We start from the raw sequence: 57,671 nt of genomic DNA on the forward strand, positions 1-57,671 counted from the left end.
ACTTATACAACAAGGGGGGCTGGCTCTTTGTTCCTGAGGGATCTGGAGGGTATTTGAATCGTGCAACTCGCCTGACGATACCCCGCCCTAAGAGATGCCCGCTGGCGCAAAACTGACTCTGCCCAAGACAAATAGATGGGTTAAAAAACAGTTCATCAAACTCACCCTTGAACTTAATAAAACCGTCACTTCGCCAGCACAAACGACCGAACGGGCTGATTCGTTGCGCCGACGAGCAGAGCCGTTTTGCCGCCAATCTGTACCGCTGCCAGATCGCGCACGTCGCCGTTCCAGAGTAGACCCGACAGCGGCATCGGCACGTATCGGAATTGACCTTTACCGACATTCAGGAAGAGTTGCCCCCGATTGGCGTCGGATTTGCCGAGCCGGACGCGGTTGTGTTCGCGGTTACCGCCAATGAGCAGGTCGGGCCGACCGTCATGATTTACGTCGGTTGTGGTCAGGGCGTAGACGGGTGCAAACTGCGCTTCGATGGGCAACGGTTTCGCCACAAACCGGCCTTTCTGGTTGTGCAGCAACACGGTTTGGAGTTGAGCGGCTTGTGCTTTCAGTGCTTTTGCCAGTTCGTCGGTGCTGAACAGGTCGGTTATGGTAGCATTGGCATAGTGGGTATAATCCGTGAATTTTTTACGGAGCGTACCAACCTGATCGAGCATTTCATCGCGGGCGTTAAATGGATACAGTTTCCCGCCTTCGTAAGTAGCCAGCATGGGCAACCGCGTCCCGGCGGCATTCTCGATACCATAAAGCGTAAGCGGTTGCGTTGGCGTGGCCCGCAGTTGGCTATTCAGTCCGGCATTTCCGGCCACTATGTCGGGCCAGCCGTCGCCGTCAAAGTCCTGAACGAGCAGCCGATTCCAGCAGCCCGTTAGCTCCGACAAACCACTGTTGTAGGCATTCAATCGTCCGTTTTTCCAGGAAAGCATTTGCACCGGCCCGAAGTCGGTTGCCACAACCAGTTCCGGTTTTCCGTCACGGTCGAGGTCGGCGAAGGCGGCATCCGTTACCATACCGAGCGTTCTGAGCGCGGGGTGCTGCGTCGTAACGTCCGTAAACGTTCCTTTTCCATCATTAATCAACAGCCGACTTTCCGGGGATTCGGGATAATGCCCCGGCGTAACCCGCGCCCCAACAAATACATCGCGGTCGCCATCCTGGTCAATGTCGGCCACGCGCACACAGGACGCCGACACGCGAAGGTCGGGTAAAAGGGCTTTGCTAAGTTGCCCCCGGCCATTGTTGAGGTAAAGCCGGGCTTGCAAACGCGGGTCATTGGGCGGCAGTTCGTAGCCTGTGCTGACCACGATCAAATCAAAATCGCCATCACTATCGGCATCGAACCAGTCGGCTCCCGCATCCTGACAGGCGTTGTCGGCCTGCAAGGCAGGCTGTGGCATCGGCACCAATCGCCCGGCCTGCTGCACAAACACCTGCCCACCCTGACCGCGACCTCCGCCCACAAACAGGTCGGTTTGCCCATCGCCGTTGGCGTCTCCGGTGGCAAAACGTGGGCCGGTTGTCGAGAGTTTGTAGGGTAGCAGCGGCTGTATTTTAAAGTCGTTTACAGCCGGTTCGGCATTGGTCCAGTCGAGGAGGGAAACCCGTTGCCAGTTGACCTTAGCGATGGGTGGCTCGGCAGCTTGTTCTGTTGGCGCGTAGCGTACTGCCAACTGCACCCCCGTACCGGGCTGCACCTGCTGCGTTTTGCCATCGGCCCAGCGTATCCGCACGGAATCGGCACGCGCAGTTTTACCCAGGCCAAAAACGAGCGGGCCGTACATAGCCGACTGAAATCCGCGCACCGGCATGAACTCCTGCACCTGCATTCGCCCCGCTGCCCAGACGCTCACCCGCGCCCCCACCAGTGCGGCAGGGTTAGGGCTTCGTAGCTGAATCGTCAGGGAACGGGAGGCAGCCTTTTTGTCGGTCTGATTTTTGTAGATGCCCGCTTCCGCATTGACGTTGTTGACGACCAAATCGAGATCGCCATCGTTGTCTAAATCCGCGTATACCGCCCCGTTCGACTGACTCGGCTCATCGAAACCCCAGTCGGCGGTTTTGTTGTCAAACGTCAGATTTCCGGCATTTCGATAGAGGTAATTAGGTTCGTTGATGGCGGGCATCTTAGCAATCACGGCCATTTCATCAGCAGGCTGGCCAGTTTGCTTTGCTTTCAGTTGCTCATCCATCGTGAATTTCAGGAACTCCATGTTTGTGTAATCGCGGGCATAGCCGTTGCTCACGAACAGGTCTTTCCAACCATCGTTATCAAAATCGGCGAACAGCGCGGCCCAGCTCCAGTCGGTATTCGACACGCCCGCAAGCTGGCCGATTTCAGAAAAAACTGGCACACTCCCCTCCTCGCCCATGTTCACCTGCAACATATTCCGCATGGTCTGGTGGTGAAAACCGGCCCGCAGCAGTTGCTCGTATTTGTCGTAATTATCATCGCCCGACGTGAGTTTAATGCGCTCGTTGCGTTCGGGCAACATGTCGAGCGTAAGCAAATCGATCAGGCCATCGTTGTTTACGTCGGCAGCATCGCTACCCATCGAATACAGCGACGTGTGGCCCATCGCATCCCGCACCGACTCGCGAAATGCCGGTGTGCCGGAGCGTCCATTTTGCTGATTGATGTACAGATAATCGTTCTCGTTGTAATCGTTCGAGACATACAGATCAAGCCAGCCGTCGTTGTTGAAATCGCTTACGGCCACGCCCAGCCCAAAGCTCAGCACATTGCTCACCAGCCCCGAACTGGCCGATACGTCCACGAATTTACCGCCCTGATTTTGAAAGAGTTTACTGGCGTAGTCAGGGTTATTTTGTTGCTTGAAATCGCCGATCATCCGGCTGAAACCGGCGTACTCCTGCACCGAATGATTAAGCAGAAAACAGTCAAGATCACCGTCGCGGTCGTAATCGAAAAAGGCTGCCTGTGTGCTGTAGCCGGGGTCGTCTAAGCCGTAGTCGGCAGCTTTTTCAGAAAAGGTTACCCCACCCAAACCCTCCCCGTTAGGGAGGGCTTTACGGCCATTGTTTATGAAGAGCAAGTTTCGGCGCAGACGGGGGTTTGAGGCAGCCGACCGGCATACGTAGATATCGAGCCAGCCATCGGCATTGATATCGACTAATGAAACGCCGGTATTCCAGCCATCGGCGGCACCTACGCCTGCTTTTTCGGTAATGTCTTCAAAGTCAAAATCGCCCTTATTAAGGTATAATTTGTTGGCGGTCAGGTTGCCGGTAAAGTACAAATCCGTCAGGCCATCGTTGTTGAAATCGCCCGCAGCCACGCCACCACCGTTATAAAAATAGCTGTATTTCAGTACGTTAAAATCTGCTGATTCGGTCAGCGCATTGGTAAATGTGATATTGGTTTCTGACGATGATAGCTTCTCGAATAGCGTGTCCCGGCGTTGACAGGAGGTTAGTAGGATGAACAAATAAAGGAGCTTTTTCATAAGGGAGTCAAACGCAGAGAACGCAGTGTAAAGCGCAGAGGGCGCAGAGAAAATCTCCGTGTTCTCTGCGCTCTAACTCTGCGTCCTCTGCGTTTAAATCAATTTTAATTCTTATCCCACCACAACGGCGTAGTAACCTTATCGGGGCCACCGAGCAGTGCTTCGGCGGCTTTCACGGCATCGGCGTTGGTTTCGCGCTCCAGCAGCAGGAACGGAATCCGGCGGGGCCGCGCACCAGCCGCGAGGTCAGCATTCTCGTTGTTGGCAACCGGGTACAGGGGCGGGAACTTCGTCCGGCGATATTCGGCCCAGGCTTCGATACCATCAGGATACAGTGCCAGCCATTTCTGGGTGCCAATCTGTTCGCGCTGCCGGGCTGCAGCAGCCGCCCAGCGTACCGGCGTAGTCGATAGCGCAGGCGAGTTGATACCGTCGTTCGGGGCCACCGGTGCTTTGTCTGAGTTGATATAGGCCGTAATGGCGGCTGCGTTGGTAACACCCCATTGGTTCATTGATGCGGTGATCCCTTTTTCATACAATTCCTTCGCGGTGCCGCCCATATTCCAGCCATTGACCGCACCTTCGGCCCGCAGGAAAAAAGCTTCGGCAGCGTGCATCACGTTCTGCGGAGTTGAGCCAATGGAGGTCCAGGCAGCTCCCCCACCCGACACCCACCGCGCCCCTACGTTCGAGGTAGCGTTGTTGCCGTTGGCAGCAATGCCCAACTGTGCGGGCGTCAGGCCGTTGCGCAGCCCTTCAAAGGTTCCGGTGGCGGTGGCAGGCTGGAAATAAACGCCCACGCGCGGGTCTTCGTAGCCTTTCAGCACCGATTCCATAGCCGCGCTCATCCGAAACTCGTTCCAGATGGCAATGCGCGAGAGGCCGTTGAAGTCATTGTTCGGTTCGCTTTTGGTCATCAGCGCATCGTCGGCAACGGCTTCCAGCACGCCCCCGGCTACAGCCGCTTCAGCCTGCGTTTTTGCCAGCGCGGGGTTTACGGCTGATACCCGCATGGCTAACCGCAACTGCAATGTGTTGGCAAACCGAATCCATTTGTTCACGTCACCTTTGTAGATCAAATCGAACGTACCAAACGGTTTTTCTGCCGTTTTGCCTTTCAGCACCGTTGTTGCTGCATTGAGCCGCTTGAAGAAATCTTCGTAGATTTTATCCTGCGCGTCGTATTTCACCGACCGGGCCGGTTTGCCCGCATCGAAATACGGAATGGGACCGTAATAGTCGGTGAGCCGGTGAAACGTGTACACCCACCAGATGTCGGTAAGAGCACGTTCGGCGGTGCCAGCGGCATAGCCTTCTTCCAGCGACTTCAACTGCGGCACGGTTTGGGTGTAAATGGTTGTCCAGCCGCCCCGCAGCCAGTCGAACCGAATCACGTTCCGGTCTGAGGGGAAGTACGTAGCCGAGGTGGCGTAATATTGACTGTACAGGTCGGCAAACAGGTTTTGGGCAATCTGGTAGGTGCCGCCCGCAAACGTAGAGGCTGCCTGCGCCCGCGAAAACAGATATGGCAATTCGTTGGCCGTGAGTGTAACGAGCTTGGTTTTGTCGGTATTGATTTCCGCAAATTTTTCGGTACAGGCCGACATGCCGACCATCGACGCGACCGTCAGGCTGCTCAGCAGTGTTCGTTTTAAAAGTAAGTTCATGGTTCGTGTTACGCGTTAGAATGACAGTTGGAGATTGACACCGACGGAGCGCGAAGCGGGTACGTTACCGTATTCAACACCCTGGAAGTTACCGGCCCCGAGGCTAATGTCAGGATCGAACGACAGCCGACGCGTTGGTACGCCCGGAATGTCGAGTACGGCTTTGCCGCGATAAACGAAGAACAGGTTCCGGCCTACGACCGACAACCGCGCCCGCTTGATGAAGAAGGTGCTCGGCAGATTGAAGCCGTAGCCGAACGTCAGTTCGCGCAGGCGCACGTTGGTGGCGTCGTAGGTGAAGAACTCACCCCACGAGTAGCGACCGCCCGATACCGTAGTCCAGAACGTTTCGGCGTTGATGGCTTTGGTGTTGGTTTCGCCTGTAGCCGTCACACCCGGCAGCACCCAGTTCCCGGCCCGGTTCGCTTCGGTGTAGGCAGCGTTACCGTCAAATGCCAGGTTCGCTTCCGTTCCCGAAGTCATGACCCCGCCAAACCGACCGTCGAATAATACGCCGAGCGTGAAATTGCGGTAGTTGAAGGTGTTTTGCAACCCCAGCAGGAATTTCGGGTTAAAATTGCCAATGGGCAACTGGGCGGTCGTTACCACGGGCTTGCCGCTGGCATCGACCACGAACCGGCCTTGCGCGTCGCGTTGCCAGAGCTGTGTTTCAATATCACCATATGAGCCACCCTCAGCTACAATAGGCGTTGAGGTACGGCCAAACCCGCCCGCCAATGGAGCTTTCTTAATGTCGGGGTGAAGCGAAACGATCTTGTTAACGTTGCGCGATGCGTTCAGCGTAACATCCCAGGAGAATGCGCCTGTGAGCGGCTTAGCCGTTAGAGCCACTTCGAAGCCCGTGTTCTGGATATCGCCAGAGTTGACGTACTGCGACGAGAAACCCGATGCTGGAGCCAGACCAAGTGTCAGCAACTGATTGATTGTATTGGTTTTGTAGTACGTAAAGTCGACACCGAAACGGTTACCTACAAAACGCCAGTCGAGACCGATTTCGAGCGAGTTAGTTAATTCGGGCTTCAGGTCAGGAATAGCCTGCGTAGCGTCGCGCTGAATAAACCCGTTGACACCCCCCTGCGAGAACGAGTACGTCTGCTGAAGCAGATAGGGCGAGGCATCGTTACCCACGCGGGTATAAGCCGCCCGTACTTTGGCGAAACTGATGGCGTCAGGCAGGTTGATCATGTCCGACAGAATGGCCGTCAAACCCACCGACGGGTAGAAGTACGAGTGTGGAGCGGGCAGCGTTGATGACCAGTCGTTACGGGCCGTCAGGTCGAGAATCAAGTAATCGCGGAACGAGAACGTCGAACTGACGAACACGCCATTTACCTGCCGTTGCGACAGCCCCGAACGGGGTTGCAGTGCGCGGGCAAAGCCGAGATCGAACTTATTCGGTATTTGCAGGCCAAAGGCCCGTGCGCCAATAAGTTGGTTAAACCGCTTCGAGAACTGCGCTCCTACCGTGTAGTTCACCTTCAGGTCTTTAGTGATATTGTTGTTTCCCTGGGCAAACAGGTCGATGTTCTGTTCGAGGTTTTGGGTGTCAAATGCCTCAAACGTTCCACCGTTACCGGCAAAGAGCAGTGTGCGGTTATAGAAGCTGATCAGGTTTCGGTCAAAGAACCGGTCGACACTGATACGGCCCGTAAGCGTCAGCCAGTCGGTCAGTTTATAATTGGCCTGCCCCAGCATTGTGACGCGGTTACGCTTTTCGCTGTTGATAGTCCGGTTAATGGTCCAGTACGGATTCATGTAAATCGACGATGAAGTCCAGTAATTTGGCACACCATCGGGCGTCTCGAATGTTTTGATCGATTCGAGGTCAATGCTACGCGGAATCTTGTAGATGTTCATCACAATCCCGCTTTCTTCGCCTACCTTAATCTTGTTGCCGATGTCCTGAAGCATATAGGTAATTTTACCTTCGGTCGAAAAACGGCTACTGAACTGATTACTCAGGCGCAGGTTGAACGTGTGGCGGGTTAGGTCGTTGTTCGGAATCAACCCCTGATTGTAGTTGTGCGTGTACGACAGATACGTCTGCATCTTATCTGTACCGCCCGATACGCCAATGGAATTGTTGGTTGAAACACCGTTACGGAAGAAATCGCGTACATTGTTGGGATACGTGGTGCCACGTGCGCCCCAGCTTCCACTTGCCGTGGCATTCGAGACACCCCCCGCGCCCTGCGTGAAGGTATTCTGCAACTCTGGCAGCAGCATCGGCGATTCGCTCACCACACCGGAGTTGACATCGACCGATATGCGCCCGGCTTTGCCGCGTTTGGTGGTGATAATCATGACACCATTGGCCGCCCGCGAACCGTAGAGTACCGATCCAGCCGCACCTTTCAGCACGTTGACCGACTCAATGTCGTCGGGGTTGATGTTGGCCGCGCCATCAGAGCCGTTGAAGCCACCGAAGTCTGAGCCAACCTGCCCGCCGTTGGAGTTGTCGTACACGACCCCATCGACCACGATCAGGGCGTTGTTAGTGCCATTGAGCGAACGGTTGCCACGCAGCGTTACGCGGGCCGCACTACCCACGCCACCCGCGCCCTGAACCACCTGCAAGCCAGCAATTTTACCTGAGAGCGTATTCACGAAATTGGCATCGCGTACCTGCGTAATGCGCGTACCGTCAATTTGCTGAGCGGCATACGTAAGCGTTTTCGCACTTTTCTCGATACCGAGAGCCGTTACGACTACTTCGCTCAATTGGCGGTTATCGGTAATCAGATTCACGTTTAGCTGACTGGTAGCATCTGTAAACGGAACCTCCTGCGAGGCAAACCCAATAGACGAGAACACGAGCGTGCCGGTTCCGCCAACGTTGATCCGATACGTACCGCTGGCATCGGTGGTGGTGCCGCGCGTAGAACCTTTAAGCTGCACGTTCACGCCCGGCTGCGGCTGTCCCTGGTCGTCACGGACAATACCGCCGATCTGCCGATCCTGCGCCCAAACCGGGCCGGCTACTAACAGAACAAGCGTGATACATCGAAGTAGGAGTTTGTACATAGAATTAAGTGGGGTTAAATGAACGGAGAGAACAATGTTTATTAATTGGCAATATGCGAAATTTTACCTAACTCCACTGAGTATATACCATTACTTTTATGCCGTTTAAAAAAAAAATTTAACAATTCATAGGAAAACCAACGCTACCATTGCTTACTTTGCAATACAAAGTACTTTATTTTAATGAGAGATTTATCATACCCATTGATTTACCAGCCCGATAAGGCTAATGGCGCAATGAGACCGGGCCGTGGTTTGGTGGCACTGGCGGGTTTAGCGGCTGTTTGCATTGGCCTGGTGGCTGTACGAGGCTTGCTCACCGGCAACTGGTGGTTTTTTACGACCCTGACCTGGAATCTGTTTCTGGCGTTTTTTCCGCTGGGCGTGGTGCTGGTGCTGCGCGACCTGCGGGCGGCAGGGTTTCGGCAACGCGCTTTGTTGCTGAGCAGCTTAGCTATTTGGCTGGCGTTTTTGCCCAATGCTCCCTACCTCATCACCGACCTGTTTCATATTCGGTCGGTTGGGCAACCGCTACTTTGGTTCGACACCATGACGTTCTTTCTGTTTGCCCAAACGGGGCTGCTGGCCGGTCTATATTCGCTACTGGTTGTTCACCGGATGCTGCGTCCGTTGCTGGGGGTATGGCAAACGTGGGCCGTGGTGCTGTTATTCCAGGGATTGTCGGGCTTTGGCGTCTACCTCGGTCGGTTTGGGCGGTGGAATAGCTGGGACGTGCTGGCGCAACCTACGTCGCTGTTGCGGGCTATTCTATTGGCCTATCACGATCATCTGAGTATTAAACTAACGCTGGCCTACGGTTTTGTACTGGTTGCGTTGTACGTAGCTTTTCACTGGTACGTTGCGTATGATAAACGGACGTAAAGTGCTACGTAGCTTCCGGTTTGCCGGTCGGGGCATTCTTGATTTGTTCCGTTACGAGAACAACGCAAAGGTGCATCTGCTCGTGGCTGGTCTGGTAGTGCTGGCTGGCTTCTGGCTACGATTGAACCGGGTCGAGTGGGCTATTGTACTTACACAAATCGGATTAGTCTGGGCCGCAGAAGCGTTTAACACCGCCATCGAGAAACTGTGCGATTTTGTGTCGCCGGGGCTGCACCCACACATCAAAACCATCAAAGACCTGTCGTCGGGTGCCGTATTGATCCTGGCCCTCACGGCGGTAGCAGTGGGACTGGTAGTACTGGGCGGCAGGCTGATTGAGTGGTTGAATGGTTGAATGATTGAATGTTGTCAAGACAACCCATTCAACCATTCAACCACTCAACCATTCAATCATTCAATCATTCAATCATTCAACCATTCAATCATTCAACCACTCAATCATTCAATCATTCAATCATTCAACCATTCAATCATTCAACCACTCAATCATTCAACCATTCAACATGTCTGAATCGCGCGAACATCTGCAGACGCTGACGGAAATCCGCAGCCTGATGGAACGCTCTTCCAAATTTCTGTCGCTCAGTGGTTTATCGGGCGTGTCGGCGGGCCTGATTGCGCTGGCGGGCGCGGCAGTAGTGTATATGCGTCTGCGCACCAACTCGCTGGCCACGCTCGGCTACGACCAGCTCAGCCGTTACGATGCCGATACCCACGCCGATCTCAGGCGTTTTTTAGTGACAGTGGCCGTAGTGGTGCTGGCGTCGGCGTTGCTGGCGGGTACGTATTTCACGGTTCGTAAAGCCCGGCGGCAGGGGCATGACGTTTGGAACAGCAGTTCGAAACGGTTAGTATGGGCCATGCTGGTGCCGTTGGTAGCGGGTGGTATTTTCTGCTTAGTGCTGTTGCAGCACAACCTAATCTGGCTGGCCTTTCCCGGCACGCTGATTTTTTACGGACTGGCCCTGCTCAATGGCAGCAAATACACCCTGCGCGACGTTGAGTCACTGGGTTACTGCGAGATTGGGCTGGGGTTACTATCGTTGTTCTGGCCGGGTTATAATTTGCTGACCTGGGCTATTGGCTTCGGCGTCCTGCATGTTGTGTATGGGCTGGCGATGTATTACAAATACGAACGAAACGCGTCATGAAAGACCTGCTGGCGCAATTCAATAAAGCCTTTGAGAGTAAAGCGCGGCTGAACATTATGTCGGTGCTAATGGTCAACGACAGCCTGAGTTTCAACGCGCTGAAAGAACTCCTCGGCCTAACCGACGGCAATCTCGCCACGCACCTGCGCGCGCTGGAAGAGTCGGGCTACATAGTCGTGCAGAAGCAGTTTATTGGCCGGAAACCCAACACAACCTATTCCGCCAGCGACACGGGCAGGCAGGCGTTTTCTGACCATCTCAACGCGCTGGAAGAGTTTATAAAAAGTCTGTAGCCGATTGTACTCTGTAAGCTCGTCGGGATGTGTATCCCGACGCTACTAAAAGCGGATGTATATCCGCCATCAATTTCGTCGGGATACACATCCCGACGAGCAACAACGAGCAACGCCCTACTCGGTCTTGAAATCCGAATCTTTCAGTCCCTTATTGATTTTGATGTTATCGACCGTCATTGTCTGTGTGCCGCGTGGCGACTGCTGATTAATGGTCATGGGAAACTTAATGCCGTTTTGCTCTTTGTAATCAGCATACTGCATCGTGGTCGTCATCTGACCGCGTGGCGATTTGTTTGTAACAACTGCCTGCACTTTCAGGCCGGTGCCCACATCAAAATTATCGGTCCATGTGGTTGCTCCGTCGGCGGTGGTATGGCTTAGCTTGTAGGTGTCTTTCCCGTCGATTTTTTCGGGGCCGACCACAGTCGATTTGATACCGTTTTCGGCGTAGTGCAGTTCCGGGAACAGCGTGTTCATGGCAATCATGGCCTGCGCTGCGGGGCCGTCGATAGTGTTGCTACCCTGCATACCACCCATGAGCACCTTCTGCCCGTCGCCGGTTTGTTTCATCACTTCCATACCGTTGGCATTGATGACCATTGAAAATTTATTCGGCAGTTTCTGCTTGCGCGTGATGATGATGACACCCCGGTCGGTTTCGCTCGACATATTGGTTGTCAGGTCATTAACTTTCATCAGCGCGTCTTTTCCGCCGATGGCCGCAATGTATTTATCGATAATCTGCTCAGCATTTGGGGTATCCTGCGCCATAGCCGAACGTTGAAACAGAGCCATCAGAGAGAGGGCTATCAGTACTTTTTTCATGGCTTACGAATGGGGCTTGTCGGAAAAATCAAATGTAGCTATTTGCCGCTTTTCTTCCGCAATTTTCGTTGGGCTGCCAAATATAAAGAATAGCTTACGCCGAAGGCCCCGAGCCGCCCGCACGTCGCGCACCATATCGGTAAACTCGTGAAAGTTGATATGAAACGGGTTGGCTTTGTGTGCAATATTCGTAGTGATGCCATACACCGGCGTTTCTTCTTCGGGCTGATAGGTGCCAAACATCCGGTCCCAGATAATGAACGTAGCGCCGTAATTTTTGTCGATGTATTTTGGCTGCGAACCATGATGAACCCGATGGTTAGAGGGCGTAGCAAATATAAACTCAACCCAGGCGGGCATTTTGCGGATGTATTCGGTATGCACCCAGAACTGAAACAGCACGGCAATCTGGTTAGTCGTGAAGAAGATAATCGGGTGGAAGCCAATTAGCGCGACGGGCAGAAAAAAAATGATTTTCAGGTGTTGCACCCAGCTTAGCCGAAACGATACGCTAAGATTATAATGCTCGCCCGAATGGTGTACGACGTGCGTTGCCCACCAGAACCGCTGCTCGTGCGAGACGCGGTGCGCCCAATAGCTGAAAAAATCGTAGATGATATAACACGGAATGAGCGTCCACCAGTGCAGGACCATGCGCCAGGGTAATTGGTTGTAGACCCAGACGGTAGCCGTAAGCAGGGCCACTTTCAGAGCCGCACTCACGGCCAGCGAACCCAATCCTACCAGCACCGAGCCAATGGTCTCGTGTTTTTCGTAAACGGGCCTTTCCTGCACATAAGCCCCAATCATTTCAATGGCTGTGAAGAAAATCATGACCGGCACAGCCCACAAAATCAGGTTAGGCGTATTGGTTTCTACGGTCAACAGTTGATGAATCGGAATTGGAGGAGCACCAAACAACGGGTCGAGCATGTGTACGTTGAGTTAGTAAGGCTTGTATTCAGGTATTGGTCACAACGGTTGGTTTTGTGTTTCGGTATAGTCGCCTGGCAACACCCGATAGCGTCAGGCCCTGTACTACAACAGAGAAAAAAACGCAGGCGTAGGTAACAAATACCAGCAAGTCTTTGGCCGCTACGGTTTCCGGAATCGATAGGGCCATTGCTATTGATAGCCCCCCGCGCAGCCCGCCCCAGGTGAGCATCAGTGGGTCTTGCGGGTCAGATTTGATCCAGCGTTGTACCAGCAACAAAGGTAATCGAACGGCACCGTAGCGCGATACCAGCATAATAACAATACCTGCCAGGGCTGCTGGCACAAACGCCCAATCGAAGGTCAGTGTCACCAATCGCGATCCAATCAGTACAAATAGCAGGGCATTCAGCAAAATATCAATAATCTCCCAGAATTTATCGACATACTCGCGGGTTACGCTGCTCATGGCTGCGCTACGCGTTTGGTCGCTAATGAGTAGCCCGGCCACCACCACCGCCAGTGGTCCCGACACGTGCAGCCGGGTAGCCAGCCAATAACCGCCCATCACAACAGCAATGGTAATGATAATTTCTGTTTGATAGTGGTCAATGGATTTGAGCAACCCAAACAAGGCGTAACCCAGCAACAGGCCCAAAAGCAGGCCCCCACCGGCCTCTTCCAGAAAGAGCCAGCCTACCGCCTGTGCAGTTAGCGGCACTGCATCGGGCCGGGTTGTACCCAGCAGCGTCAGGAAAATCACTACGCCAACACCATCATTAAAGAGCGACTCACCAACAATTTTGATTTCAGTATTTTTCGGTACGTTTGCCTTCGCCAGAATGCCCAGTACGGCAATGGGATCAGTTGGCGAAATCAACGCGCCAAACAGCAAACAGTGGAAAAAATCAATGGGCAGACCAATGAGTTGCAAAGCCCCGTAAAGCAGTATCGCCACCATACCCGTAGAAATAACAACTCCCAACAGGGCAAATAGTGTAATACTGGCCCATATTGAGCGTAGCATTCGCGTATCGGTATGCAACGCTCCGGCAAAGAGCAGAAAACTGAGCATAACGTCGAGTACGACGGTCGTGTAATCGATCTTGTTGAACAACAGCCAGATGGCATCAAATTCGCGCGGGCTAACCAGGTGTCCGACAATGATAGACAGCGAAAACACAATGGAAATAATCATTAGCCCGATGGTGTCGGGCAATTTCAAAAATCGGACGTTAACGTAACCAAAGATTGCCGTTAGCACCATCAGCCCGGTAGCGATGTTAAAAATATCCATATCATGCGAAACAACCGGTTGTTTTTTAGTCAACCGGCTATTCTGTGAGTTGTTACTATTTACACGAATTAACCAGCACCCATTGAAATAGATAGCCATCCGTCAGACTGACAGATGGCTATACTTTTACAGCATTTTCCCTAATCATTCCAACAACACAGTCGTCTTACCGAAGCATTCGGTCAGGCCATTTGCACTGCCTGTTGCCGACTACGCCGGGTTCGGCTACGGCACCAGCGCAGCAGTTGCGTTTGCTCCATCGGCGGCAGCAACCGCAAAAATTTGCGGAGTTCCTTGCGAAACAAGCGACGGTCGAAGCTCACTTGCTCCAGCACGTATTGGCTATAGTTTAACCAGTTCATAGCTGTCAGGATTTAATACTCGACAAAGGTCGTTGTCATTTGCTCAATCTGCTCTTATAAAAAGCTTAAATAACCCACTGTTTATCAGTCAACAAACTGTCGACGCAGTTTGTCGCCCGCGTCGCGCAGACCTGCTGCCCACGAGTTGCCCGTACCTTCGGCAAACAGGTCGTTGCCAGGTATACCAAGCCGCCAGCGCACCTGTTTGTTGTTGGCCGGATTAGTACCCTCTTCGCGCAGATATATGTCGGCAGCAACCACATCGTTCCGAAAGCGAAGAACGCGCCGAAGCTCTTTCTCAACCGTTGCCAGTAATTCTTCCGTTTCGCTGAACCCTACGGTTTGCAGGTCTATCTTGATTCGATCAATTGTGTACTCCATAAGTTTACTATTCGTTAAACGTGCAATAAGTTGAGTCAAAACCGATACAGAGCCGCGATGTGAACCGGTGGCTGCTGCCCGGCAGTAATGCCTTCATCCACTACAAACACATCTCCGCCATTGCGTAGTGTGAGCAGAGCCGCCTGATCGATCAGCGATTGGTCGCCTTCCTGCCGTTCGTCGTGGAGGGTGGCTGTGAGCGTAGCTTCGTCAAAGTGACCCCATGCCTGCGCATCAGCCTGTATGAAAAGGGATTCTATGCGGCCCGTTACGGCGGCATCGAGAATCGAGCGCAGGTCGGTAGCCGTTTGGTCAGTGCCGCTCTGATTCTGGTACTGCGTCAGGCGTCGCTGATACGATTGCTCGAAATAGTCGGTCAGCAGTTGATTTGCCATTTCGTGCAATTCAATGGCTTGAACGTGGTCGAAGTTGCCCGTAAGTCCCTGCTCGTGTAGGTGCGGATACGAGTTGACAAGTCGATAAATAGGCTGGTAATACTCGACCGAAGCCAGCAGCAGCGGCACGTTCTGCGTACCTATCAGCGACATAATGGCCCCGTCGATAAGCCGAAAATAATCGGCCAGCAAGTGGTCTTTTTCTTTCTGTTCGCGGTTGGCATCGTCGCTGGTATAGATGGCCGCCATACCACCCCGGCCTTTGGTTCGGCCCTGTAGTTCTTCTTCAAAGTCGTAATAGACCGTGATTTCGTCAATTCCCGACGGCATCAGTTCCTTGGCATCTACCTGCGAGATCGAGTATGGGTCGGCCTTATACAGCAAGGCCCCGTTTTTGCCAATTTGTAGTATACAGTATTGCCTGGCGGGTTGCACATAGGGCAGTAAAGGCCGCAACCAGAACTTAGACTGTAGGTAATGAGCATCGGACAGGGGGGTTGGGCTATCGAACGTGGCAAAATAAGCTGGGTTCCGAAACACGGCCAGCCCCTCGGTCCGATACCGCCAGAATGTTTGGTCGGCCAGCAACGCATCGAGCGGCTCCATCAGCGTGTCGATGTCATTGCTACGAACCGACTTCTCCAGTTCGAGCCGGATAGCCTGAAGGTGATTTTTGAAAGCAATCTGATCGTGCCCTTCCAGCACTTCCTGCCCTCGCCGGTGAGTGGGTATAAAAATAGAAATCGAGTGTTCATGCGTCTGATCGGCCAGGTCAAACAGGGTATCTTTATTGAATTCGAGCGACGTCATAACGGTGAAGTTGGTTAAGAATAAACAGACAGCAGCCGGCCTTTTTGCGGTAGTTGTCTATGCACTTAACCAATATCCTCCCGAAAGGGTCGGCCTGTTGCTGCTTTCTAAGGTTTCTCTAAGTAGTTGATTGCCTTAGAGAAACCTTAGAAAAGCAGATCGTGTGAACGGCCTTCGTCCTCCATCGTTATTGTTCTATTAATATTTTCTATTCGAAACGTTTGGTTGCCCCATCTGAAAAGATTGTCCAGCATTATGAAAAGTATTCTGATTGTAGAAGACGACCGGCGCATTGCCAACAACATCAGCCGGAGTTTGCGCGAAGAAGGCTATCGTACCGAAGTGGCCTACGACGGTGTCACGGGGCGGCATCTGGCATTGGGTCAGCCCATCGACCTGCTGATTTTAGACGTAAATCTGCCTGGCATGAATGGCTATGACGTATGCCATAGCCTGCGGACTGAAAAGCCCGACTTACCCATTATAATGCTTACGGCCCTCGGCGAAATCGAAGATAAATTAGATGGGCTGGCGAGTGGTGCCGATGACTATATCGTAAAACCGTTCGACCTGCGCGAGTTGAGCGCGCGCGTGACTACCTGCCTGCGCCGAAGCGACCGGCTAAACGGGCGTTTGCCAGCCGATGTACTCAAAGTTGCCGATCTGGTACTCGACACCTCGGCCCGAACCGTTCGGCGGCAGCAAGCCGACATTGAAGTAACAGCCCGCGAAATGGCTCTGCTCGAATACCTCATGCGCCGGGCAGGCCGGGTGGTGTCAAAAGCCGAGCTAAGCGAACAGGTCTGGCAATTGACCTACGACCCCGGCAGCAACGTTATTGAAGTGTATATCAACTACCTGCGTCGGAAAATCGACCGCGATTTCAGGCCAAAACTTATCCATACCCGACCGGGTTTGGGCTATGTGCTCAAAGTTGACGAATAACCTATGACGATTCGTAACCGCATTGCACTCCAGTTTTCGCTGATTGTGGGCGGACTGCTACTGGCATTTTCGGTGCTGATCTACCTGACATCGGCTGCAAACCGACGGGGCGAGTTTCGGAACCGGCTCGAACAAAAAGCCCGAACCACCGTTCGGCTGCTGGTAGAGGTGCAGGAGGTCGACCGTCAGCTACTCCGTATCATTGACCGCAACACGCTCACGGTTCTGTTCAATGAGCGGGTACTGGTGTTTGACGACCGCAACCGGCTATTGTATGCCAGCATCGACGACGACTCGATTCGTGTAGAACCTACGCTGCTTACCCAGATTCGCCAGGACGGGCTGGTGCGAACAACTATCGACGGTCGGGAAGTAGTTGGTTTTCGCTACGACGAACGGGCAACTCCGGTGGTGGCGGTAGCTTCGGCCTACGACGTAACGGGTCGGCGCGAACTGGCCGATTTGCGGCAAACACTGTTCTGGAGTCTGCTGGGTGGCGTAGCCCTGACCATTGGGCTGGGAATTGTGTTTGCCGGGCAGTCGTTGCGGCCCATCAGCCGACTCAACGAACAAATTTCGACCATCAACGCCCGTAACCTTCAGCAACGAATTGGCGAGGGAAACGGTCGGGACGAAGTAGCGCGATTGGCGGCTAACTTCAATCAGGTGCTGGAGCGGCTGCAACGGGCGTTTGAAGGGCAACGGCAGTTTGTGTCGCACGCCAGTCACGAACTCCGAACACCTTTAGCCGCTCTGAAGTCAGAAATTCAATTGAGTCTACGCGGTTCTCTAACACCCCAGCAGCACTCACAGGTCTTGCAGACGTTACTGGCCGACACCGAGCGGCTCATTAATTTAACCAACAGTTTATTATTTCTGGCCCGCACGTCAGAAACTGCGGGGCGGGCGGAGTTCAAGCCCGTGCGACTCGATGACGTGTGTTTTCTGGCACAGACTGAATTGCAAATGGCTCATCCGGCCTATCAGATTCGGTTAAGTTATGATCCACTGCCCCAAACTGATGCTGAAACAGTGGTGCAGGGAAGCGAGGCTCTGCTGAAGCAGGTTGTGTTGAATCTGCTCGATAACGCCTGTAAATACACCCCTGACCATACGGCCCATCTGCGTATTATTCCCGGTTTGCAGCAGTGCCAGATAGCTATTACCGATCAGGGTATTGGCATACCGCCAGAGCAGATTGCCAATCTATTTACCCCATTCTTCCGGGCCGACAATGCACTGGGCTACGAGGGGGCAGGTATCGGCCTGTCGATTTGCGAACGCATTGCCGAACTGCACCAGGGCCGAATCGAGGTAAGTAGCCAGTTGGGAAAGGGCAGTACGTTCACGCTCGTACTGCCCACCAGCAGTTCTTTATAAGTTTTCTCTAATCAGGATGCAGCACGTACAAGGGTACTTTTGTACGCTTTTTCAATAATCCCAACGGTATGAACCGGGTATCGGCAGGTCGATTCGTCTCGCTCTTCATGAGTTATTTCTTCCTTTTGCTAACGGCAACAAGGGCTATTGCTCAATCAGAGACAGATAGTCTTAGACAACTCAACGACCGGCTCGACAGTTTATTTATCGATGAAGTAGAAGACCGCCGAACACCGGATAAGGTACTTCATGCCGAACCGCTTTACATTGATCTGATCCGCGATTTGGGTGCCCGCAAGGGCGAACGCGAATGGAACGTAGGCATGGGCCTGACCGATAACCTGTATTACGACACCTACGACATGCTGATTGAGTACGAATGGGCACCCGTTAACCGGCTGGGACTGGAGGTGGAAATACCGATAACGCTTTATGGCATTAACGGCAGAGACAGTGGTCAGAATGGGCTGGCAATCCCACCAGCTAATCGCATCGAAAGCTTGAAATTAGCTGCTCAATGGTCGTTTTTAGTATCGGAGCGAGCCAAAACAACCCTGGCATTAGGCTATATCAATTCCATCAAACTGGCCGATATTCAGGATTTGTCCAGAGTATCAACTGTAACAGGCAACCAATTCAACCCGTTTCTGATTGCAGCTAAACGCTGGGGAAACCGCTTTCACACGCTGGTGTACACGGGTCCGGTGTTGACTTACGCTTTTCAATCAAAACACTGGAAATCGCGATTTGAGATGAATAGCAGTGTTCATTACATGATTCCCGGCACACGCAATTTCGTCGGGCTGGAAGTAAACCAGTCTGTTGCGGGTCGTCAGTCCAGCGTGGTGATGCGCCCACAACTGCGCGTTGGTGTAACAAGCAACCTGCTGTTAGGCATCGTTACCGGGATTCCCTTGTCCCGGCAGGAGCAGCGGCTGAGTTCGTTTCTACGGTTGATTTATGAGCCAGCGCACAAAAACCGAAAACCTGTTCAAAACGGGTAGCGCAACGGAATGCAGATCACGATAAGGCAATTATCTCGGCACGAATGCGGCTCTTCGCCAGTACCGACCGCGCAAAGGGTACGTGCGTTTTGGGAGCCATCAGATAAACGGCTCCGCCACGCAGTTGGGTCAGTTGATATAGCAGGTTCAGTTTCGACACCAAATCGTTGAGGTTGGCGGTTTTGAGTATCACTTCAAAATACGATTTTTCTTCCCACCGCTGCCCCGTTACGTCGGGTATAAACGATTGGCCGTCCTGACTGCGGCCAAAGCCAACGGGCATTTCATATCCGGGGGTATTGGCTTGTATCTGGGTAAAGCCGTTACGTTCGGCCCACTTGGCAGCCTGTTCAATGTAGTCTTGTTTGTCCATGGTCAGGATTCATTTTGTGAATGGCGGGCCGGTTACAAATTGTGTCGGGCGTGACTCTGAATGGCTTCTTCGGCTTCCGAAACAGCCCGCCGAATCTGACGATTCAGGTAAATCCGCTGATCGTCAATAAAAAAGGCCAGTTCACTATCGAACTCGACCGTAAATAAACAGCCGTTGGCAAACCGGCCCGTTCCAGCATTGAAATAGCGGTTCAGGCGGTTGCCGGGTAATTGTTCTGCGGGTTCGCTGCTTACCGCAGGCATACGGTCGTGCATCCAGTTTACCAGCGACGTGATGTCCTGAACCTTGCCGTTAACGCCAACGCCCTGCCGGAAATCAACTCGTTTATCGATCAGGTCGGCCAGCAACAACAGGCTGTGAACCCGCGAAATAAGCTGGGCAAACTCCGTTTTCCACGGCCCATTGTCCGGCGAGTTGCGATCAAACGCGGGCGAGTCCACTAAGTCGTGAACCTGAGCGAGGTGATCGGCGAGCAACCTGGTGTCGTTTAGCATAATTCATCAGACATTGACTGTGTTTTTAAGAAAAGCATCGACCTGCAAACCTTGCTCTTGTTGGCCCATTGTACGCAACAACCGGAAATGGGAGAAGAGCGCAGACCCGAAACTGGGGTTTTCCAGATACGGCAAGTCAAACTCGTGGGCAGTTTGCCTGACGATTGCCGTGATGGCCGGGTAGTGTATGTGGCAGACTTTCGGAAACAGATGGTGTTCGATCTGACGGTTCAGCCCACCACATATAAAAGCTGCCAGTTGGCTACGGGGAGCAAAGTTGGCCGTTGTACGAAGCTGGTGAATAGCCCAGGCATCGTCTACCGACCCCGATGCGTCGGGAATTGGAAACGATGTTCCTTCAACCACGTGAGCCAGTTGAAACACCAGTCCCAGCACCAGTCCTTCGGCTAAGTGCATAATCAGAAAGCCGAGCAGCACCTGCCACCAGGCCAGATCGAGTACGAGCAGCGGTATCACCAAGAAAAAGACGTAGTACAGGGCTTTTCCCAAAAACAGGTTAACGTATTCGCTTCGGGGATGCGCCGGGGGCGTATGCTGCCCAATCTGATGCTTGAAAAACTTGACATAATCTTTGCGGAGTACCCACGAGAGCGATGCCAGCGAGTACAGCGGAATCGTGTACAGATGCTGGTAGCGGTGCCAGGGTCGGAGTGGCTCCTCAGGGTCGAGCCGTACCAAACCCGGTGCAATCTCAATGTCCTCGTCGTGACCGGGAATATTTGTGTAGGTGTGATGCACCACGTTATGCGTAATTTTCCAGACATAGGGGTTGGCCCCCAGCAGGTAAAAGCTATTGCCCAGGAGCCGGTTGACCCACGGGCGCGACGAAAATGCTCCATGCAGTGCATCGTGCGACACGTTGAAGCCGATGCAGGCGGCAAATACGCCCAAGGTAATGGCTAAGCCTAAGCTGCCCAGTGGCCCAAACTGATTGGATAACAAAAGCGCGTATAGCAGCGCGTAACCAATCAAAAAAAAGAGAGCCTTAGCCCACATAGCCCGGTTGGCATGGGGAGAACATGCTTGTTGAGTAAAATACGCATCGACCCGACGGCGCAGCGTAACAAAAAACAGCGACTGGCTGGTCGGCGTAAACTTAAGTTTGGTTGTCATTCGATTGTCATTAGATAAAGAATTGCCCTATCTGCTGAAGCTGACTCATCAACGGTAGGGCCAAACGGCCTTGCTCGGTCAGGCGGTATTCAACTTTAGGCGGCACTTCGGCATAGACCACCCGCTGAATCACACCCAGCGCAACAAGGGCTTTCAATTCGCCCGCCAGCACTTTCGGGCTGACATCGGGCAATCGTTCGCTCAGTTCACTGAAACGCAAGGTTTGTTGCCCCAGTACCAGAATGAGGTACAGTCGCCATTTGCCACCAATCACTTTCAGTGTCATATTGATCAGGCGCAGGTCAGGCTCGAAAGCAAACTCTGAAGGAGAATTGGTTGACATCGTCTGTAGGCGGTTGCTGAGCCGAGTCAGACAATAGCCTAAGCCGAGACAGTAGATTAAGATGGACAGGTACTAATTTTCGTAGAGGCTGAGCAACGCGGGCAATGAAGGTGAGCTTGTACAAGATGCCTTGCGCGTTACTCGTGAGGAAGCCTAATGATAACGAAGTAAATAGCTATCTATTGGGTAACTAACTGATAAAAATTATAGTTCATGCCTGTCGATCATAAATTGATTCAGTTGCAATATTTTTTCGAATAGATTTAGACATCTACCTAAACAACTCATATTCAACTAAATACACTATTGCCCCGGCCACGTAGCCAATGAGTGCCAGCCAGCTAATCCGGCGTAGATACCAGCCGAAGGCCAGCCGCTCCATACCCATTACGGCCACGCCAGCCGCCGACCCGATAAGTAGCAAACTTCCGCCCGTTCCGGCGCAGTAGGCCAGAAATTCCCACAGTTTGGCGTCGGGCGGGTAGGTTTGCAGGTCATACATACCCATGGCAGCCGCCACAATCGGCACGTTATCGACCACCGCCGATACCATACCAATGAGTAGTACAATCACGTCTAAATTGCCTACCGACTGACTTAGCGATTCGGCCAGGCTGCGCAATACGCCCGTGGCTTCGAGCGAACCAACCGCCAGCAGAATACCCAGAAAAAATAAAATGCTCGGCGCGTCGATCCGGCTCAGGGCGTAGGCCGCCGTAAACTTTTGCCGTTCAGCATCGTCTTTATCGCTATGCAGCACTTCCGACGCTACCCAGATTAGCCCTAAAACGAGCATCATACCCATGTAGGGTGGCAAGTGCGTAACGGTCTTGAAAATCGGGACAAACAGCATACCGCCCAGACCAATTGCCAGCATAATACGCCGTTCACGCCGAGCAGTTCTGGTCACGTAGGGGCGGCTGATGCCTTGCTTAGCCGAAGCTGTAGCCGCCTGTGCATCAGCTTTATACATAAACGTAAGAGCCGCCAGCGGCACCAGCAACGACACCAGACTGGGCAGAAACAGTTCCCGGATAATATTGGCGGTCGTAATTTGCCCGCCAATCCAGAGCATGGTCGTGGTAACGTCGCCAATGGGCGACCATGCCCCGCCCGAGTTGGCCGCTATGATAATCATTCCGGCAATAACGCGCCGTTGGTCAGCATCGCGAACGAGTTTGCGGGCCACCGACACCATTACGATAGAGGAGGTAAGATTATCGAGCAGAGCCGACAGAAAGAACGTAAGCAGGCTGATGATCCAGAGCAGTGCGCGCGTATTGCGGCTGGCAATGCGGTCGGTAATGAGCGTGAACCCGTCGTGGGCGTCGATGAGTTCAACGACGGTCATGGCACCGAGCAGGAAGAACAAAATTTCGGCGGTGCTGGTCAGGTGTTCGCTGAGGTGGTGTACAACCGGTTCAACATCAGCCGATTGGAGGGCATACACCGCCCAGCACACTACGCCCGTAATAAGTGCCGTAGCCGTTTTATTGATTTTTATGGGGTGTTCGAGGGTAATCAGCGCGTAACCAATAACGAAGAGCAGAACGAGTGTGGTTGTCATAACGAGTAATTACCAGGCAGGCAAACCGATTCACCCACAAATGGTGTTGTACCGGCGTAAAATTACGCAACCAATGCTCATTATCCGCGTTCCGAAGCTCGGCCCCGACGGTATGGCCCTGTTTCCGTTTATTCTGGTGCGTCATCGTCACCCCGGCCCTACCCTGCTAAATCATGAGCGCATTCACCTGTTTCAGCAGGCCGAACTGGGCATTTTACCCTTCTATCTATGGTACGTTATCGAGTATATGATTCGCCGGTTTCAGTACCGCGACCATTACAGGGCTTACCGCAATATCTGTTTCGAGCGCGAAGCTTTTACCCACGACACAAACCTTAACTACCTGAAAACAAGGCGACTGTGGGCGTTTGTGAAATATTTGAATGATAAAGTGATAGAGTAATTAAATGATAGACTGATTGAATGATTGAATGATTGAATGGAGTAGTCAGGTAATCGCTCCATTCAATCATTCAATCATTCAATCATTCAATCATTCAATCAGTCTATCATTCAATCACTCTATCATTCAATCATTCAATTACTCCTCTCTCAACCGCTTTACTCCCACCACCCCGGCCATCATCACCAGCGACGATAGGAGAACCACGAGCATCGGGATGCCTTCGCGGAAGCCAAGCAGTCGCAACTCGGCGGGCGTGTTCAAATACAGCAGAATGGTTATCAGGCCGCGTGGAGCAATCCAGAGCAGTGGTTTAACAGGTCCACGATAGGTGATACGCAGAATGATCCACCGCCAGACCAGAATCGTAATGATAAATAACACGCTCACAATCAATGCATCGGTATCTATCAGATCCTGGGGTACGGCGGCATAACCGAATAACAGAAAGAAAAACGTTCGGACTACGAACCCGCCTTCAGCCGTCAGGTTTTTGAGTTGCTCCAGTTCTTTCTCAAACAGATCATTCTTCAGAATCAGGCTCAATCGACCGCGAATAAAGAGTTCGGTGTTGTTGAGAAACAGCCCGAAAATCAGAATCAGCAATAGCGACGACAGCCGGTTGATTTCGGCCAGGGCATACACTAAGAAAAGCACAGAAATAATAGGCAGAAATTTGATGCGATGGCTAATACGTCCAATGAGGTATAGCAGCAAAAAGCAACAAATGGCCGAAATAAAGGCCATAATCAGCGTATCGCGCGTAAACGACAGCACTGCCCCAAACACCGAATCACGGCTGAGCAGCAGAAAATTATAGGCCATCACGCCCAGAATACTGGCGAAGGCCGACTCATGCACCACAAACTCCTGTTGCTCAGTCGATAAGTTTGATATGATTGGCACAGCCACGGCACTGCTAACAATCGACACGGGCAACGCTGCCAGCAAACAGTGATAAAACGAGTCGTTCAGCAGGGCATATAACAAACCTGCCATAAGCAGCGTACCCCCCATAATAGATAGCAGCGACGCCAGCAGGGTTCGGCGCAGTACGCTCAGCTTTTCGGCGTGTAGTTCGAGATCGAGGCCCCCTTCAAGCACAATCAGAATCAGCCCCAGCGTACCAAGTGTTGGCAGAATAGTGTTCACATACGGCACCTGCACGCCTGCATAGTCGGTAGCCTGTTTGGTCAGAATACCCAGCAGCAGCAACAGGAGCACCGACGGCATCTTGAAACGGCTGCTAAACAAATCGAACGCGTAGGAAATCAGCACCGCCAAACTCAGAACGATGATAAGAATTGAAGAATCCATTTTTTCAGTGAGCAGTTATCAGCCAGCAGCCAACACTGGGCAAATATAGATCAAACCACCACACCCCCTATTGTTTACTGGAAGTCGCCATTTCGGTGGCAATTTTGGCTGAAAGCAGACACAACGGAATGCCTCCACCGGGATGAACGCTACCGCCCACAAAGTAGAGGTTGCTGAACTCATGCGAGAAATTGGCGTGGCGCAGGAAAGCCGCAAAACGATTGTTGCTGCTGTTGCCGTACAATGCCCCCTGACTCGATGAGGTTCGGCTTTCGATGGTGCGCGGGTCCAGTACAGCTTCGGTTTCTATCAACGACGCCACATCGACGCCCAGATTATGCGACAGTTTTTGAATCACGTTCTCACGGGCACGGTCAATTACAGCGTCCCAGTTCTGCCCGGTATTGTTGGGTGCATTGAGCAGAATAAACCAGTTTTCATGGCCGGGCGGAGCGTCGTCGGATTTGTGCTTTGAGGTGATATTGAGGTAGATAGTTGGGTCGTGGTAGAGTTCATTTTGCCCAAACAGATGCTCGAACTCAGCGCGGTAGTCGTTGCTGAAGAAAATATTGTGCAAGCCCAGTTCGGCAAACTCACGCTTGATGCCCCAGTAAAAAATCAGGCCCGAACTCGATTTGGGCTGGCGCAAAATCCGCTCCGGCTGCCGGGCATCGGGCAGCAGCTTTCGGAACGTATTCACCACGTCCATGTTGGAGACGACAAGGTCGTAATGAGAAGTGAAAAGTGAGAAGTGAGAAGTTAAAATTTCATTTCGTTTATTTTCCACTTTTAACTTTTCACTTTTCACTTTTAGTCCCACCACCTGTTTTCCCTCCGTTACAATCTGGGTTACTTTCGTATTGAAATGAAATCGCACGCCGAGGTCTTCGGCCAGTTTCACCAAACTGCCAGTGATACTCACCATGCCGTTTTTCGGAAAAAAAGCACCGATGTTGTATTCGAGATGCGGAATAATGTTTAGTGTGGCGGGCGTTTGGTACGGATCGGAGCCGTTGTAGGTGGCGTAGCGGTTGAACAACTGAACGAGTTTCGGGTGGCGAAACCGGCGTTCGTTGGCGTGGTTCATGGTGCTGAATACACCCAGCCGGGGCAGGTTGAGGTAGCCACGCAGGGCATCGCGATTGAGCCAGGTGCTGACTTTGTGCAGCGAACGGTGCAGAAACAGCTTCTCCGTGACGTCATATTTCACCGCACTGTCGTGCAGATGGGCCAGCAGGTGGTCGGCGGGTTCGCCCAGCACGGTCTCGGTTTCGCGGGCGAAGCGGTCATGATCGGCCCAGGCGGTCAGGCGGGTAGCATCGTCCCAGAAATAGCGGCAGGTCTCGTCCAAGCGCAGGTACTCGAAGTAATCGGCAGGGTTGCGCCCGGCCAGCCGAAACAGGTCATCGACCAAGTGCGGCATCGTGAACAGCGATGGCCCCGCATCGAACCGATAGATGCCGCCGGTATCTGCACCGGTCAGCTCAAAGCTCGACAGTTTACCGCCCGGATACGCGTTAGCTTCAAAAACATCGACCGTATAGCCCTGAACGGCCAACCGGATAGCCGACGCAATACCGGCAATGCCAGCCCCGATGATGGCAGCAGATTTTGAACCAGGATTAGCCATGATTGTCAAGATTAAACAGGATTTATGCGTTGCGCTTACTGGATTATCAAACAAGCGCAGCGTAGAATCTTGCGGTGATCTTGTAAATCCTGGCTAATCCTGCCGGGCCAGCGTCCTGGTTCGGAATTATTTTCGTGCATAATAAAACAAATTCACCGACGACGCGCTGGCACGTTCGCTGATGGTGAAATAGCCTTTGTTGTCTTTCTCAAAACAAACGGCTTCGCCCTGTGGCTCCACCCGGTACGGCAACTGGCGGCTGGTGCCGTATTGCAACGCATCGGCAACGCTTTGATTGCCATCGCGTTTCCAGTACATGATGTTTGTGTATGTTCTAAGAATAATTTCACGGCCATCGGGCGAAATGGCGGCTCCGGTTACGAATGTCATCGGCAGTTCGCCGAGCGACTCGGCTACCGTCACCTCGTTGACGTTTTGTGGATATTTCAGCCGATAAAGCCGCACTTTTGGTTCGCGCTTTGAGACAATGTAAATATCTTTCGTTTGCGGCTCAACAAACATCGCTTCGGCATCGCGCGGGCCGTCGGGGTAACGAAAATTTATACGCTCAACCTGCGTGATTGGCGTTTGCAGGTTGGCTGGTTCGGGCAATCGATAAATTTGCACAATGGGCGTTTGGGCGTTGTTATCGCCAATATCGCCGATGTAGAGATAGTTTATTCCATCGCGTGGGCCGGGGCCATTCGCCAGTTCTTCCCAGTCGCGATTGCCGAAATTAGGGACGGGCGATCTACCTTTCACTTTGCCATCGTGGCCCAACAGTACCAGTTCGGCGGGGGAACCACTATCCTGCTGAATCCAGAGATTACCGGGCTGACTACGACTGTCAACCATGCCCGATGCCTCGTCAATTTGACCCGGCTGAACGGGCGTTACCGTAGGATCGGCAAACTGAGCTTCCAATACACTGGGGTTTTCCAGCTTGCACGAAGCCATTACCAGCAATACAACCAACAAAACGGGCATACGCATAAATACTCTCACTTGTTTATTGTGTCAAAGTAACGAAAGAACCACCGGAATTAGCCAATTTATGTGGTTTTGGCTGTGTAATTGGGTATTGCGAATTTGTTAAGCGGTCGGTTTTCGGCTTTTTCTGCTGGTTCCGGCGGTTCAGAGCAGTCTCGGATTAGGCTAAACAATCTATGTAGCGTATGGCTGGCGCATGTGGAGACGCAAAGGGTTGCGTCTCTACACCGGATAGTCAATTGTAGAGACGCAACCCTTTGCGTCTCTACACCGGATAGTCAATTGTAGAGACGCAACCCTTTGCGTCTCTACACCGGATAGTCAATTGTAGAGACGCAACCCTTTGCGTCTCCACATGCGTCAGCAATTCTTCGCGTCAGCAATCCCTCGCGTCAGCAATCCTTCGCGCCAGCAATCCTTCGCGCCAGCCATACGCCAATGCAACGTCAAATTGGTATAAGCAGACTATTAGCAACTTACAAAAAAAACGGTGCCACACCTTTGCGGAGTGGCACCGTGCAACGCATAAAGAGAACAAATTACAGGTGAACCGTCAACTCGTCCGTAAACGTGTATTCGTTATCCTTCACGATGAGCGTGATGGCTGATTTTTTTGTTTCATTTACGATTGACACGTCCTGCTTCGATACGCTGACATTCAGGCGATTACCCTGCCAGTAAATAGGATACTGGATGGCGTCGATCTGTTCGGGCAGGCTTGGTGTGATACGCAGCTTACCCCCTACCATCCTGACGCCCCCAAAGCCGCAGACAACAATCTGCCAGATGCCGCCCAGCGAGGCTGCATGAACGCCGTGATCCGACGTTTTCATGCCCGGCCCCAAATCTATTTCCGACGCCCGCCGGAATAGTTCGTAGGCCAGGGTTGTATCGCCCAGGTCATTTGCCAGTACCGCGTGCGTCGATAAACTCAGCGACGAGTCGTGCAGCGTTTTAGGCTCATAATAGTTGTAATTGGCGCGTTTGATCTCCGGACCGAACTTGTGTTCGAGCAAGTACATCAGCATCACCACCGACGCCTGTTTCGAGACCTGAATCTGATTGACCTGATCTAAGCTATAATCGTGAAAAATTGAGCCGACGTGTTCCTGCGCCTTATATTTGCTCAGGTCGATAATTTGCTTGCCCAGATAGGTATCATCCTGCGGAATAACGCCCTCGGCAGTGGGTTGGGGCAGGTAAAGTTTCGCCAGCCGCTCCTCCAATACCGGAATCTCGACATCGAGCGATAATTTTTCGTTCAGCCGGGCGAATACAGCGGGTTTTTCAGCTTTCAGTTTCTGGTAATAGCTGATCGCGTTTTCAATGCACCAGTACGCCGTATAGTTGGTAAACGCGTCGTTGTCAACGTGTTCCTTGTACTCGTCGGGGCCAATTACTTCGTTGATGTGGTAGCGTTGACGTTCGTCGTTCCACTCTAAGCGGCTGGCCCAGAAAATGCCCGTGTCGAGCAAAATTTCGTAGCCATATCGCTCCATAAAGTCTTCGTCGCCCGTAATCTGGTAATATTGCCACACGCCAAAAGCCACGTCAGACGTGATGTGCTGTTCGATGAAACCGCTCCAGATTTTGGTCGATTTGCCCGTTACGATGTCAGCAGCACCCCACACGGGCGTCACCTCGCCGTCGTCCATCCAGGCCGACTCCCACGGATACATGGCTCCTTTATAGCCATTTTCGAGGGCTTTTTTGTGTGCCCCGCCCAATGTTTTGTAGCGGTATTCGAGCAAACTCCGCCCGATTTCAGGGAAGGTGTAGGTAAAATACGGCAGCAGAAAAATCTCGGTGTCCCAGAACGAGTGGCCTTTGTACCCCTCACCCGATAGCCCTTTCGCCCCTACGCCCATGCGGCTGTCGTGGGCGGGCGTCATTATGCGCAAGTGGTACATGGCAAACCGAATTGCCAACTGATCGAAATCCCGTTGGCTGTTGATGCTAATGTCGGTTTGCTGCCAAAACCCAGCCCAGGCGGCTACGCTCTCGGCCAGCAGGGCATTATAACCCCGGCCCGCCGACGCAATCAGGTCGGCAATCGACGCGCTCCGTAACTCATCCAGCGACAAATGCTCGTGCGTCAGGTCGCGGGTGGTGTAAACGTTGCTGATTTTTTCGAGTGTGAGCGTTTGGCTGGCCTGCACGTCGGCTTTGTAAATCATGTATACTTTGCGCCGGTCCATTGCGAAGCGCGAGCCAACCGTCTCGTTACCAGCCACTACGCTATGCGTGGCGTTGTGCACGAACGTAATTTTCGACTGCGTGGTTTGTTGCAGCATTTGCAGGTGCTGCTTGTCGAAAATGCGTTTTTCGCCTTCGTGGAAGTGCTGCGCCCCGGAGTTGCTCACCTGCCCATTGATGCCCGACTGAATTTCGATCTGTGCCGATTCGTTCAGGGGCGTAATGCTCACGTGCAGGGCCATCGTGTGCAGGTCGGCCAGCGACATGAACCGCCGGAACGCAAACGCGAACGTTTTCCCCGCCCGGTTTGTCCACTCGAACGAACGCACGACTTCGCCGGTTTTCAGGTTGAGCGTTCGCGAATAGTTGGTGAACGAGCCTTTGTCGAGGCTGAACAGGTCGCCATCGATCCAGATGTCGAGGGCGGTAACATCGGCGGCATTGGGCAGTTCGGTAACGTCGTACTCATCGAACTTGTTGAACGTACCGGCCACGAACGTATTGCGCACCTGATTGGTGTAGCTTTCTTCGGTGGCGCAGCGCACACCCATGTAGCCGTTGCCCTGGCAGAAAATAGCTTCGCACTTGCCCTGAAATTTGGGCGTAAAAGCGGCTTCTTCGACTATCCAGTTAGTCAGGTCGCCGGAACCTGTGTTGTACTTCATCATAGGTTGGTTGGATGGAACACGGATTTAACGGATGCGACGGATTCAGCACGGATTTCTTTTGCCTTTAGAATAAAAATCTGTGTTGATCCGTCTCATCCATTAAATCCGTGTTCCATCATTTTTTTAAATTTTTTCGGTCGTTGGTGAATATTATCCGTTTGAATTCGGGTTTCTTGCCAAAATTGAGCAGTAGGCCAACCTCCATAGTTGTAGCTCGCAGATAATTCATCAATTGAATTTCATGCTCTTCAGCCAGTGTTTCACAAGCTTTGAGTTCAAGAATTACGCAATTTTCTACCAGAATATCGGCAAAATAATCGCCTACCTGTGTGCCTTTGTAATGCACTTTGATTTGCTTCTGCGCTTCTACTTCATATCCCTCATTCTTCAACTCAATGTATAGAGCGTTCTGATACACCCGCTCCAGGAAGCCGTACCCTAACTCATTGAAAACCGCATAATACGACCCAATAATGGCATCGGTTAACTCTTTATGCAGCAAGCGCGACATTGTTTATCTGTGTTAATCCGTCTAATCCGTTAAATCCGTGTTCCATCCCAAATCAGGCAATTCGCTCGCCCGATTCATCAAAAAACCGCAGCCGCTCAATGTCCGTGCCTATCGTAATTACCTGACCAGGTTTGTAGAGCGTGTTGGTAGACGTTCGGAAACAGAACGTGGGTTCAGGATTACCGTTGAAGTGAAAGTAGTTGAAACTCTCGCTGCCAATCGGTTCAACCACATCAATCGTGATATCAACGTCCTGCGACAGATGCCGTGTAAACTCCACCGCTTTGTCATACACGTATTCGGGCCGGAAACCGAACGTAACGGCTTTACCGACGTGGCCCGCCAGTTTTGCCTGATGCGGGTCTGGAATGCCAAACAGCACGTTCTTCGATTTGAAGCCCAGCAAACCGTTTTCCCGGATAATTTCGCCCTCTAAAAAATTCATCGACGGACTACCAATAAACCCGGCCACGAACTTGTTGATGGGGTCGTTGAAGAGGTTCATGGGCGTATCGAACTGCTGAATGATGCCGTCTTTCATAATCACGATGCGGTCGCCCATTGTCATGGCTTCGATTTGGTCGTGGGTTACGTAGACCATCGTGGCGTCGAGTTGGCGGTGCAGGCGTTTAATTTCGGTACGCATCTGTACACGCAGTTTGGCGTCGAGGTTGGAGAGCGGCTCATCGAACAAAAACACTTTCGGTTCGCGCACAATCGACCGCCCGATAGCCACCCGCTGCCGCTGCCCGCCCGACATGTCTTTCGGCTTGCGGTCGAGCAGGTGTTCGATGCCCAGAATCCGGGCTGCATTTTTTACTTTTTTGTCGATTTCATCTTTCGGCACTTTGCGCAGTTGCAGCCCGAACGCCATGTTGTCGTACACGCTCATGTGTGGGTAGAGCGCGTAGTTCTGGAATACCATCGAAATGTCGCGGTCTTTGGGCGACACCTCGTTAACCCGCTGGTTATCAATCAGCAAATCACCACTGGTAATATCTTCCAGCCCGGCAATCATGCGTAGCAGGGTGCTTTTGCCGCAGCCGCTCGGCCCCACCAGCACAATAAATTCTTTATCGTTGAAAACCAGGTCGGCATTGCGGATGGTGGGGGCCGCTGCGCCCGGATATTGCTTGACGAGATTACGAACTTCAATGGATGCCATGTTGGTATTTGATTTTACCCCACCCCAACCCCTCCCCGTTAGGGAGGGGCAAGTGCAAGAGACATTTATTTTATTCAGGCAATGTAGTTGGTTAGAAATTAAGCTATTGCTTCTACTTGCCCCTCCCTAATGGGGAGGGGCCGGGGTGGGGTTTACTCCTTCGAGCCTGAACTGGCAACGCCCTGCACGAAGTAGCGTTGAAAAATCAGGAAAATCATCAGCGTTGGTAACGAAACCAGAATAGTGCCGGCCATGAGCAGCGGCCAGTTGGTTTGCAGTTCGTCGCGGAGGGTAGCCATGCCAACGGGCAGGGTGTACATGTCTTTGGTATAGGTGGCGATAACCGGCCACAGAAACTCGTTCCACGACCCCTGAAAGGTGTAGATGGCAACGGCTGCCAGCGCGGGCGTGGAAATGGGCAGGAAAATCTGCCAGAAAATACGGAAATACGAACAACCGTCGATGAGTGCGGCTTCTTCCAGATCGCGCGGGATGGTCTCGAAAAACTGCTTCATCAAAAAGATGTTCGGAATTGTTACGAGCAGGGGCAGAATCAGCCCGGCGTAGGTATTTACCAGATGCATCTCGTTGAGAATGATAAACTTCGGCACCAGCAGAATTATAGCCGGAATCATCAGGCTACTCAGCAACAGTGCGAAGATCAGGTTTTTGGCCGGAAAGTACAGCCGCGCAAAGGCAAAACCCGCCAATGCAGAAAAAAACACGTTCGCAATGGTCTGTATCAGCGTGACAATCACACTGTTGAGTACCCATTTGGCAAAGGGTAGATCGCGCCAGACCGATGCATAGTTTTCCAGCGTTGCCACAGACGGAATCAGCTCAATCGGCCACTCGAAAACATTCTTTTTGGCATTGAACGAAATCGAAATCGAGAACAGAAACGGCCCCACATACAAGGCGGCTGCGCTGAACAGGAGGGCAAAAAATATAAGTTTTTTCATAGTGTAGTGGGGGACGGAACACGGATTTTACGGATGGGACACATAAACACGGATTTCTTTCTTTGCCATTACAGAGTAAATAAAAATCTGTGTAAATCCGTAACATCCGTTAAATCCGTGTTCCTCTTTCATTTACGTCTCTGCCGGGAAATAGCGTTTCTGTAACCAGGTTGTTCCGAAAATAATCATCGCCAGAATAATGGCCGCTGCCGCGCCAAACCCGAACCGGAAATATTTGAACGAGTTCTTGTAGGCGTAATACGACATCGTGGTGGAGGCATTATCCGGCCCGCCACTGCTCATCACAAACACCTGATCGAAGACCTGAAAACAACCAATCAGGCTCATCACAACAACGAAGTAGGTTACAGGCCGCACCATAGGCACCGTAATTTTCCAGAATTGCTGCCAGGTTGTGGCTCCATCGATGCGGGCGGCCTCGTAAAGTGAAATTGGAATGTTTTGTAGCCCGGCCAGAAATGAAATCATAAAATAGCCCGACGTAGTCCAGATGTTGAGCATCATAATCGATACCAGCACCGTGTTGGGGTTGGTTAACCAATCGATGTTCGAGGTGATGCCGATTTGGCTGAGCAGATAATTGAGCAGCCCGGGCTTCGAGTATATCCAGACGAAAATGATAGACGTAACAACCGACGACGTGATGGCGGGGAGGTAAAACGCCGTTCGGAACAGCACCCGCCCCGGAAATTTCTGGTTCATCAGAAACGCCAGGATCAACGCCAGCAACGTCTGCGTCGGCACTACGCCGAGCGTATAAATTACGGTGTTGCGGAACGCCTTCCGAAACACGGGGTCCTGAAACACGTCGATGTAGTTTGCCAGCCCTACAAACGGCTTGTCGGGCAGCAGCAGGTTCCAGTCAAAGAAGCTGACGAAGAAAGCGAACAGAATCGGGAAGAACACAAACACCGTCAGCAGCAGCATCGGCGCGGCCAGAAACACCCAGGCCCAGAAGGTTTGTTCGCGGTTAGAGCTTTTAAATTGCATATCTTTTGAAGGGGAACACGGATTTAACGGATAAGACGGATTGACACGGATTTATTTTCTGTCGTTACGGAGTAAATGAAAATCCGTGTTTATCCGCAGAATCCGTAAAATCCGCGTTCCATCAATCTTTTAGTTTCAGTTTTTCCAGTTTCGGAGCCAGTTTCTGCATGGCTTCGTGGGGGTCGGCACCACTGTAGAAAATAGATTGGAGCGATGCACTCGCTTCATCGAACCACCGCTCGGAGTAGTTGACAAACAGCGGCTTGGCAAACGGAATGCTTTCCATGAACACCCGATACGTAGGATGCTGGTAAAAGCCGTTGGCGTTGGCTACACTCTGCCGCGTCGGAAAGGCCAGCCCGGTTTTGGTCCACTCGGTCATACCCTCTTTTCCAGCGAAGTACGACAGCATCTTCCAGGCTTCGGCGGGCCGTTTGGCTTCTTTCGGAATTACATAAGCAGTAGAAAACGCCAGCGTGGCTTTCACTTTGCCCTGTGGCAGCGGAGCCACGCCGTATTGCACGGTTGGGTAGCCATCTTTCAAATAGGGAATCAGCCAGCCGCCCGAAATGACCATTGCGGCATTTTGTCGGCCAAACACGTCGCCGTTCCAGCCCGCGCCTACGTCGGTTGGCATGGTCGCAATTTTTTTGCGGTATAAGCCTACGTAATAGTCCAGCGCACCCAGAAAAGCGGGTTCGGTCACTTTGGGGTTTCCGGCTTCATCGTGCAGGTTGCCACCGTTCTGATGAACAAACGGCATGAGCATTTCCGGCACCGGCTCTACCACCATACCGAACTGGTCAATTTTACCATCACCGTTGGTGTCTTTTGTAAGCTTGCGGGCCGTTTGTTCGAGTTCCTGCCAGTTGGTGGGTGGTCGGCTGATACCCGCTTTGGCAAACATCGCCTTGTTGTAAAACAGCACGTAGACGTTGAAATCTTTGGCAAAACCGTAATACTTCCCCTTGTATTTATAGGCATCCCGGAAAAGCGGGAAGTAGTCGTTCAGATTAAACGACGTATCGTTCGCCACGTAGGCATCGAGTGGAGCCAGGGTATTGAAGCGCAGATAAGCGGGTGAGGTGTAGTCTTTTAGCCAGAACAGGTCGGGCGGCTGATGCGTACCGAGCATCAATTGTATTTTCTCGGAATAATTACCCGGAATGGGTTCATACTTAAACGGCACGTCGGGGTGAGCCTGCTGGAAGCTCCTCATCATACCGCGCATCAGTTTTTCTTCGGTCGGGCTTGATTGCCAGCTCGAAAATCGCGTTGCGGGCGCATCCTGCGAACAACTGCCGCAAATCAAAATCAGCAACGAACACAGGCCCACCATCTTCATAGAACTATACGGATTAGAATTTGTACAAAACTAATGTACTAAAAAGTAGGGGATATGTTCTGGTTTTGCCAAAAACTTTATTTTTTTTGCATGAAATAGATGTTATTTGATTTGTATAAGCTAATTGATGGAACACGGCTTGTACGGATGCCGTACAAGCCGTGTTCCATTTTCCCTTCGTATATGAAGCCCAGCCTGCAATCGCTCCGCCCCGACACTACCGATTCGTCGTTTGCCAGCTACTGGATAAAGGTATCGCACTTTGGTTTCCACTGGCACTACCATCCTGAAGTTGAACTTTGCTACATTCATCGGGGCAGCGGTACGCGTATGGTAGGCGACAGCGTACACGAGTTTTCGGACGGCGACCTGGTGCTGTTGGGTGCTAATCTACCACACACCTGGATCAGTCAGCAGTACGCCAACGAAGCCACCGACAACATGCAGGTGTATGTGATTCAGTTTCTGCCCGAACTACTCACCAAAACGCTGCTGGGCCTGCCCGAATTTGCGGCTGTCGATACGTTGCTCAGGCGGGCGTCGCGGGGGCTTGCGTTTTCGGATGGAGGTCGGTATTACACGCGTTTCGAGCAGTTGACCGGGCAGCAGGGTCTTGCCAGATTTCTGACCTTGCTGTCAATTCTGGATGAATTAGCCACTACATCAGAAGCCGAGACGTTAGCCAGTCCGAAGCATTCGCCCCTGCTGAGTCGGCAGAATGAGAAGCGGATGCAGGACGTTTTCGGCTATATTCACAATCATTTCGCGAACGAGCTGAGTCTGGGGCAAATCGCTGACATTGCGTGTATGAATGAGGCTTCTTTTTGCCGATACTTCAGGAAAGCTACCGGCCAAACCCTCACCAGCTATATCAATGACCTGCGCATCGGGCAGGCTTGTCAGTTGCTGATAGAAACGCAACAGCCCATCACAGCCATTGCCCAACAGGTAGGCTTTAACAGCTTCGCGAATTTCAACAAGAGCTTCACGCAACGTAAAGGTCTGCTACCCAGAGCGTTCCGACGGAAGATGAGCCGGTAAGTAAACCAACCTACCGTTGTCTCTTTTATTGAGCCAGTTCTTTCAGAATTGATCTATTTTTGCCGAATTACTTACTTATCCGTATGTAAAACCACACCTGAAATTATGCACATGTTTATTCGCTACACCTGCTCATGGCTGATGAGCGTTGCCATGCTCATCGCCAGCCTGTCTGCCACTGAGGCCCAGACCCTTACCCAATCTAACCTACCTATCGTTGTCATTAATACAACTGGTGGGCAAACCATTCCGAACGAGCCGGGCATTCTGGCCGACATCTTTATTTACGACAAGCCGGGAGCATCGGTCATTAACGACATTACCATCGACACGCCCACCTACACCGGCAAAATTGACATTGAGACACGCGGTAATTCGTCGCAGTTCTTCCCTAAAAAATCATTCGGTTTTGAAACCAAAGATGCTTCTGGAACTACCGATATTAATGTGTCGCTATTTGGTATGCCCGCCGAAGAAGACTGGATTCTGAATGCGTCTTATGCCGACAAAACCTTTATGCGCGACATGCTTACCCACCACATGGCCCGGCGCATGGGTTCGTATTCGCCACGAACGAAACACGTTGAGGTTATTGTAAATGGTCAGTATCAGGGCATTTACATTGCGATGGAAAAAATAAAGCGCAACGCCGAGCGCGTTAATATCAGCCGTTTGCGAACCACCGACATTAGCGGAGATGATCTCACGGGAGGATATATCCTCAAAATCGACGCAGCCGTGGGCGGCAGTAGCCCCAGTTGGACGTCGCCTTACCCGGCTCTGGGCCAGACCAGCAACAATCCAACGATTCTGATCGAGTACCCCAATGCTGAAGATATTCAACCACAACAGCAAACCTACATTCAGAATCATGTGACCGCTTTTGAAAACGCACTGAACGGCACGTCGTTTAAAGACCCCGCAACTGGCTACCGAAAGTATTTAGACGTTGACCGCGCCGTTGATTACTTTCTGATTCAGGAAATTAGCAAGAACGTAGATGCGTGGCGGCTTAGTTTTTTCTTTTACAAAGAGAAAATTACGCGGGGTGGTTTACTGAAATTCGGCCCACCCTGGGATTTCGACCGTAGCTATGGAAATATGCAATGGTGTTACCTTAATTCGGTCTTACCTACCGGTAGCTGGGCCTGGGAGTATAATTTAAACTGCCCCTCCCGGCCTCCCCTGGCACCCTTCTGGCCCAAACGTTTGCTGGAAGATTGCTACTTCGTAGAGAAACTTCGCACCCGGTATCAAACGTTGCGGCAGTCGTTTCTTCGCACCGATTCGCTCCATGCCTTTGTCGACAGCAACGTGGCCCGGCTTACAGTGGGGAGCCCCAGCCCGCAGTCGCGTAATTTTCAGAAGTGGCCTATTCTAACCGAAGAAATTTTCTACAACGAAGTGTATGGCAACGTGTCGTTCGCGGGCGAAGTGGCCGACCTTAAAAACTGGCTATCCGACCACTTGACGTGGATGGACGCCAACATCGGCCTGATTGGGCTGTCTCCGCGCCCAACGGCTACGCTGGCCGGTAACGCAACGGTTGTTTCGGGGCAAACAACTCCCCTGTCGCTGTCGTTTACGGGCGAGTCTCCGTGGCAATACACGCTGTCGGGCGGCATTAGCGGCACAGCTACCAGCAGCCCAACGGTAGTGTCGGTCAGCCCGGCGCAAACGCAGAGTTATACGCTAACATCGGTGCAGAATGCCTGCGGCAGCGGCACGGCCACCGGAACAGCGTTGGTGACCGTGCAGTCCAGCCAGGCCGATCTGTCAGTAAATATGGTGTTCGCCAATCGTAGTCCCGCCGTTAACGCCCCGGTCGATGTATCGCTGGTGGTGAGCAATGCGGGGCCGCAAAACAGCGAAGGCGTTATACTCCGCAATCGACTACCCGATAACCTGAATTTTGTAAACACTTCAAGTCCGGCCATCAGCCACACAGCCGGGGTCATTTCCGTACAGGTGCGCGACCTGGCTCCCGGTGAACAGGAGGTCTACACCTTTACGGCCCAACCCACACAGCCCGGTTATTATCAAAACGCCGTTGAGGTCTCTGCCGCCACCACTACCGACCCCGACAGCCAGCCTAACTCCGGCACGGGCGACGGACAGGACGACGCGGCCCTGGCCGACCTTCGCACGCAGACCAGCGGCATCGGCACGTTTGCTTCGCCCAATCCTAACCAAACGCCGTTGCCAGCCGTACAAGCAAACCAGCCCGCTCCCAATCCTGCCCGCGTTGATTTACAACTGAATATGGCACTTGCCAGTCGTACACTAACCGATAACCCGGTTAACCTGAGCGTTGTGGTACTGAATCGGGGAGGGCTGACCGCAACGGGCGTTACGGTTGAACTACAACTACCTGCCGGGGCTGTGGCCGAACCGATGAGCGGGCTGGCGCAGGCGGGTTCATTGCTGACGTTAACGTTTCCCAGCATAGCGGCTGACATACAGCATACGCAGACTGTTCGGTTTCAGTTTACCGCCAGCCCGCCCAACGAGGGTGTTATTCTGGCGCAGGTGAAACAGTGTAATCAGGCAGATAGCGACTCAACGGCGGGCAACGGCTTCGAAAACGGCGAAGATGATACTGCCCAAACCGACTGGCGACGCCCGTAACGCCTACGCGGGCAGCAACAGCCGGAACGTTGCCCCCTCACCCAGTCGACCTTCGGCAGTGATATAACCCTGGTGATTCTCGATAACGCGTTGCACAATGGCGAGTCCGATGCCCGTACCAGCGTATTCGCTCCGGCTATGGAGCCGCTGAAAAACCTGAAAAATACGCTCGGCATGGTGCGGCTCAAAACCAATACCGTTGTCGACAACATCAATCTGGTAGAACTTACGGTCAAGGTCGGCAGGTAGTACGCGAATTTTCGCCTGTCGTCCTGTTACTACCTCGTTGGTTATGCGCAGATCGGGTAGTTGACCGGGCTTCATAAATTTCAGCGCGTTGCTAATCAGGTTTTGGAAAACCTGTCGTAGCTGAGCGGCATCGCCCGAAACCGTTGGCATTGGATCGACCTGCACGAACGCCCGTTTTTCGCTGATTGCCGTTTCCAGATCACCCACCACGTCACGAACAATGTGGTTGAGATCGACGGGTTGATTGGCTTCTCGCCGGGTGGCAATGCGGGAATAAGCCAGCACGTCTTTGATCAGAATCTGCATTCGCTGTGCCGACGAGGTCATGCGCCGGATCAGGTCGCTCCCCTCCTGCCCCAGCAACGGCGCGTATTGAGTCTCGATAATGTCGCCGAATGCCTGGATTTTACGCAGCGGCTCCTGTAAATCGTGGCTGGCAACATAGGCAAACTGCTCCAGATTTCGGTTCGAGCGTTGCAGGTCGATCACCGTGTTTTCTAATTGCTGCTGAAGTTGCTTGAGCGATGTGTAATCGGCAAACGTTACCAACACCTCATCACCCATTTTGGTGGCCATAATATCAAGCCAAACGTCGATTCCGTCGGTATCGTAGTGAAAATCGAATCGTTGCGCTTCGCCTGTCAGGTATGTTTTCAGATAGTTTTCAAACAGCCCGTTGCTTTTGTAGCCCGGAAACCAGCGGCTTCCCAGTTCGCCCACCACCGCATTCGGCTCCTGCCCTACATAGGCCGCCAGCATTCGGTTTGCCACCCGAAACCGGAAATCAACCACCTCACCCTGTTCATTGCGAATAGGCGTAAACAGAAAAATACCCGTCTGCGATGTGTCGATTACAGTTTGCAGCTCTTCTGCCGACTGCTCAAGGGCTTTGGCGGCCCGTTTCATAATCGACGTATCGTTAAATGTCACGACGAAGCCATCGCCCAGCTTACGGGCCGAAATGTCGAGCCAGAAATCCAGCCCGTCGAGGTTGTAGTACGTTTCGGTGCGCGAGGGTTCGCCCGTTTCAACAGTGCGAACGTATAACGCGAACAGGCCCGTATCGACATTGCCGGGAAACAGGCTCAGGAGCGTTTGCCCGTAGATAGCGGAGAGCGGCATGTTTAAAATGCGCTCGCAGGCATCGTTGACTGTCACGAATCGAAAATCAATGATTCGCCCGTTTTCGTCGCGAATCGACTCGAACGACATGATGCCACTGATTGAGCTGTTCAGTACGCTATTGAGCAGCTCGGCCTGTCGGGTCATGTCGGTCAGCCGTTGCTCATCGGCCTGTTGGGCTTTTTTCAGCGCCGTGTAGTCAGTAAACGTCACCAGCACGTCTTGCCCAAGCCTGACCGACTGCACGTCGAACCAGACATCGAAGCCGTCGACATTGTAATTGATATCGAACCGGCTTTCTTCGCCCGTCTCAAAAGTGCGTTTATAGTGGCCGAATATTTCCGTATCGCGGTAACTGATGAACCAGTCAGAGGCAGGCGTACCGGTTAGCACGTCGGGCGTTTGCCCAACCAGCGCAGCCACCATCCGGTTGATAGCTTTGAACCGAAAATCGACAAGTTGACCGGCGTCGTCATATATGGGGCTGAACACGAAAATCCCCGTTTGCGAATTATCGATTACGGCCTGCAATTCGGCTGCCGAGCGTTCGACGGCTTGCTGGGCACGGCGGGCATCGGTAGTATTGGCAAAAGTCAGTACGATACCATAGCCTGTACCGGGCGATGTTTGCCGAACGGCGGAGACTTCAAACCAGCCCTGTAGTTCGGCATCTTCGTAATAATTTTCTTTCCGCTCAGCCACCCCCGTTGCCAGCACCCGACAGTACAGATCAAAAAAACCACTTTCTCTATAACCCGGATACACGGCCTGCATAGTTTGCCCGATGGTTGTGCTGGGGTCAACGCCCGTGTGCGCCTTAACCGCCGGATTGCTGCCCCGGATCGTAAAATCCAGTACGTGGCCCTGCTCATCATAGACAGGCTCAAGCAGCAAAATACCGTTCAGTGCACCATTGAGCATACTCTGAACTAAATCGTTCTCATGCTCAACGGATTGCTCCTGTCGTTTACGTTCGCTGATGTCTTTGGCCGTAACGGCAACGGCATCGACACCGTCGAGTTTGCTGGCCGACACTTCATACCATGCATCCAGCCCTTCGGCGCTGTAATACAGCTCATCGTGGTAAGGATGGCCCGAGTCGGCCACAACCGCAAACTGGGCAAATAGCCCAGCATCTACAGCACTTGGGTATAAACGTAGAAACGTCGACTGCCGGAGCGTATGAGCCGAGTGACCGAACAATTCGGTGACTTTATTATTGGCGTGACTATAGCTGAAATCCAGAATAGCCCCCGCTTCGTTGCGAATCGCTGTTAAAACGAAGATAGCATCCTGTGACGCATTCAAAATTCCCATCAGCAGTGAGTCAGGGCCTGTATACGTCACATCGACGGGTGAAGTGGTCAGCATTCGGGCTATGTGGTTGAAAAGATTAGGCGAAATTAATCGAATTCCATGAAAACATCTTCATGTTTGCAAGCGAAAACCCCTGTTCATCTGCGTCCGTATTTCGGGTTTTCCGTATCTTTAGGCTTCTACTCATAAACTACGCTGCTTCATGTTGTGTTTACGTCTATCGCGCACAATGCTGACAATCTGTTGGTTCGCCACTATTTCGGTTACGGGCCACGCGCAGGATGCCGCCACCTACCAAACACCTCCCAAACCCTTAGCCGATCTGGTAACGGTGCCGCCCACACCGGGCGTTAGCGTCAATAGCCGGGGCGACGTATTGCTGATTCTCGAACAGGCGTCGGCTCCGTCCATCGCCGAGCTATCGCAGCCCGAACTGCGGCTGGCCGGTGTACGCATCAACCCGGCCAACAATGGCCCTACCCGGATGCGCTATCTCACGAACCTGAAAATCAAGCGATTACCTGCTGGTGCAGAAGTCGCCGTAACGGGTTTGCCCGCGCAGCCACTCATTAGCTATGTGCAATGGTCGCCGGATGAATCGAAAATTGCGTTCGCTCACTCGGCTGCTGACCGGATCACTTTATACGTTGTCGATGTGGCTACGGCGGCAGCCCGGCCCGTTGGTACGGTTGCGCTGAATGCTACGCTTGGTACGCCCTATCAGTGGGTTTCAGATAATCAAAGCCTGATTGTGCGGGCCGTGCCTGCCAACCGGGGAGCGGCTCCTACTGTTAATCGCGTACCGACCGGTCCCACCGCGCAGGAGAACATTGGCGGCAAACGCGGGCAGGCACCTACCTATCAGGATTTGCTCAAAAACACGTCCGACGAACAGCAGTTTCTGTACTACGCCACAGCGCAGGTGATGCGGTTGGGGTTAGATGGCTCGGCCCGGCCCATCGGCGAACCGGGTGTCATTACGGGTGCTATGCCTTCGCCCGATGGTCGCTATGTGCTGACCGAAACGGCCCACCGACCATTCTCGTATTTAGTGCCGATCTACCGTTTCCCGCTTCGTACCGACGTGTTCAGCATTGACGGAACGCTGGTGAAAACCCTGGCCGACACGCCTTTGCAGGAGAGCGTACCCTATAGCCCCGACGGTGCCCCCACTGGCCCGCGCGACTATGCCTGGCGCAACGACGCTCCGGCCTCGGTTTGGTATACCGAAGCACAGGACAACGGCGACCCGAAAGTGAAAGCCGACATTCGCGACAAAGTGTATTTAATCGATGCGCCCTTTACCGCCCAGCCGAAAGAAATCTACGCGGCTGCGTATCGGTTTCAGGGGTTCGAGTGGGGCGACAACAACACGGCCCTTGCCAGCGAATTCTGGTGGCAGACCCGGAAAACTATCACCAAACTCGTGAACCCCACCAACTGGCAGGCTACTACGCTCTTCGACCGTTCGTATGAAGACCGCTACAGCGACCCCGGCGACCCCGATACCAAACGCAACCAATACGGTCGGTCGGTGCTGAATTTGCTGCCATCGGGCGAGGTATTTATGATTAATGCACAAGGAGCCTCACCCGATGGCGACCGCCCGTTTGTGAGCCTGCTCAACCTGAAAACCCGCCAAACCCGCGAACTCTGGCGGTCGCAGGCTCCATATTTCGAGAAGCCGGTTGCCGTGCTCGATGCCGCCCGGCAGGTGATTCTGACCACCCGCGAAACGCCCGACGAAAACCCGAATTACTTTATCCGAAACCTCCGCGCCCGTATTGCGCCCATTCAGGTTACGAACTTCCCGCACCCGTATCCGCAGTTGAAAGGCGTTCAGAAACAACAACTTCGCTACAAACGCGCCGACGGTGTTGACCTGACCGCCACGCTTTACTTACCTGCCGATTATAAAAAAGAGCAGGGGCCATTACCAACATTTTTGTGGGCCTATCCTGCCGAGTTCAAAAGCAAAGATGCCGCCGGGCAGGTGTCGGGGTCGAAGTACCAGTTCAACCGCATCAGCTACTGGGGCGCGGCTGCCTTCGTAACAATGGGCTACGCCATTCTCGACAACGCCAGCATCCCGATTGTGGGCGAAGGCGACAAAGAGCCGAACGATACCTACGTAGAGCAACTCGTGGCAAGTGCGAAAGCGGCCATTGACGAGGGCGTTCGGCTGGGCGTAACCGATTCGAGTCGGGTGGGCGTTGGCGGGCATTCGTATGGCGCATTCATGACCGCCAACTTACTGACCCATAGCCGTTTGTTTAAGGGAGGCATTGCCCGCAGCGGGGCTTACAACCGCACCCTCACGCCCTTCGGTTTCCAGAACGAGCAGCGCACTTATTGGCAGGCTCCGCAGGTGTACAACGCGATGTCGCCGTTTATGAACGCCGACAAAATGAAGACGCCCCTGCTGCTGATTCACGGCGAGGCCGACAACAACACCGGCACCTTCCCCATTCAGTCGGAACGGTATTACAACGCGTTGAAAGGGTTCGGGGCTACCACGCGCTTTGTGCTGCTACCCTACGAGAGCCACGGCTACACGGCCAAAGAATCGCTGCTGCACATGCTCTGGGAAATGAACAACTGGCTCGATGCTTACGTAAAAAACCCCAAAGCCACAGCAAGTAAGTTGAGTGGCGGCAAGTAGAAACAGGCACTACCACAGATTTTAATCTCTGTTTGCCCTACACATAACCCGTGTTTTTCTTTCTAACTCTATGAAAACCCTCAATCTTTTCCTGCTTTTCTGCTTTTGCGTAACCCTTTCGTTCGGTCAGAAAAAAGACGCCGACGGCTGGGTAAGCCTGTTCGACGGTAAAACCTTTACCGGCTGGAAACCTGCCGAAAATCCTGCTACGTTCACCATTGAAGATGGAGCGATTGTGGTGTTCGGGCCACGGGCACACCTGTTCTACGAGGGACCGGTGGGCAATCATAATTTCAAAAATTTCGAGTGGAAAGCGCAGGTAAAAACCATGCCCGGCTCCAACTCCGGCATGTTCATTCACACGGAATACCAGAACACTGGCTGGCCCGCCAAAGGCTACGAAATTCAGGTTAATCAAACTCATACCGACTGGCGCAAAACGGGCAGCGTCTATTCATTTCAGGATGTGAAAGACGTGTTCGTGAAAGACGAAGAATGGTACACAGAACACATCATTGTGCAGGGCAAAAAGATTACCGTGAAAGTAAACGATCAGGTTATCAATGAGTATACAGAACCCGACACGGGCGGGCGCACAGGCGGTAATGCCGGACGTAAGCTGAGCAGCGGCACGGTAGCCTTGCAGGGCCACGACCCGAAAAGCAAGGTTTATTACAAAGATGTCATGATTCGGATACTACCGGATTGACATTGTGAACAATAGACTTTTTTCCTGATTTTTTATGCATATTTTTGAGTACAGAAAGTTGCCCTATCAATGCATAGCAGCAACTTTCTGTCTCTCTTATGTACGTTTCCTCTACTTTTTCAAGATACTATCGACGCTTTCGGGTTTTCCTCCGGCTGCTTCTGCCTGTAGCTGGTTTGGGAATCGGCATGACCGGCTGTGCCGACACAGAGCAGAAAGCTACCTTCCGCATCGGATTCTCCCAGCGCACTACCGCCGACACCTGGCGCAAATCGATGCGGGAGAGCATGAATCAGGAGTTATCGTTCAGCCCCGACGTTGACTTTGTTGTTAAAGACGCGGGTGGTCAAAGCGCGACGCAGGTTCGGCAAATTGATGAATTGATTCGGCAACGAGTTGATTTACTGATTGTTTCGCCCAATTCAGCCCGCCCCATTACGCCTGTTGTTGAGCGAGCGTATCAGCAGGGTATCCCGGTTATTGTTCTCGACCGGCGCACGGCTTCCGACCAATACACAGCCTACGTAGGAGCCGATAATGTGGAAGTGGGCCGCACGGCGGGTATTTGCGCCAACACGCTCCTGAAAGGTACGGGCAATATTATCGAGATTGGCGAGTCGCCGGGGTCATCGGCAGATATTGACCGGCACCGGGGCTTTGCCGAGGTTGTTCGCCAGCATCCGGGGCTTCGGTTGGTCAGAAAGTTAGAAGGCGACTGGGATAAGCGTTCCTTTGCCGCCGAGCTAACCCATCTGCTCAAAACCGGGCCGAGCATTCAACTTATCTTCGCCCAGAACGACCGCACCGCCCTGAAAGCATTTCGTATTTGTCAGCGGCTGGGGTCAGAAAAACAAATCAAATTTATTGGCGTCGATGGCTTGCCCGGCCCCAACGAAGGTATCGACCTCGTAAATCGCGGCATTCTGAGTGCCACGGTGCTGTACCCGACAGGCGGTAAAGAGGCTATCCGCACGGCTCTCGCTATCCTGAAAAAACAACCCTTCAAACGCGAAAACCGCCTGCCCATCACGCTCATCGACTCCACAAACGTGCGGATTATGAAGCTGCAAAGCGACAAGCTGATTGAACAGCAGGTAGATATTGACCGGCAGCAACAGCGAATTGCCGACCTCAGCCGTACCTACGCATCGCAGCGCAACCGGCTGTACGTCACGCTGGTAAGCTTGCTCATTGTGGTTGTTCTGGGAGCCTACGCGCTCTATTTGGTGCAGGAGAAACAAGCCGCTTACCGCCGACTGGCCGTGCAGAACGACGAAATCCGGCAGCAGAAAGATCAGATTGAAGCCGTGTCGAAACAGGCCCGACTGGCAACGGAAGAAAAACTCCGCTTTTACTCCTACATCTCGCACGAGTTCAACACGCCCCTAAGCCTGATTCTAACGCCAACCGAAGAACTCCTGACCCGCAAACACGTTGACGAACGCGAACTCAAAAATAGCCTGTCGCTGGTACAGAAAAATGCACACCGGCTGCTTCGCTTAGTCGATCAGATGCTCGATTTGCGAAAAGCCGACGCCGGAAAACTACTGCTGAAAGCGCAGGAAGAAGACGTTGTTGCGTTTGTGCGCGACATTGTGCAGGATTTCCGGGGTAAGGCCGACAAACGCCGGATTGATCTGCGGTTTGTGTCGACACCGCCTGCGCTGCCACTCTGGTTCGACCGCGAAAAGTTGGACAAAGTGCTGTTCAATTTGCTCTCGAACGCCTTTAAGTACACGCCCAAAAGTGGCTTTATTCACGTTCGGTTAGACCACGACAACGTAAGCGTGTGCATTCAGGTGCAGGACAACGGCGCAGGCATGACCGCCGATGAGCAGACGCATATTTTTGATTTGTTCTACACCGGTACATCGCAGTTCACGCTCGGCAACGGGCTGGGTTTAGCCCTCTCGCGCGAGTTTGTTACCCTGCACCATGGCGAAATCAGTGTGCAGTCGGAACAGGGGCGCGGCACCCTCTTTACGGTACAACTGCCACTGGGCAACGCTCATCTGGACCCATCCGAAATTAGCCCAACCGCACCCACCCGCACGAGTTTGCCCGTTGACGAAGAATGGGCACAGGCTGGCGAAGCCGTTCCGACACTGCCTCGCCAAAAGTTGGGAACGCTGCTCGTAATCGAAGACCACGACGAACTGCGTGAGTACCTGACCCTGCGCCTGAGCGACCGGTTTGAGGTGCTGGCCGAATCGTCAGCCGAACGCGGTTGGGAACTTGCGCTGGACATCGTACCCGATCTGGTTATCAGCGACATTATGCTACCCGGCATGGATGGTATTCAGTTTACGCAGCAGCTAAAAGCCGACTTTCGCACCTCCACCATTCCGGTTATTTTGCTAACGGCCAAAGGGCAGATGGAACACCGTCTTGAAGGCACCCGCGCCGGGGCCGACGCCTACATTGCCAAGCCGTTTCAGATGACCTATCTGCTCGAAATTATCAACACTACCCTCGCCAACCGCGCCAAGTGGCAGAACCGCTACACGAGCGATTACCTCGTTAAAACCGAAAACCGGCAGGAAAAGAAATTCCTCAACGAAATGACCGCGCTCATTGAGCAGCACCTCACCGATTCGTCGTTTGGCGTGGAGCAACTCAGCCGCGAAATGGGGCTGTCGCGGGTGCAGCTTTATCGCAAGGCGCAGACGCTGCTGGGCAAAAACGTTACCGATTATTTTACCGAAATCAGGCTAAAAAAAGCCAAAATGCTGCTGACCGAAACCACTAAACCCATCGCTGAAATCGCCTGCGAAACGGGCTTCAGTTCGCCCGCCTACTTCACCACGTTCTTTAAACAACATACCCGGCATACGCCTTCCGAATTTCGTAAATCGCCGGAGGTACGAGCGGTTTAAACCGTTTTCTTACCCTGCAATGGCCTCTCGTTGGCAATCATTTTCAAAATCATTTTCCGGTCACGTTCAACCCCTTACGGAAGCCTGATACGAAATCAAAAATAGCCGTATCAAAATCGAAATCCGCCCGCAATCACCTCGTTTCAACTACTTGATTATCATATGTTTAATTCATAAATTCATTTCATAACTATCTGAACGATTTCCGTAATTCATCCAGATTATAACTCCATAGCTTTGGCTCATTACTTCGACGTTTTCTCCTGTCAGTTATGCGCCAACAGCAACGTATTTTTCTCTGGTCGATCACAGCGGCTTTGGGTGGTTTTCTTTTCGGCTTCGACACCGCCGTTATCTCCGGTGTGGAGCAGGCTCTGCAAGGACTGTGGCACCTGAGCGTGTGGGAACACGGCCTGACCGTTTCGATGGCCCTCGTCGGTACGGTACTCGGTGCCATGCTGGGCGGTATTCCTGCCGAGCGTCTCGGCAGACGCAAAACACTCTTCTGGATTGCCGTTCTCTACCTGGTATCGTCGCTGGGGTCGGCGCTGGCAATGGACTGGAGTTTGTTCCTTATTTTCCGGTTTCTGGGTGGGTTAGGCGTGGGCGCATCGTCGGTAGCGGCACCGATGTACATCACTGAGATTTCGCCCGCCAAATCGCGGGGGCGGTTGGTGGCTCTGTTCCAGTTCAATGTGGTGCTGGGCATTCTCATTGCCTACCTTTCCAATTATCTCTTGCAGGATATTGGCGATAATGCCTGGCGGTGGATGCTGGGCATACAGGCCCTGCCGTCGCTGCTGTTTCTGCTGGCCGTGCTGACTATTCCCGAAAGTCCGCGCTGGCTGTTGCTCCGCAAAGGCAACGTAGCCGAAGCCCGCGACGTGCTGCGACTCATCGACCCCGACACCGCCGAGCAAACCCTCGACGCCCTGCGCCATACTGCCGAGCAGCAGACGCTGGCCCACGAACCGGCCCGGCTCTTTTCGGCCCGCTACAAAACGCCCGTGCTGCTGGCCGTCCTGTTTGCCATCTTCAATCAGGTGTCGGGCATCAACGCCATTATCTACTACGCGCCCCGCATTTTCGAGATGGCTGGTTTGGGCAAAAGTTCGGCTCTGCTGTCGTCGGCGGGTGTAGGTGTAGTGAACCTGCTGTTTACGCTGCTGGCGGTTAACCTCATCGACCGCTTTGGTCGGCGCACCCTGATGCTCATTGGGTCGCTGGGGCTGATTGCCACGCTTGGACTGGTTGCCCGTGCTTTCTACGTCGAAGATTTCGGTGGCATGGCTGTGCCGGTATTGCTATTCGTGTACATCGCCTTCTTCGCTTTCTCGCAGGGCGGGGTTATCTGGGTGTTCATCTCCGAAATCTTCCCCAATGAAGTCCGCGCCAACGGGCAGGCTTTAGGCAGTTTCACCCACTGGCTCATGGCCGCGCTCATCACGTTCTCGTTTCCGTGGTTCGCCGAGAAACTGGGCGGAGCCTACACCTTCCTGTTCTTCTGCCTGATGATGGTGCTGCAACTCGTGTTTGTGCTTCGGCTCATGCCCGAAACCAAAGGCACCAGCTTAGAGCAGGTCGAGAAAACGTTTGTCGTACACTGACCCCACCCCAACCCCTCCCTAACGGGGAGGGGCAAAGCAAAACGCTTACGCGGGTAAGTCCCTCCCTAACGGGGAGGGGTTGGGGTGGGGTAAATATTAACTGCTATGATAACCTGCTTCGGTGAAATTCTCTGGGACGTGCTGCCAACGGGCAAACAAGCGGGCGGTGCGCCGATGAACGTAGCCCTGCACCTGCGCAACTTCGGGCTGGATGCCCAACTCATCAGCCGTGTCGGCAGCGACGATCTGGGCCGTGAACTGCTCGATTTTCTGCACCAGAAAGGTATACCGACCAGCTATGTACAGGTGGGACAGTCGCACCTGACGGGCGTGGCAAAGGCTAACGTATCAGATGCCAACGAAGTGACGTACAAGCTTGTACAACCGGTGGCGTGGGATTACATCATGCCGGAGCCGGGCCTGACGGAGTTGGTTCGGCAAAGCGATCTGTTCGTATACGGCAGCCTGGCTGCGCGAAGTCCGCAAACCCGCGAAACGCTGCTGGGCTTGCTGGAGGTTGCCAACCGCCGGGTGTTCGACGTGAACTTACGCGCTCCTCATTACGAGCGGGCCACGGTCGAAGACCTGCTACACCGGGCCGACATTGCCAAGCTGAATGAACACGAACTGGCCGAATTGGCCGGCTGGCACGACTTCGTCAGCGACGACCTGCATCAAACAATGGCCCAAGTCCGCGACCGTTACGCCCTTCAAACGCTCTGCGTGACGCTGGGTGCCGACGGTGCCGCCCTGCTCGACCCGTCGGGTTTTTACCGGCAACCCGGTTTTTCGGTCGAGGTGGCCGATACCATCGGGAGTGGCGACGCGTTTCTGGCGGCTTTTCTGCACAAGATGGTACAGGGCGAAACGCCCCACAACACCCTCGCCTTTGCCTGCGCCACAGGAGCCTACGTAGCCACGCAGCGCGGAGCCACTCCGCCATTTTCCGAGCAAACCATTCTACATCAATCGTTTTTGCTGCCTTTTTCTGAATAATCAACTCAAAACGTGTTCGCTAATGAAAAACTGTTTATTAGTTTTAGCCATGCTGCTGATGACGGTGTCGCTGGCCCTGGCGCAACGCACCCTCACAGGAAGCGTTGTCGACGACAAAACCAACGAAGCCCTGCCCGGTGCCAACATCCTGATTGTGGGCACCAACAGCGGTACTACTACCGATGCCAAAGGCGCGTTCAGCATCACTGTACCGGCCTCGGCCACAGCCCTGCAAGTTTCGTTTATCGGGTATGCCAATCAGCAAATTTCGATTGGCAATCAAAGCAATATTGCCGTTCGGCTGGTAGCCGGAGGGCAATTGGCGGAGGTGGTTGTGCTGGGCTACACCACCGCCCGGCGGCAGGACCTGACCGGAGCCGTTGCCATCATTGAACCGGCAGTAACGAAAGCCACCAGTTCGGGCAACCCGCTTCAGGCGTTACAGGGCCGCACACCGGGGCTGTACATCGAAAAAACCGGTACGCCTTCTGGTGAGGCCAGCCGTATCCTGATTCGGGGAGCCAACACGCTCGGCAACAACGACCCGCTGTTTATCATCGACGGTGTGCCCACCAAACGCCCGCAGGTGTTTCAAAGCCTGAACCCCACTACCATTCAATCGGTGCAGGTACTGAAAGATGCATCGTCGGCGTCGATTTATGGAGCACGGGCATCGAATGGCGTTATCGTTGTAACGACCAACAACGGCTCGAACGCTAACGGAAAGCTGAACGTACAGTTCAACACCAGTATCACGGCGCAAACCGAACGGCCCGAACGCTATAAAATGCTGAACGCCGTTAACCGGGGCCGCGCCCTCTGGCAGGCATCGGTCAACGACCGCGTCGATCCGGCATCGGCTTACGGTGAAATTTATACGTTCAACTGGAACAGAGATTTTAATAACCCGCAACTGACCAGCGTAACGCCGAACCCATTCGTAGGCGGCAACCCAAATGTGCCCGTTGGCGATACCGACTGGCAGAACGAACTCTACCAAACGGCCTACGTCACCAACAACGACCTGACCATTTCGGGCGGCACTAAAAACTCCTCGCTGTTGGTCAACCTGAGTTATTTCAACAATTCGGGTTTGGTGAAATTCACCGGCTACAACCGGCTGACGGGCCGCATCAACGGCGTGACGGGCCTGTATGACGGGCGATTTAAACTCGGCGTGAACCTGCAACTGACCACCTCGCGCGAAACTCCCGTGACAACCGACCTGGGCGGAGCACCCACGCCCGGCCTGGCCGTTACGCTGGCACCCACAATTCCGATGTTTACCAAAACAGGCGAGTATGCCGGGCCGCTGGGGTCGGGTTATTCGGATCGTAACAACCCGGTATTTATGCAGTACATCAACCGCTGGGACAAAATCAACCGGACATTCGTGTTTGGCAACGTATATGCCGAACTGGAACCAATCCGGGGGTTGTTTCTGCGGTCGTCGCTCGGCATGGATAATGCGGGTTTTACGAACAAAAACATCGAGCAGTCGTTCCAGAACGGATTTATCGCCCGGTCGCTCAACAGCCTTACGCTCAACAACAACCGTTTCCTGAGCCTGACCTGGACCAACACGGCCCGCTACAATTTTGCCCTCGGCAATCACTCGTTCAACGTATTGGCGGGCATTGAGGCCATCCGCGATAATTTAGACGACATCGTTTCGTATCGCGAAAATTTCGCCGTGCAAACCGAAGATTTCTTCGTATTGAGCGCGGCTTCGGGCAACGCCAGCAGCACGGGTGGCTCAACCGGCAGTCGGCTGCTCTCGCAGTTTGCCCGTATCGACTACAATTTCAACGACCGCTATCTGGCCGCGCTGACGCTGCGCCGGGATGGCAGCAGCCGCTTCGGGGCCGATAATCGGTACGGCTTCTTCCCGGCAGCTTCAATTGGCTGGCGCATTGATAAAGAGTCGTTTATGGCAAATCAAAACCTGTTCAGCAACCTGAAACTGCGGGCAGGCGTGGGCCGCATCGGGAATCAGGACATTGGCGATCTGGCCCGGTTTGGGTTGTTCGAGCCGCGTTACGGCACGCTGGCGTCGCAGGTGCCGAACGGGCATAACGGCTTTTTCGACCAGTACTGGAACGTGGGCACGGCCTACGACCTGAACGGCACCAATTCGGGTACGCTACCGTCGGGGTTTGTGCAGACGCAGGGCGAAAACACGGCTCTCCGCTGGGAAACTACCGACGAGTTGAACGTTGGACTCGATTTTGCCTTTCTGAACGGCAGCTTAGTCGGTTCGTTCGATTATTTCACACGCCAAACCCGCGACATTCTCATTAAGCCGCCCGTGGCATCGGCAGTGGGCGAAGGGCAGTTGAAATTCGTAAATGGAGCCACCAAAACCAACAAAGGCTTTGAGTTGCTGCTGACTTACTATGGCAAACCCAAAGGCGATTTTACCTACAACGTGTCGGCCAATTTTGCCCGCTTCCGCGACCGCATCACCGTACTGCCCGAAGAAGTTCGCTCGGCCTTTGCCGGTAACGCCGTAACGACCATCATTGGCCGGTCGCAGTTCGACTTGTTCGGTTATCGCACCGATGGTATTTTCCAGAGTCAGGCCGAAGTCGATGCGCATGCGCGGCAGGTGGGCGCGGCTCCGGGCCGCATCCGTTACCGCGACCTCAATGGCGATAATCGCATCGACGCACTCGATCAGGAGTTTTACGGCACCACGCTGCCCGCCCTCGAATATGGCACCCGCTTCGAGTTTGGCTATAAAAACTTCGACCTGTCGATTTTCGGATCGGGTGTGGCCGGGCGTACAGGCTTCGATCCGTACACGTTCTATAACAACTTCATCCGAGGCCGCGACAACGTGGGGCCGGGCGTATTCGATGCCTGGACACCGCAGAATACCGCATCGCGGATTCCGGCTCTGACGCTGTCGGATGGCAACAATGAAACCCGCCCATCCGATTATTTCAACGTCAACACCTCGTACTACAAATTACGGAATGCGCAGTTGGGCTACACTTTCCGACGCGAAACGGTAGGCCGTATCGGGCTGTCGGGCGTGCGGGTGTTCCTGATGGGCGAGAATCTGTTCTGGATCAAAAGTGGAAGCTTTTTAGGCCCTGACCCGGAGCGCGTCGACGTTAACACGGTGCCGGTGCCGCGTGCCTTCACGCTTGGTTTAAACGTATCTCTGTAGACCCAACATCTCACAACTATGAAAACGAAACTACTTATATCGAGCCTGCTGCTGATGGGTGCAGGTTTCTTCTCGTCCTGTACTGATTTCTTAGAATACCAGCCGCAGGGTACGCTCTCGTCGGACAATGTGAAGAGTGCCGAAAACGCCGACGCCCTCGTTACGGCGGCCTATGCTTCGCTGGGCAACGGCGAAATGATTGGCCCCATTGCCAGTATGTGGGTCTATGGCAGCGTTCGGTCCGACGACGCGCACAAAGGGGGCGGGGGCGTAGCTGACCTCGAAGACATTAACTTCTACGAACAGCACGTACTGACACAGCCCCAGCAGGGCGGAGGTTTTTATCATCCCTTCACCTGGGAAAACTATTACAAAGCCATTTCCCGCGCCAACGTGGCCCTGCGCTCGATTAACGACCTGAACGAAACGGCGTTTCCGCTCAAGAAAACGCGGCAGGGCGAACTGCGGTTTCTGCGCGGCCATGCCCATTTTATGCTGAAAATGCTGTTCAAGTGGGTGCCGTATATCGATGAAACCCTGAGCAACGACCAGATTCTGACAATCTCGAACCGGCAGTTCACCAACGACCAGCTTTGGGACAAAATCGGGGCAGATTTTCAGTTTGCGGTCGATAACCTGCCCGAAACGCAACCGCAGAAAGCGCGGGCCAGCAAGTTTACGGCGGCTGCGTATTTAGCCAAACTGCGGCTCTATCAGGCGTATGAGCAGGACGATAACAACAAGGTTACGAGCATTAACCCGGCCAAATTGCAGGAAGTCGTGCGGCTCACCGATCTGGTCATCAACTCCGGTAAATATAGCCTTCAACCCGATTTTGCCGAGAACTTTCTGCCCGAATTCGACAATGGTGTGGAGTCGGTATTTGCGGTACAGTACTCTATTAACGATGGTACGACGCTGGGGCGGCTCAACTTTGAAACCGGCCTGAACTACCCGCACGGTGCCCCGCAATACGGCTGCTGCGGTTTTCACCAGCCCACGCAGAACTTAGCCAACGCCTTCGGCACCGACGCCAGCGGCCTGCCCAGATTCGACACGTATAACGACGCGAACATCGACTTTAAAACCGCCACCGTCGATCCGCGCGTCGATCACACGATTGGCATCGACGGGCATCCATACAAGTACAATGCGGCTCTGCCCTTCAGCAACAGTTGGGTGCGTGATCCGGGCGTGTATGGCTTTTTTCAGACCATGAAAGAACAGCAGTTGGCAACCAGTTCGTCGTACAAAAAGCAGGGGCCATTTATGGGTACGTCGAAAAACATCGACATCATCCGCTATGCCGACGTGCTGCTGTTTAAAGCTGAGGCTCTAATTGAACTGGGGCAACAGGCGCAGGCATTGCCGCTGATTAATCAGCTTCGCGACCGGGCTGCCCGCAGCACCGCCCGCACCAAAAAAGCCGACGGCACCGACCCCTCGAACTATCTGATTCGGCCTTACACTGCCACCGGCTGGACGCAGGCGTATGCACGGCGGGCCTTGCAGTGGGAACGGCGATTAGAGTTTGCCACCGAAGGGCCGCGCTTCTTCGATCTGGTGCGCTGGGGCATTGCCGAACCAACCCTGAACGCCTACATTACCAAAGAGAAAACGCGCCGGTCGTTTCTGAACGGAGCACGGTTTACGGCGGGCCGGGACGAATATTTGCCCATTCCGCAACGGGAGATCAACTTCACCAAAGGCTTATACAAGCAAAACCCCGGATTTTAACATTTTTTGACAGGATTAACAGGATAAAACAGGATTTAGATACCTATGAAAATCCTGTTTTATCCTGTTAATCCTGTCAAAACCATTCAATCCTGTCTGCATATGCAACGACCGACTAAAATGCTGGCTCTGCTGGCCTGTTTGTGGCAACCATTGTTTGGGCAGACGACGCCCGATTATCGGCCTCAATACCATTTTACACCCCCAAAAAACTGGATCAACGACCCCAACGGATTAGTGTATCACGAGGGTGAGTACCACTTATTTTATCAGCACAACCCGTTTGACAATAAGTGGGGGCACATGAGCTGGGGCCATGCCGTAAGCAAAGACCTGCTGCGCTGGGAACACCTGCCACTGGCAATACCCGAATTCACCCACGCCGATGGCAATACGAAAACGGCCATTTTTTCGGGTAGCGCGGTTATCGACAAAGGCAACAAAAACGGCCTTTGCCCGCCCGGCACCAAAGACTGTATGGTAGCCGTTTACACCGGCAACGTGTCGAAAGACGACAAGCAGACGAATCAATATCAGAACCTGGCCTACAGTGCCGACCGGGGCCGCACGTTCACGCAATACGACAAAAACCCGATTATCGACATCGGCAGCAAAGAGTTTCGCGACCCGAACGTATTCTGGTATGCACCCCAGCAGAAATGGGTGATGGCAACCGTGAAAGCAAAGGAACACCGGGCGGCTTTCTACGCATCGAAAGACCTGAAAAAATGGGAGTTTCTAAGCCATTTCGGCCCCACTGGCGACACCTCGAAAGTTTGGGAATGCCCGGCCCTGATGCAGGTGCCCGTTCAGGGAGAGTCGGGGCAATCGCGGTGGGTGCTGTTTATTTCGGCGGGCCACCCCCAGCCCGATTACGTTGGTATGCAGTATTTTGTTGGCAACTTCGACGGCACAACGTTCACCCTCGACCCGGCCCATCCGAAGCCGATTTCAGGAAATTCCTACGCCGGAGCCGTGGTTGACTGGGGCAAAGATTACTATGCGGCTATTCAGTACAACGATTTGCCCGGTTCGCAGCCCGGACCGGTTATGGTGGGCTGGCTCAACAACTGGGCCTATGCTAACGACCTGCCGACAATGCCCTTTAAAGGAGCCATGTCGCTGCCCCGGCAAATCAGCCTGAAACGCACGGCTTCGGGTTTACAGCTTGTGCAACAGCCCATTACGAGCGTTCGTACTCTGCGCGGCCCGGCCAGCAACGTAGCAACTATGCGGCTAAACAACGAGAGCCGGGTATGGCAGAAAAACACCGATAATACTTACGAACTGGAGCTTACGCTTCGGCCTGGCACAGCCAAAACGGCGGGCATCAGACTGGCGAAAGGCTCTAACGAAGAAACTCTTGTGCAATATGTTGATGGCAAATTACAGGTAGACCGTCGGCGGTCGGGCAATGTAGCGTTTAACAAACGATTTGCCAGCGTTGACGAGGCTCCCGTAGCATTGCAGAACGGCGCGGTGAAGCTGCGCATCTTCGTTGATAAGTCAATTGTAGAAGTGTTCATCAACGATGGTGAGCGCGTACTTACCGACCAGATTTTCCCAACTGAAACGGCGGGCGGCATCGAGTTATTCGCTGAGGGCGGCACCGCCGAGTTTAGCGGCCTGACCCTATGGCCGATAAAGCCAGTTGTCCGGGTTTCGGAGTAACGCTTCCCCCGTCTTTCCGCTGATTTTAGTACGCCGATTCGCGCAGACTAAAATCAGCGGAAAGCTGCGAGAAAATAGGATAGGTATGTATGCTTGCTGTTAGCGAGTTATCCCGCCAAAGTAGAGTCAATGTTCGTGCAGTTGATTGATTACCCTATCATTAATTCCTTACCTATTGTGAAACATTCCGTGGAACACCGCTTGGAATCGTGAAATCTATCCGGCATCTTTGGGTCTGCAACGCACAGACCCATGGGTAAAGTCATTGCTATCGCCAACCAAAAAGGGGGCGTCGGTAAAACAACAACAACAATCAACTTAGCCGCCAGTTTGGCCGCCCTCGAATTTCAAACGCTCATCGTTGACGCTGATCCACAAGCCAACTCAACGTCGGGCCTGGGGTATAACCCCAAAGAAATCGAGAACAGTATTTATGAATGTATGGTCGAGGGGGTTCGACCGCAGGACGCGATTATCCAGACGGATTTTCCGAACTTAGACCTGCTACCCTCACACATTGACCTTGTCGGTGCTGAAATTGAGATGATCAATCTTCAGAACCGCGAGGACAAGATGAAAAATGCGCTCGACAGCATCCGCGATTCGTATGACTTTGTCATTATCGACTGTTCGCCTTCGCTGGGTCTTATTACCATTAATAGTCTCACAGCCGCCGACTCAGTTATAATTCCCGTACAGTGTGAATATTTCGCGCTCGAAGGCTTGGGTAAGTTATTGAATACCATCAAGATCATTCAGTCGAGGCTAAACACGAACCTGTCTATTGAAGGCATTTTGCTGACAATGTACGACCTGCGCGTGCGGCTATCGAATCAGGTGGTAGGTGAAGTAACGAGCCATTTTCAACAAAT

43 protein-coding genes (1 of these 43 only partly in view) are annotated in these 57,671 nt (G+C 53.1%); 19 read left to right on the forward strand and 24 right to left on the reverse strand.

Annotation, left to right across the window (positions count from 1 at the left end):
- Window positions 1-185: 185 nt before the first annotated feature.
- The 3 genes from AWR27_RS12520 to AWR27_RS12530 form a co-directional block, all read right to left on the reverse strand.
- Window positions 186-3,485, reverse strand: coding sequence for a VCBS repeat-containing protein (locus tag AWR27_RS12520; protein ID WP_077131482.1), 3,300 nt, complete (start codon window positions 3,483-3,485; stop codon window positions 186-188).
- Window positions 3,486-3,589: 104 nt separating this feature from the next.
- Window positions 3,590-5,152 (reverse strand): SusD/RagB family nutrient-binding outer membrane lipoprotein, encoded by a 1,563-nt coding sequence (locus tag AWR27_RS12525; protein WP_077131483.1) that lies wholly within the window; start codon window positions 5,150-5,152, stop codon window positions 3,590-3,592.
- 15 nt (window positions 5,153-5,167) lie between these two features.
- The gene (locus AWR27_RS12530; protein ID WP_077131484.1) at window positions 5,168-8,197 is read right to left on the reverse strand and encodes a SusC/RagA family TonB-linked outer membrane protein; all 3,030 of its coding nucleotides are present in this window, start codon (window positions 8,195-8,197) and stop codon (window positions 5,168-5,170) included.
- Window positions 8,198-8,380: 183 nt separating this feature from the next.
- Here AWR27_RS12530 and AWR27_RS12535 point away from each other — a divergent pair, with 183 nt between their 5' ends.
- The 4 genes from AWR27_RS12535 to AWR27_RS12550 all read left to right on the forward strand — a co-directional run bounded on the left by AWR27_RS12535 (window position 8,381) and on the right by AWR27_RS12550 (window position 10,544).
- A complete protein-coding gene (locus AWR27_RS12535) occupies window positions 8,381-9,079 on the forward strand; it encodes a DUF1361 domain-containing protein (protein ID WP_083732836.1) in 699 nt (232 codons plus the stop codon).
- On the forward strand, window positions 9,063-9,434 hold the full coding sequence (locus AWR27_RS12540; RefSeq protein WP_077131485.1) for a diacylglycerol kinase family protein: 372 nt from the start codon (window positions 9,063-9,065) through the stop codon (window positions 9,432-9,434). Before AWR27_RS12535 ends, AWR27_RS12540 begins: the two co-directional genes overlap by 17 nt.
- Window positions 9,435-9,603: 169 nt before the next feature.
- Window positions 9,604-10,251 (forward strand): hypothetical protein, encoded by a 648-nt coding sequence (locus AWR27_RS12545; RefSeq protein ID WP_077133965.1) that lies wholly within the window; start codon window positions 9,604-9,606, stop codon window positions 10,249-10,251.
- Window positions 10,248-10,544, forward strand: a complete 297-nt coding sequence (locus AWR27_RS12550; RefSeq protein WP_077131486.1) for a winged helix-turn-helix domain-containing protein — start codon at window positions 10,248-10,250, stop codon at window positions 10,542-10,544. The genes AWR27_RS12545 and AWR27_RS12550 overlap by 4 nt, the downstream gene beginning before the upstream one ends.
- Window positions 10,545-10,661: 117 nt before the next feature.
- Here the strand turns inward: AWR27_RS12550 and AWR27_RS12555 are convergent, their stop codons facing one another.
- The 6 genes from AWR27_RS12555 to AWR27_RS12580 form a co-directional block, all read right to left on the reverse strand.
- On the reverse strand, window positions 10,662-11,372 hold the full coding sequence (locus AWR27_RS12555; RefSeq protein WP_077131487.1) for a LolA-like protein: 711 nt from the start codon (window positions 11,370-11,372) through the stop codon (window positions 10,662-10,664).
- 3 nt (window positions 11,373-11,375) lie between these two features.
- Window positions 11,376-12,305 carry a sterol desaturase family protein gene (locus AWR27_RS12560; RefSeq protein ID WP_077131488.1) on the reverse strand — a complete coding sequence of 310 codons (930 nt, stop codon included), beginning with the start codon at window positions 12,303-12,305 and terminating at the stop codon, window positions 11,376-11,378.
- A gap of 28 nt (window positions 12,306-12,333) precedes the next feature.
- Complete coding sequence (locus tag AWR27_RS12565; RefSeq protein WP_077131489.1) at window positions 12,334-13,602, reverse strand: cation:proton antiporter; 1,269 nt, start codon at window positions 13,600-13,602, stop codon at window positions 12,334-12,336.
- A 182-nt stretch (window positions 13,603-13,784) separates the two neighbouring features.
- Window positions 13,785-13,964 (reverse strand): hypothetical protein, encoded by a 180-nt coding sequence (locus AWR27_RS12570; RefSeq protein WP_077131490.1) that lies wholly within the window; start codon window positions 13,962-13,964, stop codon window positions 13,785-13,787.
- 84 nt (window positions 13,965-14,048) lie between these two features.
- Window positions 14,049-14,345: an HPF/RaiA family ribosome-associated protein gene (locus tag AWR27_RS12575; RefSeq protein WP_077131491.1), complete on the reverse strand. Its 297-nt coding sequence runs from the start codon at window positions 14,343-14,345 to the stop codon at window positions 14,049-14,051.
- Between the two features lie 35 nt (window positions 14,346-14,380).
- Window positions 14,381-15,550, reverse strand: a complete 1,170-nt coding sequence (locus AWR27_RS12580; protein ID WP_077131492.1) for a baeRF7 domain-containing protein — start codon at window positions 15,548-15,550, stop codon at window positions 14,381-14,383.
- 255 nt (window positions 15,551-15,805) lie between these two features.
- On the opposite strand from AWR27_RS12580, the gene AWR27_RS12585 reads away from it, so the two are divergent.
- The 3 genes from AWR27_RS12585 (at window position 15,806) to AWR27_RS12595 (ending at window position 18,879) form a co-directional block, all read left to right on the forward strand.
- Complete coding sequence (locus AWR27_RS12585) at window positions 15,806-16,495, forward strand: response regulator transcription factor (RefSeq protein ID WP_077131493.1); 690 nt, start codon at window positions 15,806-15,808, stop codon at window positions 16,493-16,495.
- 3 nt (window positions 16,496-16,498) lie between these two features.
- Window positions 16,499-17,875, forward strand: coding sequence for a sensor histidine kinase (locus tag AWR27_RS12590; RefSeq protein WP_077131494.1), 1,377 nt, complete (start codon window positions 16,499-16,501; stop codon window positions 17,873-17,875).
- A 68-nt stretch (window positions 17,876-17,943) separates the two neighbouring features.
- Window positions 17,944-18,879 carry an HAEPLYID family protein gene (locus AWR27_RS12595; RefSeq protein WP_232326052.1) on the forward strand — a complete coding sequence of 312 codons (936 nt, stop codon included), beginning with the start codon at window positions 17,944-17,946 and terminating at the stop codon, window positions 18,877-18,879.
- 16 nt (window positions 18,880-18,895) lie between these two features.
- Here AWR27_RS12595 and AWR27_RS12600 read toward each other — a convergent pair whose 3' ends face one another.
- The 5 genes from AWR27_RS12600 to nhaD form a co-directional block, all read right to left on the reverse strand.
- The gene (locus AWR27_RS12600) at window positions 18,896-19,252 is read right to left on the reverse strand and encodes a hypothetical protein (RefSeq protein WP_077131495.1); all 357 of its coding nucleotides are present in this window, start codon (window positions 19,250-19,252) and stop codon (window positions 18,896-18,898) included.
- Between the two features lie 32 nt (window positions 19,253-19,284).
- The gene (locus AWR27_RS12605) at window positions 19,285-19,767 is read right to left on the reverse strand and encodes a hypothetical protein (RefSeq protein WP_077131496.1); all 483 of its coding nucleotides are present in this window, start codon (window positions 19,765-19,767) and stop codon (window positions 19,285-19,287) included.
- Between the two features lie 6 nt (window positions 19,768-19,773).
- A complete protein-coding gene (locus AWR27_RS12610; protein ID WP_077131497.1) occupies window positions 19,774-20,901 on the reverse strand; it encodes a fatty acid desaturase family protein in 1,128 nt (375 codons plus the stop codon).
- A gap of 10 nt (window positions 20,902-20,911) precedes the next feature.
- The gene (locus AWR27_RS12615) at window positions 20,912-21,244 is read right to left on the reverse strand and encodes a winged helix-turn-helix transcriptional regulator (protein ID WP_077131498.1); all 333 of its coding nucleotides are present in this window, start codon (window positions 21,242-21,244) and stop codon (window positions 20,912-20,914) included.
- A 271-nt stretch (window positions 21,245-21,515) separates the two neighbouring features.
- On the reverse strand, window positions 21,516-22,811 hold the full coding sequence (gene nhaD, locus AWR27_RS12620) for a sodium:proton antiporter NhaD (RefSeq protein WP_077131499.1): 1,296 nt from the start codon (window positions 22,809-22,811) through the stop codon (window positions 21,516-21,518).
- 73 nt (window positions 22,812-22,884) lie between these two features.
- On the opposite strand from nhaD, the gene AWR27_RS12625 reads away from it, so the two are divergent.
- Complete coding sequence (locus tag AWR27_RS12625) at window positions 22,885-23,214, forward strand: hypothetical protein (protein WP_077133967.1); 330 nt, start codon at window positions 22,885-22,887, stop codon at window positions 23,212-23,214.
- 138 nt (window positions 23,215-23,352) lie between these two features.
- On the opposite strand, the gene AWR27_RS12630 is transcribed toward AWR27_RS12625, so the two are convergent.
- The 9 genes from AWR27_RS12630 to AWR27_RS12670 all read right to left on the reverse strand — a co-directional run bounded on the left by AWR27_RS12630 (window position 23,353) and on the right by AWR27_RS12670 (window position 35,009).
- On the reverse strand, window positions 23,353-24,531 hold the full coding sequence (locus AWR27_RS12630; protein ID WP_077131500.1) for a cation:proton antiporter: 1,179 nt from the start codon (window positions 24,529-24,531) through the stop codon (window positions 23,353-23,355).
- A 67-nt stretch (window positions 24,532-24,598) separates the two neighbouring features.
- Entirely contained in the window at window positions 24,599-26,161 is a 1,563-nt protein-coding gene (gene crtD, locus AWR27_RS12635; RefSeq protein WP_077131501.1) for a 1-hydroxycarotenoid 3,4-desaturase CrtD, read from the reverse strand.
- Between the two features lie 126 nt (window positions 26,162-26,287).
- Window positions 26,288-27,154, reverse strand: coding sequence for a PE-PGRS family protein (locus AWR27_RS12640; RefSeq protein ID WP_077131502.1), 867 nt, complete (start codon window positions 27,152-27,154; stop codon window positions 26,288-26,290).
- A 536-nt stretch (window positions 27,155-27,690) separates the two neighbouring features.
- Window positions 27,691-30,015 (reverse strand): glycoside hydrolase family 65 protein, encoded by a 2,325-nt coding sequence (locus AWR27_RS12645; RefSeq protein ID WP_077131503.1) that lies wholly within the window; start codon window positions 30,013-30,015, stop codon window positions 27,691-27,693.
- A gap of 115 nt (window positions 30,016-30,130) precedes the next feature.
- Window positions 30,131-30,526: a GxxExxY protein gene (locus tag AWR27_RS12650; protein WP_077131504.1), complete on the reverse strand. Its 396-nt coding sequence runs from the start codon at window positions 30,524-30,526 to the stop codon at window positions 30,131-30,133.
- Between the two features lie 52 nt (window positions 30,527-30,578).
- Window positions 30,579-31,691, reverse strand: coding sequence for an ABC transporter ATP-binding protein (locus AWR27_RS12655; protein WP_077131505.1), 1,113 nt, complete (start codon window positions 31,689-31,691; stop codon window positions 30,579-30,581).
- A 152-nt stretch (window positions 31,692-31,843) separates the two neighbouring features.
- Complete coding sequence (locus AWR27_RS12660; RefSeq protein WP_077131506.1) at window positions 31,844-32,653, reverse strand: carbohydrate ABC transporter permease; 810 nt, start codon at window positions 32,651-32,653, stop codon at window positions 31,844-31,846.
- A gap of 132 nt (window positions 32,654-32,785) precedes the next feature.
- A complete protein-coding gene (locus AWR27_RS12665; RefSeq protein WP_077131507.1) occupies window positions 32,786-33,664 on the reverse strand; it encodes a carbohydrate ABC transporter permease in 879 nt (292 codons plus the stop codon).
- A 121-nt stretch (window positions 33,665-33,785) separates the two neighbouring features.
- A complete protein-coding gene (locus tag AWR27_RS12670; RefSeq protein ID WP_077131508.1) occupies window positions 33,786-35,009 on the reverse strand; it encodes an ABC transporter substrate-binding protein in 1,224 nt (407 codons plus the stop codon).
- Window positions 35,010-35,192: 183 nt separating this feature from the next.
- Here AWR27_RS12670 and AWR27_RS12675 point away from each other — a divergent pair, with 183 nt between their 5' ends.
- Both AWR27_RS12675 and AWR27_RS12680 read left to right on the forward strand, forming a co-directional pair.
- Entirely contained in the window at window positions 35,193-36,050 is an 858-nt protein-coding gene (locus tag AWR27_RS12675; RefSeq protein ID WP_077133968.1) for a helix-turn-helix domain-containing protein, read from the forward strand.
- Window positions 36,051-36,155: 105 nt separating this feature from the next.
- On the forward strand, window positions 36,156-38,678 hold the full coding sequence (locus AWR27_RS12680; protein WP_083732838.1) for a CotH kinase family protein: 2,523 nt from the start codon (window positions 36,156-36,158) through the stop codon (window positions 38,676-38,678).
- A gap of 3 nt (window positions 38,679-38,681) precedes the next feature.
- On the opposite strand, the gene AWR27_RS12685 is transcribed toward AWR27_RS12680, so the two are convergent.
- Window positions 38,682-41,420 (reverse strand): PAS domain-containing protein, encoded by a 2,739-nt coding sequence (locus tag AWR27_RS12685; protein ID WP_077131510.1) that lies wholly within the window; start codon window positions 41,418-41,420, stop codon window positions 38,682-38,684.
- 148 nt (window positions 41,421-41,568) lie between these two features.
- Here AWR27_RS12685 and AWR27_RS12690 point away from each other — a divergent pair, with 148 nt between their 5' ends.
- The 9 genes from AWR27_RS12690 to AWR27_RS12730 form a co-directional block, all read left to right on the forward strand.
- Window positions 41,569-44,028 carry a S9 family peptidase gene (locus tag AWR27_RS12690; protein WP_077131511.1) on the forward strand — a complete coding sequence of 820 codons (2,460 nt, stop codon included), beginning with the start codon at window positions 41,569-41,571 and terminating at the stop codon, window positions 44,026-44,028.
- A gap of 70 nt (window positions 44,029-44,098) precedes the next feature.
- On the forward strand, window positions 44,099-44,737 hold the full coding sequence (locus tag AWR27_RS12695; RefSeq protein WP_077131512.1) for a 3-keto-disaccharide hydrolase: 639 nt from the start codon (window positions 44,099-44,101) through the stop codon (window positions 44,735-44,737).
- 98 nt (window positions 44,738-44,835) lie between these two features.
- Entirely contained in the window at window positions 44,836-47,613 is a 2,778-nt protein-coding gene (locus AWR27_RS12700; protein WP_077131513.1) for a hybrid sensor histidine kinase/response regulator transcription factor, read from the forward strand.
- A gap of 272 nt (window positions 47,614-47,885) precedes the next feature.
- Window positions 47,886-49,220, forward strand: a complete 1,335-nt coding sequence (locus AWR27_RS12705) for a sugar porter family MFS transporter (RefSeq protein ID WP_077131514.1) — start codon at window positions 47,886-47,888, stop codon at window positions 49,218-49,220.
- Between the two features lie 105 nt (window positions 49,221-49,325).
- A complete protein-coding gene (locus AWR27_RS12710; protein WP_077131515.1) occupies window positions 49,326-50,216 on the forward strand; it encodes a carbohydrate kinase family protein in 891 nt (296 codons plus the stop codon).
- Between the two features lie 22 nt (window positions 50,217-50,238).
- The gene (locus AWR27_RS12715; protein ID WP_077131516.1) at window positions 50,239-53,391 is read left to right on the forward strand and encodes a SusC/RagA family TonB-linked outer membrane protein; all 3,153 of its coding nucleotides are present in this window, start codon (window positions 50,239-50,241) and stop codon (window positions 53,389-53,391) included.
- Between the two features lie 18 nt (window positions 53,392-53,409).
- Complete coding sequence (locus AWR27_RS12720; RefSeq protein ID WP_077131517.1) at window positions 53,410-55,128, forward strand: RagB/SusD family nutrient uptake outer membrane protein; 1,719 nt, start codon at window positions 53,410-53,412, stop codon at window positions 55,126-55,128.
- Window positions 55,129-55,173: 45 nt separating this feature from the next.
- Window positions 55,174-56,799, forward strand: a complete 1,626-nt coding sequence (locus AWR27_RS12725) for a glycoside hydrolase family 32 protein (protein WP_232325826.1) — start codon at window positions 55,174-55,176, stop codon at window positions 56,797-56,799.
- Window positions 56,800-57,051: 252 nt separating this feature from the next.
- Window positions 57,052-57,671 carry the 5' portion of a ParA family protein gene (locus tag AWR27_RS12730; RefSeq protein ID WP_077131518.1) on the forward strand. Its footprint extends 163 nt past the window's final position, so the window shows 620 of its 783 coding nt (coding positions 1-620); it begins with the start codon at window positions 57,052-57,054; its stop codon lies off the right edge, out of view.

The sequence above is a fragment of the Spirosoma montaniterrae genome, assembly GCF_001988955.1.
Taxonomy (GTDB): domain Bacteria; phylum Bacteroidota; class Bacteroidia; order Cytophagales; family Spirosomataceae; genus Spirosoma; species Spirosoma montaniterrae.

What these genes read in the sequence shown, in the direction of transcription:
- AWR27_RS12710 (WP_077131515.1), top strand. Translation starts at nt 49,326, where the DNA reads ATGATAACCTGCTTCGGTGAAATTCTCTGGGACGTGCTGCCAACGGGC.
- AWR27_RS12655 (WP_077131505.1), bottom strand. Translation starts at nt 31,691, where the DNA reads ATGGCATCCATTGAAGTTCGTAATCTCGTCAAGCAATATCCGGGCGCA.
- AWR27_RS12685 (WP_077131510.1), bottom strand. Translation starts at nt 41,420, where the DNA reads ATGCTGACCACTTCACCCGTCGATGTGACGTATACAGGCCCTGACTCA.
- AWR27_RS12530 (WP_077131484.1), bottom strand. Translation starts at nt 8,197, where the DNA reads ATGTACAAACTCCTACTTCGATGTATCACGCTTGTTCTGTTAGTAGCC.
- AWR27_RS12575 (WP_077131491.1), bottom strand. Translation starts at nt 14,345, where the DNA reads ATGGAGTACACAATTGATCGAATCAAGATAGACCTGCAAACCGTAGGG.
- AWR27_RS12545 (WP_077133965.1), top strand. Translation starts at nt 9,604, where the DNA reads ATGTCTGAATCGCGCGAACATCTGCAGACGCTGACGGAAATCCGCAGC.
- AWR27_RS12585 (WP_077131493.1), top strand. Translation starts at nt 15,806, where the DNA reads ATGAAAAGTATTCTGATTGTAGAAGACGACCGGCGCATTGCCAACAAC.
- AWR27_RS12565 (WP_077131489.1), bottom strand. Translation starts at nt 13,602, where the DNA reads ATGGATATTTTTAACATCGCTACCGGGCTGATGGTGCTAACGGCAATC.
- AWR27_RS12695 (WP_077131512.1), top strand. Translation starts at nt 44,099, where the DNA reads ATGAAAACCCTCAATCTTTTCCTGCTTTTCTGCTTTTGCGTAACCCTT.
- AWR27_RS12535 (WP_083732836.1), top strand. Translation starts at nt 8,381, where the DNA reads ATGAGAGATTTATCATACCCATTGATTTACCAGCCCGATAAGGCTAAT.
- AWR27_RS12700 (WP_077131513.1), top strand. Translation starts at nt 44,836, where the DNA reads ATGTACGTTTCCTCTACTTTTTCAAGATACTATCGACGCTTTCGGGTT.
- nhaD (WP_077131499.1), bottom strand. Translation starts at nt 22,811, where the DNA reads ATGACAACCACACTCGTTCTGCTCTTCGTTATTGGTTACGCGCTGATT.
- AWR27_RS12580 (WP_077131492.1), bottom strand. Translation starts at nt 15,550, where the DNA reads ATGACGTCGCTCGAATTCAATAAAGATACCCTGTTTGACCTGGCCGAT.
- AWR27_RS12625 (WP_077133967.1), top strand. Translation starts at nt 22,885, where the DNA reads ATGCTCATTATCCGCGTTCCGAAGCTCGGCCCCGACGGTATGGCCCTG.
- AWR27_RS12540 (WP_077131485.1), top strand. Translation starts at nt 9,063, where the DNA reads ATGATAAACGGACGTAAAGTGCTACGTAGCTTCCGGTTTGCCGGTCGG.
- AWR27_RS12590 (WP_077131494.1), top strand. Translation starts at nt 16,499, where the DNA reads ATGACGATTCGTAACCGCATTGCACTCCAGTTTTCGCTGATTGTGGGC.
- AWR27_RS12675 (WP_077133968.1), top strand. Translation starts at nt 35,193, where the DNA reads ATGAAGCCCAGCCTGCAATCGCTCCGCCCCGACACTACCGATTCGTCG.
- crtD (WP_077131501.1), bottom strand. Translation starts at nt 26,161, where the DNA reads ATGGCTAATCCTGGTTCAAAATCTGCTGCCATCATCGGGGCTGGCATT.
- AWR27_RS12640 (WP_077131502.1), bottom strand. Translation starts at nt 27,154, where the DNA reads ATGCGTATGCCCGTTTTGTTGGTTGTATTGCTGGTAATGGCTTCGTGC.
- AWR27_RS12600 (WP_077131495.1), bottom strand. Translation starts at nt 19,252, where the DNA reads ATGGACAAACAAGACTACATTGAACAGGCTGCCAAGTGGGCCGAACGT.
- AWR27_RS12705 (WP_077131514.1), top strand. Translation starts at nt 47,886, where the DNA reads ATGCGCCAACAGCAACGTATTTTTCTCTGGTCGATCACAGCGGCTTTG.
- AWR27_RS12725 (WP_232325826.1), top strand. Translation starts at nt 55,174, where the DNA reads ATGAAAATCCTGTTTTATCCTGTTAATCCTGTCAAAACCATTCAATCC.
- AWR27_RS12630 (WP_077131500.1), bottom strand. Translation starts at nt 24,531, where the DNA reads ATGGATTCTTCAATTCTTATCATCGTTCTGAGTTTGGCGGTGCTGATT.
- AWR27_RS12605 (WP_077131496.1), bottom strand. Translation starts at nt 19,767, where the DNA reads ATGCTAAACGACACCAGGTTGCTCGCCGATCACCTCGCTCAGGTTCAC.
- AWR27_RS12570 (WP_077131490.1), bottom strand. Translation starts at nt 13,964, where the DNA reads ATGAACTGGTTAAACTATAGCCAATACGTGCTGGAGCAAGTGAGCTTC.
- AWR27_RS12660 (WP_077131506.1), bottom strand. Translation starts at nt 32,653, where the DNA reads ATGAAAAAACTTATATTTTTTGCCCTCCTGTTCAGCGCAGCCGCCTTG.
- AWR27_RS12595 (WP_232326052.1), top strand. Translation starts at nt 17,944, where the DNA reads ATGAACCGGGTATCGGCAGGTCGATTCGTCTCGCTCTTCATGAGTTAT.
- AWR27_RS12610 (WP_077131497.1), bottom strand. Translation starts at nt 20,901, where the DNA reads ATGACAACCAAACTTAAGTTTACGCCGACCAGCCAGTCGCTGTTTTTT.
- AWR27_RS12650 (WP_077131504.1), bottom strand. Translation starts at nt 30,526, where the DNA reads ATGTCGCGCTTGCTGCATAAAGAGTTAACCGATGCCATTATTGGGTCG.
- AWR27_RS12715 (WP_077131516.1), top strand. Translation starts at nt 50,239, where the DNA reads ATGAAAAACTGTTTATTAGTTTTAGCCATGCTGCTGATGACGGTGTCG.
- AWR27_RS12560 (WP_077131488.1), bottom strand. Translation starts at nt 12,305, where the DNA reads ATGCTCGACCCGTTGTTTGGTGCTCCTCCAATTCCGATTCATCAACTG.
- AWR27_RS12520 (WP_077131482.1), bottom strand. Translation starts at nt 3,485, where the DNA reads ATGAAAAAGCTCCTTTATTTGTTCATCCTACTAACCTCCTGTCAACGC.
- AWR27_RS12615 (WP_077131498.1), bottom strand. Translation starts at nt 21,244, where the DNA reads ATGTCAACCAATTCTCCTTCAGAGTTTGCTTTCGAGCCTGACCTGCGC.
- AWR27_RS12670 (WP_077131508.1), bottom strand. Translation starts at nt 35,009, where the DNA reads ATGAAGATGGTGGGCCTGTGTTCGTTGCTGATTTTGATTTGCGGCAGT.
- AWR27_RS12645 (WP_077131503.1), bottom strand. Translation starts at nt 30,015, where the DNA reads ATGATGAAGTACAACACAGGTTCCGGCGACCTGACTAACTGGATAGTC.
- AWR27_RS12525 (WP_077131483.1), bottom strand. Translation starts at nt 5,152, where the DNA reads ATGAACTTACTTTTAAAACGAACACTGCTGAGCAGCCTGACGGTCGCG.
- AWR27_RS12555 (WP_077131487.1), bottom strand. Translation starts at nt 11,372, where the DNA reads ATGAAAAAAGTACTGATAGCCCTCTCTCTGATGGCTCTGTTTCAACGT.
- AWR27_RS12690 (WP_077131511.1), top strand. Translation starts at nt 41,569, where the DNA reads ATGTTGTGTTTACGTCTATCGCGCACAATGCTGACAATCTGTTGGTTC.
- AWR27_RS12665 (WP_077131507.1), bottom strand. Translation starts at nt 33,664, where the DNA reads ATGCAATTTAAAAGCTCTAACCGCGAACAAACCTTCTGGGCCTGGGTG.
- AWR27_RS12550 (WP_077131486.1), top strand. Translation starts at nt 10,248, where the DNA reads ATGAAAGACCTGCTGGCGCAATTCAATAAAGCCTTTGAGAGTAAAGCG.
- AWR27_RS12720 (WP_077131517.1), top strand. Translation starts at nt 53,410, where the DNA reads ATGAAAACGAAACTACTTATATCGAGCCTGCTGCTGATGGGTGCAGGT.
- AWR27_RS12680 (WP_083732838.1), top strand. Translation starts at nt 36,156, where the DNA reads ATGCACATGTTTATTCGCTACACCTGCTCATGGCTGATGAGCGTTGCC.